53 protein-coding genes and 4 pseudogenes (2 of these 57 cut by a window edge) are annotated in these 57,671 nt (G+C 30.0%); 18 read left to right on the top strand and 39 right to left on the bottom strand.

Annotated elements, in window-relative coordinates; all coding sequences use genetic code 11:
* The 6 genes in view from rsxC to gloA are tightly spaced (at most 43 nt apart) and all read left to right on the top strand, a layout consistent with a single transcriptional unit that may run on beyond the window.
* Window positions 1-102, top strand: partial view of an electron transport complex subunit RsxC gene (gene rsxC, locus CF66_RS02170; protein WP_052541663.1) — the 3' end only. 1,494 nt of this gene lie to the left of the window's left edge; the window shows 102 of its 1,596 coding nt (coding positions 1,495-1,596); its start codon lies off the left edge, out of view; the stop codon is at window positions 100-102.
* Window positions 103-119: 17 nt separating this feature from the next.
* Window positions 120-1,166 carry an electron transport complex subunit RsxD gene (gene rsxD / locus CF66_RS02165; RefSeq protein WP_102031370.1) on the top strand — a complete coding sequence of 349 codons (1,047 nt, stop codon included), beginning with the start codon at window positions 120-122 and terminating at the stop codon, window positions 1,164-1,166.
* 4 nt (window positions 1,167-1,170) lie between these two features.
* On the top strand, window positions 1,171-1,815 hold the full coding sequence (gene rsxG, locus CF66_RS02160; protein WP_016503452.1) for an electron transport complex subunit RsxG: 645 nt from the start codon (window positions 1,171-1,173) through the stop codon (window positions 1,813-1,815).
* The gene (locus CF66_RS02155) at window positions 1,802-2,452 is read left to right on the top strand and encodes an electron transport complex subunit E (RefSeq protein WP_016503453.1); all 651 of its coding nucleotides are present in this window, start codon (window positions 1,802-1,804) and stop codon (window positions 2,450-2,452) included. Before rsxG ends, CF66_RS02155 begins: the two co-directional genes overlap by 14 nt.
* Before the next feature lie 43 nt (window positions 2,453-2,495).
* Window positions 2,496-3,137: an endonuclease III gene (gene nth, locus CF66_RS02150; RefSeq protein ID WP_016503454.1), complete on the top strand. Its 642-nt coding sequence runs from the start codon at window positions 2,496-2,498 to the stop codon at window positions 3,135-3,137.
* Window positions 3,138-3,141: 4 nt separating this feature from the next.
* Complete coding sequence (gloA, locus tag CF66_RS02145; RefSeq protein ID WP_016503455.1) at window positions 3,142-3,546, top strand: lactoylglutathione lyase; 405 nt, start codon at window positions 3,142-3,144, stop codon at window positions 3,544-3,546.
* Between the two features lie 53 nt (window positions 3,547-3,599).
* Here the strand turns inward: gloA and CF66_RS02140 are convergent, their stop codons facing one another.
* Window positions 3,600-4,478 (bottom strand): flagellar protein MotY, encoded by an 879-nt coding sequence (locus tag CF66_RS02140; RefSeq protein ID WP_016503456.1) that lies wholly within the window; start codon window positions 4,476-4,478, stop codon window positions 3,600-3,602.
* A gap of 167 nt (window positions 4,479-4,645) precedes the next feature.
* Here CF66_RS02140 and rnt point away from each other — a divergent pair, with 167 nt between their 5' ends.
* Window positions 4,646-5,287 carry a ribonuclease T gene (gene rnt, locus CF66_RS02135; protein WP_034411410.1) on the top strand — a complete coding sequence of 214 codons (642 nt, stop codon included), beginning with the start codon at window positions 4,646-4,648 and terminating at the stop codon, window positions 5,285-5,287.
* A gap of 61 nt (window positions 5,288-5,348) precedes the next feature.
* Here the strand turns inward: rnt and sucD are convergent, their stop codons facing one another.
* The 8 genes from sucD to sdhC all read right to left on the bottom strand — a co-directional run bounded on the left by sucD (window position 5,349) and on the right by sdhC (window position 14,814).
* The gene (sucD, locus tag CF66_RS02130; RefSeq protein WP_016503458.1) at window positions 5,349-6,221 is read right to left on the bottom strand and encodes a succinate--CoA ligase subunit alpha; all 873 of its coding nucleotides are present in this window, start codon (window positions 6,219-6,221) and stop codon (window positions 5,349-5,351) included.
* Window positions 6,202-7,386, bottom strand: a complete 1,185-nt coding sequence (sucC, locus tag CF66_RS02125) for an ADP-forming succinate--CoA ligase subunit beta (protein WP_016503459.1) — start codon at window positions 7,384-7,386, stop codon at window positions 6,202-6,204. The genes sucD and sucC overlap by 20 nt, the downstream gene beginning before the upstream one ends.
* 38 nt (window positions 7,387-7,424) lie before the next feature.
* Window positions 7,425-8,630, bottom strand: a complete 1,206-nt coding sequence (gene odhB, locus CF66_RS02120) for a 2-oxoglutarate dehydrogenase complex dihydrolipoyllysine-residue succinyltransferase (protein WP_034411408.1) — start codon at window positions 8,628-8,630, stop codon at window positions 7,425-7,427.
* A 51-nt stretch (window positions 8,631-8,681) separates the two neighbouring features.
* Window positions 8,682-11,480 (bottom strand): 2-oxoglutarate dehydrogenase E1 component, encoded by a 2,799-nt coding sequence (locus CF66_RS02115; protein WP_034411406.1) that lies wholly within the window; start codon window positions 11,478-11,480, stop codon window positions 8,682-8,684.
* A 106-nt stretch (window positions 11,481-11,586) separates the two neighbouring features.
* Window positions 11,587-12,297 carry a succinate dehydrogenase iron-sulfur subunit gene (locus CF66_RS02110; RefSeq protein ID WP_016503462.1) on the bottom strand — a complete coding sequence of 237 codons (711 nt, stop codon included), beginning with the start codon at window positions 12,295-12,297 and terminating at the stop codon, window positions 11,587-11,589.
* 20 nt (window positions 12,298-12,317) lie between these two features.
* Window positions 12,318-14,087 (bottom strand): succinate dehydrogenase flavoprotein subunit, encoded by a 1,770-nt coding sequence (gene sdhA / locus CF66_RS02105; protein ID WP_016503463.1) that lies wholly within the window; start codon window positions 14,085-14,087, stop codon window positions 12,318-12,320.
* 2 nt (window positions 14,088-14,089) lie between these two features.
* Window positions 14,090-14,437, bottom strand: a complete 348-nt coding sequence (gene sdhD, locus CF66_RS02100) for a succinate dehydrogenase, hydrophobic membrane anchor protein (RefSeq protein WP_016503464.1) — start codon at window positions 14,435-14,437, stop codon at window positions 14,090-14,092.
* Complete coding sequence (gene sdhC / locus CF66_RS02095; protein ID WP_034411404.1) at window positions 14,431-14,814, bottom strand: succinate dehydrogenase, cytochrome b556 subunit; 384 nt, start codon at window positions 14,812-14,814, stop codon at window positions 14,431-14,433. Before sdhC ends, sdhD begins: the two co-directional genes overlap by 7 nt.
* Window positions 14,815-15,138: 324 nt before the next feature.
* On the opposite strand from sdhC, the gene CF66_RS02090 reads away from it, so the two are divergent.
* Window positions 15,139-16,410, top strand: coding sequence for a citrate synthase (locus CF66_RS02090; RefSeq protein WP_016503466.1), 1,272 nt, complete (start codon window positions 15,139-15,141; stop codon window positions 16,408-16,410).
* A 56-nt stretch (window positions 16,411-16,466) separates the two neighbouring features.
* Here CF66_RS02090 and CF66_RS02085 read toward each other — a convergent pair whose 3' ends face one another.
* The 3 genes and pseudogenes from CF66_RS02085 to CF66_RS02075 form a co-directional block, all read right to left on the bottom strand.
* Window positions 16,467-17,228, bottom strand: a complete 762-nt coding sequence (locus tag CF66_RS02085; protein WP_034411401.1) for a Nif3-like dinuclear metal center hexameric protein — start codon at window positions 17,226-17,228, stop codon at window positions 16,467-16,469.
* On the bottom strand, window positions 17,221-18,885 hold the full coding sequence (gene pgm, locus CF66_RS02080; RefSeq protein ID WP_034411400.1) for a phosphoglucomutase (alpha-D-glucose-1,6-bisphosphate-dependent): 1,665 nt from the start codon (window positions 18,883-18,885) through the stop codon (window positions 17,221-17,223). The genes CF66_RS02085 and pgm overlap by 8 nt, the downstream gene beginning before the upstream one ends.
* A gap of 64 nt (window positions 18,886-18,949) precedes the next feature.
* Window positions 18,950-19,475: pseudogene (locus CF66_RS02075) on the bottom strand (replication initiation negative regulator SeqA).
* A 103-nt stretch (window positions 19,476-19,578) separates the two neighbouring features.
* Between CF66_RS02075 and CF66_RS02070 the strand changes: the two are divergent.
* The 3 genes from CF66_RS02070 to fldA all read left to right on the top strand — a co-directional run bounded on the left by CF66_RS02070 (window position 19,579) and on the right by fldA (window position 21,287).
* Window positions 19,579-20,361, top strand: a complete 783-nt coding sequence (locus CF66_RS02070; protein ID WP_034411398.1) for an alpha/beta fold hydrolase — start codon at window positions 19,579-19,581, stop codon at window positions 20,359-20,361.
* A gap of 101 nt (window positions 20,362-20,462) precedes the next feature.
* A complete protein-coding gene (locus tag CF66_RS02065) occupies window positions 20,463-20,681 on the top strand; it encodes a DUF2788 domain-containing protein (RefSeq protein ID WP_016503470.1) in 219 nt (72 codons plus the stop codon).
* A 45-nt stretch (window positions 20,682-20,726) separates the two neighbouring features.
* Window positions 20,727-21,287: a flavodoxin FldA gene (gene fldA / locus CF66_RS02060; RefSeq protein WP_052541662.1), complete on the top strand. Its 561-nt coding sequence runs from the start codon at window positions 20,727-20,729 to the stop codon at window positions 21,285-21,287.
* 415 nt (window positions 21,288-21,702) lie between these two features.
* Here fldA and CF66_RS02055 read toward each other — a convergent pair whose 3' ends face one another.
* The 5 genes from CF66_RS02055 to CF66_RS02035 form a co-directional block, all read right to left on the bottom strand.
* Entirely contained in the window at window positions 21,703-21,978 is a 276-nt protein-coding gene (locus tag CF66_RS02055; RefSeq protein WP_155993917.1) for a hypothetical protein, read from the bottom strand.
* 318 nt (window positions 21,979-22,296) lie between these two features.
* Entirely contained in the window at window positions 22,297-24,066 is a 1,770-nt protein-coding gene (phaC, locus tag CF66_RS02050; RefSeq protein ID WP_016503472.1) for a class I poly(R)-hydroxyalkanoic acid synthase, read from the bottom strand.
* Window positions 24,067-24,148: 82 nt separating this feature from the next.
* Window positions 24,149-24,496: a phasin family protein gene (locus CF66_RS02045; protein ID WP_034411394.1), complete on the bottom strand. Its 348-nt coding sequence runs from the start codon at window positions 24,494-24,496 to the stop codon at window positions 24,149-24,151.
* Window positions 24,497-24,541: 45 nt separating this feature from the next.
* Complete coding sequence (locus tag CF66_RS02040; protein ID WP_034411392.1) at window positions 24,542-25,768, bottom strand: acetyl-CoA C-acetyltransferase; 1,227 nt, start codon at window positions 25,766-25,768, stop codon at window positions 24,542-24,544.
* Window positions 25,769-25,800: 32 nt separating this feature from the next.
* Complete coding sequence (locus tag CF66_RS02035) at window positions 25,801-26,544, bottom strand: SDR family oxidoreductase (RefSeq protein WP_016503475.1); 744 nt, start codon at window positions 26,542-26,544, stop codon at window positions 25,801-25,803.
* A gap of 518 nt (window positions 26,545-27,062) precedes the next feature.
* Between CF66_RS02035 and metG the strand changes: the two are divergent.
* Window positions 27,063-28,703 (top strand): annotated as a pseudogene (metG, locus tag CF66_RS02030) (methionine--tRNA ligase); the annotation flags it as partial.
* Between the two features lie 70 nt (window positions 28,704-28,773).
* On the opposite strand, the pseudogene CF66_RS02025 reads toward metG, so the two are convergent.
* The 5 genes and pseudogenes from CF66_RS02025 to CF66_RS02005 all read right to left on the bottom strand — a co-directional run.
* Window positions 28,774-30,078 (bottom strand): annotated as a pseudogene (locus tag CF66_RS02025) (MATE family efflux transporter); the annotation flags it as partial.
* A 216-nt stretch (window positions 30,079-30,294) separates the two neighbouring features.
* Window positions 30,295-32,718: a penicillin-binding protein 1A gene (locus tag CF66_RS02020; protein ID WP_034411390.1), complete on the bottom strand. Its 2,424-nt coding sequence runs from the start codon at window positions 32,716-32,718 to the stop codon at window positions 30,295-30,297.
* A 174-nt stretch (window positions 32,719-32,892) separates the two neighbouring features.
* Window positions 32,893-34,281 carry a coniferyl aldehyde dehydrogenase gene (locus CF66_RS02015; RefSeq protein ID WP_052541660.1) on the bottom strand — a complete coding sequence of 463 codons (1,389 nt, stop codon included), beginning with the start codon at window positions 34,279-34,281 and terminating at the stop codon, window positions 32,893-32,895.
* Window positions 34,282-34,353: 72 nt separating this feature from the next.
* Entirely contained in the window at window positions 34,354-34,905 is a 552-nt protein-coding gene (gene pgsA / locus CF66_RS02010) for a CDP-diacylglycerol--glycerol-3-phosphate 3-phosphatidyltransferase (RefSeq protein ID WP_016503479.1), read from the bottom strand.
* 912 nt (window positions 34,906-35,817) lie between these two features.
* Window positions 35,818-36,228 (bottom strand): H-NS family histone-like protein, encoded by a 411-nt coding sequence (locus CF66_RS02005; RefSeq protein ID WP_016503480.1) that lies wholly within the window; start codon window positions 36,226-36,228, stop codon window positions 35,818-35,820.
* 340 nt (window positions 36,229-36,568) lie between these two features.
* On the opposite strand from CF66_RS02005, the gene CF66_RS02000 reads away from it, so the two are divergent.
* From CF66_RS02000 to CF66_RS01985, 4 genes and pseudogenes are all read left to right on the top strand, one after another.
* On the top strand, window positions 36,569-38,146 hold the full coding sequence (locus CF66_RS02000) for a Na+/H+ antiporter NhaC family protein (RefSeq protein WP_016503481.1): 1,578 nt from the start codon (window positions 36,569-36,571) through the stop codon (window positions 38,144-38,146).
* 136 nt (window positions 38,147-38,282) lie between these two features.
* Window positions 38,283-39,335 carry a mechanosensitive ion channel family protein gene (locus CF66_RS01995; protein WP_016503482.1) on the top strand — a complete coding sequence of 351 codons (1,053 nt, stop codon included), beginning with the start codon at window positions 38,283-38,285 and terminating at the stop codon, window positions 39,333-39,335.
* A 405-nt stretch (window positions 39,336-39,740) separates the two neighbouring features.
* Window positions 39,741-40,931: an enoyl-ACP reductase FabV gene (gene fabV, locus CF66_RS01990; protein ID WP_034411388.1), complete on the top strand. Its 1,191-nt coding sequence runs from the start codon at window positions 39,741-39,743 to the stop codon at window positions 40,929-40,931.
* Window positions 40,932-41,420: 489 nt separating this feature from the next.
* Window positions 41,421-41,836, top strand: a pseudogene (locus CF66_RS01985) (transcriptional repressor).
* Window positions 41,837-41,863: 27 nt separating this feature from the next.
* Here the strand turns inward: CF66_RS01985 and glnS are convergent.
* Complete coding sequence (glnS, locus tag CF66_RS01980; protein WP_034411386.1) at window positions 41,864-43,528, bottom strand: glutamine--tRNA ligase; 1,665 nt, start codon at window positions 43,526-43,528, stop codon at window positions 41,864-41,866.
* A gap of 225 nt (window positions 43,529-43,753) precedes the next feature.
* Between glnS and CF66_RS01975 the strand changes: the two genes are divergently transcribed.
* Complete coding sequence (locus CF66_RS01975; RefSeq protein WP_016503485.1) at window positions 43,754-44,473, top strand: DUF3581 family protein; 720 nt, start codon at window positions 43,754-43,756, stop codon at window positions 44,471-44,473.
* A 110-nt stretch (window positions 44,474-44,583) separates the two neighbouring features.
* Complete coding sequence (gene purC, locus CF66_RS01970; protein ID WP_034411383.1) at window positions 44,584-45,684, top strand: phosphoribosylaminoimidazolesuccinocarboxamide synthase; 1,101 nt, start codon at window positions 44,584-44,586, stop codon at window positions 45,682-45,684.
* Window positions 45,685-45,719: 35 nt separating this feature from the next.
* On the opposite strand, the gene CF66_RS01965 is transcribed toward purC, so the two are convergent.
* The 16 genes from CF66_RS01965 to CF66_RS01890 all read right to left on the bottom strand — a co-directional run.
* Window positions 45,720-46,454: an MlaA family lipoprotein gene (locus CF66_RS01965; protein ID WP_016503487.1), complete on the bottom strand. Its 735-nt coding sequence runs from the start codon at window positions 46,452-46,454 to the stop codon at window positions 45,720-45,722.
* A gap of 91 nt (window positions 46,455-46,545) precedes the next feature.
* On the bottom strand, window positions 46,546-47,256 hold the full coding sequence (gene ccmI, locus CF66_RS01960; RefSeq protein ID WP_052541659.1) for a c-type cytochrome biogenesis protein CcmI: 711 nt from the start codon (window positions 47,254-47,256) through the stop codon (window positions 46,546-46,548).
* Window positions 47,256-47,720, bottom strand: coding sequence for a cytochrome c-type biogenesis protein (locus CF66_RS01955; protein WP_034411381.1), 465 nt, complete (start codon window positions 47,718-47,720; stop codon window positions 47,256-47,258). Before CF66_RS01955 ends, ccmI begins: the two co-directional genes overlap by 1 nt.
* On the bottom strand, window positions 47,717-48,271 hold the full coding sequence (locus CF66_RS01950; RefSeq protein WP_016503490.1) for a DsbE family thiol:disulfide interchange protein: 555 nt from the start codon (window positions 48,269-48,271) through the stop codon (window positions 47,717-47,719). The genes CF66_RS01955 and CF66_RS01950 overlap by 4 nt, the downstream gene beginning before the upstream one ends.
* Complete coding sequence (locus CF66_RS01945; protein ID WP_034411379.1) at window positions 48,272-50,224, bottom strand: heme lyase CcmF/NrfE family subunit; 1,953 nt, start codon at window positions 50,222-50,224, stop codon at window positions 48,272-48,274.
* Window positions 50,221-50,703, bottom strand: coding sequence for a cytochrome c maturation protein CcmE (ccmE, locus tag CF66_RS01940; RefSeq protein ID WP_034411377.1), 483 nt, complete (start codon window positions 50,701-50,703; stop codon window positions 50,221-50,223). Before ccmE ends, CF66_RS01945 begins: the two co-directional genes overlap by 4 nt.
* Complete coding sequence (gene ccmD / locus CF66_RS01935; RefSeq protein ID WP_016503493.1) at window positions 50,700-50,897, bottom strand: heme exporter protein CcmD; 198 nt, start codon at window positions 50,895-50,897, stop codon at window positions 50,700-50,702. Before ccmD ends, ccmE begins: the two co-directional genes overlap by 4 nt.
* A gap of 41 nt (window positions 50,898-50,938) precedes the next feature.
* Window positions 50,939-51,670, bottom strand: coding sequence for a heme ABC transporter permease (locus CF66_RS01930; protein WP_016503494.1), 732 nt, complete (start codon window positions 51,668-51,670; stop codon window positions 50,939-50,941).
* A 36-nt stretch (window positions 51,671-51,706) separates the two neighbouring features.
* A complete protein-coding gene (gene ccmB / locus CF66_RS01925) occupies window positions 51,707-52,381 on the bottom strand; it encodes a heme exporter protein CcmB (RefSeq protein WP_034411376.1) in 675 nt (224 codons plus the stop codon).
* Window positions 52,381-53,007, bottom strand: coding sequence for a cytochrome c biogenesis heme-transporting ATPase CcmA (gene ccmA, locus CF66_RS01920; protein WP_016503496.1), 627 nt, complete (start codon window positions 53,005-53,007; stop codon window positions 52,381-52,383). Before ccmA ends, ccmB begins: the two co-directional genes overlap by 1 nt.
* 40 nt (window positions 53,008-53,047) lie before the next feature.
* Window positions 53,048-53,485, bottom strand: coding sequence for a DUF2802 domain-containing protein (locus CF66_RS01915; protein WP_016503497.1), 438 nt, complete (start codon window positions 53,483-53,485; stop codon window positions 53,048-53,050).
* Window positions 53,485-53,979: a chemotaxis protein CheW gene (locus CF66_RS01910; protein WP_034411375.1), complete on the bottom strand. Its 495-nt coding sequence runs from the start codon at window positions 53,977-53,979 to the stop codon at window positions 53,485-53,487. Before CF66_RS01910 ends, CF66_RS01915 begins: the two co-directional genes overlap by 1 nt.
* A gap of 41 nt (window positions 53,980-54,020) precedes the next feature.
* Window positions 54,021-54,821 carry a chemotaxis protein CheW gene (locus CF66_RS01905; RefSeq protein WP_016503498.1) on the bottom strand — a complete coding sequence of 267 codons (801 nt, stop codon included), beginning with the start codon at window positions 54,819-54,821 and terminating at the stop codon, window positions 54,021-54,023.
* Window positions 54,814-55,590: a ParA family protein gene (locus tag CF66_RS01900; RefSeq protein WP_034411373.1), complete on the bottom strand. Its 777-nt coding sequence runs from the start codon at window positions 55,588-55,590 to the stop codon at window positions 54,814-54,816. Before CF66_RS01900 ends, CF66_RS01905 begins: the two co-directional genes overlap by 8 nt.
* 10 nt (window positions 55,591-55,600) lie before the next feature.
* Window positions 55,601-56,662: a protein-glutamate methylesterase/protein-glutamine glutaminase gene (locus CF66_RS01895; protein ID WP_034411372.1), complete on the bottom strand. Its 1,062-nt coding sequence runs from the start codon at window positions 56,660-56,662 to the stop codon at window positions 55,601-55,603.
* Window positions 56,663-56,676: 14 nt separating this feature from the next.
* On the bottom strand, window positions 56,677-57,671 hold the 3' portion of the coding sequence (locus CF66_RS01890; protein ID WP_034411371.1) for a chemotaxis protein CheA. 895 nt of this gene lie beyond the right edge of the window; only the last 995 of its 1,890 coding nucleotides appear in the window; its start codon lies beyond the right edge, outside the window — the gene reads right to left on this strand; the stop codon is at window positions 56,677-56,679.

Raw genomic sequence — 57,671 nt, 5'->3', positions numbered from 1 at the left:
ATTTTAGCTGCTATCGAGCGTGTCAATAAAAAGAATAAACTAAATCAAATAGATAATATCCCTAATAAGGGAATCAATACGCAATCAAAAATGAAAATCTAATTCTAAGGATACAAATCGTGCCACTTTTAATGTCTAGTTCTCCATATGATCATAACAAAAGAAGCACAACAAAATTAATGCAGTTAGTAATTATTTGTTTGTTTCCAGGTTTAGTTGCACAAACTTACTTTTTTGGATGGGGGACAATAATACAACTGTGTTTCTCAATTATTATCTCTATATTATTAGAGATTTTTGTAATATTGCTAAGAAAACGTCATCCAAAAACAGCTCTTAGAGACAATAGTGTACTTGTTACAGCTTGGATTCTTGCTATTTCTATCCCTCCTTTATCACCTTGGTGGATAGTATTTATTGGTCTTATATTTGCTGTAGTTATTGCAAAACATTTATATGGTGGTATTGGAGAAAATTTATTCAATCCTGCTATGATAGCTTATGTAATTTTATTGGTTTCTTTTCCTATTCAAATGACTAGTTGGATTGAAGCAGGCAAATTAAAGATTGATCCTATTTCATTTATAGATTCATTTTTCTTAATTTTTTCTGGTTTTAATACTGATGGATTATCATTACAACAACTCCGAGTAGGAGTCGATGGTCTGACAATGGCAACACCATTAGATGCATTTAGGACTTCTTTGCATATTGGGAATACTATTAATGAAATTCTTGAACAATTGAAATTAGATCCTTTATTTACTAGTTCCTGGAAATTAATTAACCTTACGTATTTACTTTCCGGATTACTATTACTTAAATTACGTGTAATTAGCTGGCATATTCCAATTAGTTTTTTGATAAGTTTAATAATAATTAGTGAATTATTTATGATAATTACTCCAGATAAAACTGCATCTTCAATGTTTCACTTATTATCTGGAGCAACTATGCTAGGTGCATTTTTTATTGCAACCGATCCTGTATCAGCTTCAACAACAGTTAAAGGTCGAATTATATTCGGGGCATTTATAGGGATAATGACATTTATTATTCGAAGTTTTGGTGGATTTCCTGATAGTATAGCATTTTCAGTTTTGTTAGCTAACATGTGTGTTCCATTACTTGATCACTATACACAACCTCGTACATATGGTCAATAAAACTATGTTAACAATAATTCGTAAAAGTAGTTTAACTTTAGCTTTTTTTGCTTTTTTATCTACAGGTTTAGTTGTTATAACTCAATATCTAACTAAACATCCTATTGAACAACGAGTTAAAGAAGAATTATTATCCACACTAAATCAAATTATTCCTTCTGAATTATATGATAATAATTTATATGATTCCTGCACTTTCGTTATGGACCCTTTACTAGGTACAAATGACATGGTTCCTGCCTATTTAGCAACATTAAAAGGTCAACCAACCGCTTTAACGATAGAGGCCGTAGCACCAGATGGTTATAACGGTAAAATAAATATTATTGTAGCTGTAAAAGTAGATGGCACTATTACAGGTATTCGTGTTTTATCTCATCAAGAAACACCAGGACTTGGTGATAAAATTGATTTGCATGTTACAAATTGGATATTAAACTTTACAGGAAAGAAAGTAAATAAGGCAAATTTATGGAGTTGGAAAATAGGGAAAGGTAATAAAATTCATTTTGATGAAGTTGTTGGTGCTACAATAACATCTAGAGCAGTAATTAAGGCAGTTAAAAACGCAGCACTATATCTTGATCAAAATAAAGAAAATTTGTTTAATCAACCATTTAATTGCGGAGGTTCATATGGTATATCATGAAACTAATCCAATTAAAAACGGTATTTGGAATAATAATCCAGCGTTAGTACAACTACTTGGATTATGCCCATTACTCGCTATTTCTACAACAGTAACCAATTCACTCGGGTTAGGAATTGCTACATTGTTCGTTTTGATCTTTTCCAGCATGATTATATCTTCAATGCGTAAATATATTCTAAAAGAAATACGTATTCCTATTTTTGTTATGGTGATTTCATCATTAGTTAGTTGTGTTCAATTATTAATAAATGCTTATGCTCATGAACTTTATACATCTCTAGGAATATTTATTCCTTTAATTGTTACTAATTGTATTATTATTGGTCGAGCTGAAGCATTTGCATCAAAAAATAGAATTATATTATCTCTTAAAGATGCTTTTGGTATAGGAATAGGTATGACTATTTCCCTTTCACTACTAGGTGCTATCAGAGAAATTCTAGGCAAAGGGACTATATTTAGTGATGCAAATTTATTGCTAGGTAAATGGGCAAGTATTATTTGCATTAGATTGTTTGATTTTGATACTAATTTTTTATTAGTATTGCTACCTCCAGGAGCATTTATCAGTTTAGGATTTTTAATTGCCTGTAAAAACATACTAGATAAGAATATACAGAAGAACCGAAACTAAATTTAGGAAATAAATACTAGAATTTCAAATAAAATTAAGTAATATGAACAACATAAAACGAACTAAAATATTAAATAGATTTCAAAAAAACAACCCCGATCCAAAAACGGAATTAAACTGGAATAGTCCTTTTGAATTGCTTATTGCTGTTCTGTTATCTGCTCAGACAACAGATAAAAGCGTGAATAAAGTTACTAGTAGACTTTACTCTATAGCTAATACTCCAGAATCCTTATTGAATTTAGGATTAGACCGTCTCAAACAGCATATACGAACTATAGGATTATTTAACTCAAAAGCTAAACATATTATTAAAACATGTGATATTTTATTTAGAAAATATAATAGTCAAGTTCCTGAAAGTCGAGAAATATTAGAATCCCTTCCTGGAGTCGGAAGAAAAACAGCTAATGTTATACTGAATATCATATTTGGTTGGACAACAATTGCTGTTGATACACATATTTATCGAGTTTGTAATCGGAGTAAATTTGCTATAGGAAAGACAGCTCGAATTGTTGAAGAAAAATTACTAAAAGTTGTACCTAAAATTTTTCAGATTAATGTTCACCATTGGTTGGTTTTGCACGGGAGGTATATATGCAAAGCTCGCAATCCATTATGTAATCAGTGTATCATCGAGGATTTATGTGAATTTAAGGAAAAAACAATTATTAGGAATTAAATTTATGTCAAATAGTCGAATTTTACATACTATGTTACGAGTGCATGATTTAGATAAATCAATCGATTTTTATACAAAGATTATAGGTATGAATTTATTGAGTGTTAATGAAAATAAAGAATATAAATATACATTAGCATTTCTTGGTTTTAACAAGGAACTAACAGAAACAATGATTGAACTTACATATAATTGGGAAAACACTACTCAATACGAAATAGGTTCTGGATTTGGTCATATTGCAATTGGTGTTGATAATATTTATAATTTTTGTGAAAACATAAAAAATTTAGGTATAAAAGTTACCCGAGAACCAGGACCAGTCAAAGGTGGGACAATCCAAATCGCTTTTATTCAAGATCCTGATGGTTATGCAATCGAATTAATTCAAAATAAAAAAGTGGAATAAGATATAACAACATAATGAACTGATAAATTTGAATTAACTAACACTATCCTACCTTATCTTCTTAAAGAAAGAACTATTCTTTCATTTTTGTTTCTACCTATTAAAGAAGAATTATTTGCAATAGGACGTCGCTTCCCATAGGCTTGCACATAAATCTTACTATCTGATAAACCTAATTCTTGAAAATAATTTTTGAGCGCAGTCGCTCTTTGTTCAGTTAGATGCTGGCTTTCTTTTTTACTATCTCCAGCATCAGTATATGAGGATATAGATATTAATTTAATATCCTGATAATAACGAATATATTTTGCTATTTTATCTAAATGTTTTTGTGATTCTTCGTTTAGTTCTAAAGTATCTTGAATGTAGTGTAAAATAACAAATGAAATATCTTCAAAATTATATGGAAGTAAATTAGTGATACAATTCATGAATACACTATATGTTTTTTGGAATGAGACTGAAGATAAAGCAAACTCTGTACGTTCATTATAATTTTTCTGCCAATCTTGATAATAACTAAAAGTAGGATAGTATCCTTTCTCTAACTCTGACAAAATTATTGATACAATTCTTCCAGAAAGATAAGCATCAAAGTGCTTAAAAAATTTTATATTTGCGATATGTTTTCCACTATTATTGCTAGGGTACCAAGAAGGAGGAATAGAGACTAAATGAACATTACTGATTTTTTGTATTGGTTTAAACATTTTTAATTCAAGATGGATGTTGCTTTTTTTATCTGCTTTAGATGAAAACTCAGCATGAGCATAATTAGGTATAGAATGTTTTAGACGACACTCTAAAGGGGTATTAACAATCACTTCCCAAGTTGATTCTTCAGGTGTAGCTACATAGATCCTATCTGAAGAATTAGCAATGAATGAAACTAATATATTTACCATAAAAGTATTGATTATTTTCTTATGCATATAGGAATTCTTATTGAATGTAAGTTATATAACAATATTTGGTCTAATAAAAATAATGCTGACATGTATTATTTTTATTTCTTAATGTGATAAGCTTTTGATTAATCTTATTATCTGTAATAATAGCGTTTATTTTTCATATATAACTTAAAAACTTAAAAATTAATATGATTAAAGAAAATAATGATTTAGCTTTAAAAAACAGGTTTCGTGGGTATTTCCCAGTTGTAATAGATATTGAAACTGCTGGTTTTAATGCTAAAACTGATGCTTTATTAGAGATATGTGCAGTTACATTGAGAATGGATAATCATGGTAATTTACGATTCTCCTCCACTACACATTATCATATTCAACCATTTAAATCTGCTAATATTGAACCACTTGCATTAGAATTTAATGGGATTCATGATCCATTTAGTCCATTGCGAGGTGCTATAACTGAAATGGAAGCATTAAGAAAAATATATAAAATCATTCGAAAAGAACAAAAATTAGCTGATTGTAAAAGAACAATTATAGTAGCTCATAATGCAGCATTTGATCTGAGTTTTATTATAGAAGCTAGTAAACGTTGCAACCTAAAAAGAATTCCCTTTCATCCATTTACAACTTTTGATACTGCTACGTTAAGTGGATTAGCCTATGGTCAAACTATACTTGCCCAAGCATGTAAAGCTTCTGGTATCGAATTTGATAATAAGAAAGCACATTCAGCATTATACGATAGTCAAAAAACTGCTGAACTTTTTTGCAAAATCGTTAATAAATGGAAGAACCTTGGAGGCTGGCCAATTCTACCTAAATAATAAATGGCTGCTAATTAAAATGAAAAATATATTAAAATTATTCAAATGAATGAAAATCTACTTACCAACCAGTAACATTACGTAAAACTTTTCCTATATTAGATAAAATATCAACCGTCGTTACACCGGCATTTCTAAGTGCTTCAATCTTTACTTTAGCTGTCCCTTTATTTCCAGATATAATAGCACCAGCATGACCCATACGTTTCCCAGAAGGAGCTGTTATCCCTGCTATATACGCAATCACAGGCTTTTTGATATACCTTTTTATGAAAATAGCAGCTTCTTCCTCAGCAGTACCTCCAATTTCACCAACCATAACAATTGCTTCAGTCTTAATATCTTCATTAAAAAGTTTTAAAACATCGACAAAATCTGAACCTGGAACTGGATCTCCACCTATACCTACACAGGTTGATTGTCCAAAACCTTCATCAGTGATTTGCTTAACTGCTTCGTAAGTTAATGTACCTGAGCGAGATACAATACCTACTTTCCCTGATTTATGAATATCTCCTGGCATAATACCAATCATGCATTCACCTGGTGTAATAATACCTGGACAATTTGGGCCGATCATCAATACTCCAGCTTGCTTTAAGCACAATTTTACTTTTACTAAATCAATAGTTGGAATACCTTCAGTTATTGTGACAATTAACTTAATATTCGCATTAATAGCTTCAAAAATTGCATCTTTACAAAAAGGAGCCGGTACATAAATAACAGAGACAGTTGCACCAGTTACATCTACTGCTTCGCGTACCGTATTAAATACAGGAAGAGATAAGTGAATCTGACCACCTTTTCCAGGTGAAACACCAGCAACCATCTTAGTCCCATAAAGAATAGCGCGTTTTGAATGGAAAGTACCTTGATTTCCAGTAAAACCCTGGCAAATTACCTTGGTATCTTTATTTATTAAGATAGACATCATTTATCCCTGATACTGAAATTACTTTCTTTGCAGCTTCACTTAAAGAGTTTGCTACAATGAGTTTTAAAGTACTATTTCTAAGTTTTTTAGCTCCTAAACTTGAATTGTTTCCTTCAAGACGTACAACCACTGGTAAATCTATACCTATTTCTTTAACTGCATTAACAATCCCATCAGCAACTAGATCGCAACAAACTATACCACCAAAAATATTGACTAATATTGCTTTAACATTAATATCAGATAAAATTATTTTAAAGGCTTCTGTAACACGTTCTTTAGTTGCACTACCACCTATATCAAGAAAATTAGCAGGTTGAGCACCATGAAAATGAATCATATCCATTGTACCCATAGCTAATCCTGCACCATTAACTAAACAACCAATATTTCCATTAAGAGGTATGTAGTTAAGTCCTAACTTCGCAGCGTATACTTCACGTTCATTTTCTTGAGAAACATCATACATTTTACTTAATTTAGGCTGACGATATATAGCGTTTGAATCAAAACTAATTTTTCCATCTAAACATAGCAATTTTTTATTATTAGTAATAACTAATGGATTAATTTCTAGTAAAGAAAGATCATATTGAATAAACATATCTACAAGACTGATAAATATCTTAACAAATTGGCTTGCTTCTTTTTTTCTAAAAGAAAGTTTAAAAGCTAATTCACGTCCTTGATATTCTTGAGGTCCTAAAAAAGGATTAATAGATACTTTATGAATTAGGTGTGGAGTGTTTTTTGCAATCTCTTCGATTTGAACACCACCTTCAGTCGATACCATAAAAACAATACTACAACTAACACGATCGATAATAGCACCTAAATAAAACTCACTAATAATATTAATGGATTCTTCAACTAAAATTTTTTCTACAGGTTGCCCTTTAGAATCCGTTTGGTAAGTTAAAAGCCTTTTCCCTAACCAATTTTCAGAAAATTTTTTAACGGCATCTTTACTATCGCATATTTTTACGGCGCCAGCCTTACCCCGACCACCAGAATGGACTTGACATTTAACAACTTTCTTTTTAGTAACAATACGACCTGCAGATTCTAAAGCCTTTTGAGGTGTATCACATACATAACCTTCAGGGATAGATAAACCGAATTCTGAAAACAGTTGTTTAGCTTGATATTCATGTAAATTCATATTTTTATTTCGTTCTATTTATAATATAGAATTACAGTTCAAATGTTTAAAAGTAACCGAACTGGTTCTTCAAGTAGTTCTTTTATTTTTAATAAAAATCCAACAGATTCACGACCATCAATCAAGCGATGATCATATGAAAGTGCTACATACATCATAGGTAAAACTTCTACTTTTCCATCAACAGCCATTGGACGATCTTGAATTTTATGTATGCCTAAAATTGCCGATTGAGGAGGATTAATAATTGGTGTGGACATTAAAGAACCAAATACACCACCATTTGTAATAGTAAAATTACCACCAACTAAATCTTCAATCTTTAATTTAGCATCGGAAGCTTTAGATGCCAACTTTTTAATTTTTTTTTCGATATCTGAAAAACTTAACATATCGCAATCTTTTAATACTGGAGTTACCAAGCCACGAGAAGTTGATACTGCTATACTAACATCAAAATAATTATGGTAAATAATATCCTCACCATTAATTGAAGCATTAATTTCTGGATAACATTTCAGAGCTTCCACAACTGATTTAACGTAAAAAGACATAAAACCTAAATGTACACCATGAGACTCTATAAACTTTTCTTTGTACATTTTGCGTAAGTTTATAATACATTTCATATTAACTTCATTAAAGGTAGTTAACATTGCTGTATTATTTTTTGCTTCTAATAAACGATTTGCAATCGTTTTACGGAGTTGCGTCATTGGAACACGCCTATAACGATTATCCATATTAAAATCAGAATCTTGTTTATTTTTACTGTTTTTATCAGAGTGTAACTTATTGCTATCTAATAAATAGGAATCAATTTTTTTTCTAGTAGTTTTACCAGTAATATCTTTATCTTCAATCACATTTGGTTTCAAATTGTGCTTAGAAAGAAGGCGACGTAATGAAGGATTAAGTACCTCAGTATCATTTTCTATCAAAGTTTTTTTTTGGAAGATATCAGAAATTTCTTCAGCTTGATTAATATCTGTTTCGTTTATAATATTGACTGGCTTTAATTTAGCAATTAACTGCTTAGAAAAGACAACGGAACCTTCTTTTTTAAGAATAGACTCTAATACACCGGATTCAGGAGCTGCTACTTCTAGAACCACCTTATCCGTTTCAATATCAACAATAACTTCATCGCGATTGATAGTTTCATTTGTTTTTTTATGCCATTTAGCTATAGTCGCAGATGAAACTGATTCTGGTAAATCTGGAACCAGGATTTCAATTATCATTTATATTTTATCCTTCTAAAGTTTATCTAAACATCTTTAATATATGCTTTTCTATAATTTAAGTGCATTTTCAATCAATTCTTTTTGTTGTTTTAAATGTAATGACATATAAGCCACTGCTGGAGAAGCAGAAGCAGGGCGACCTGCATATTTAAGACCTGAACCAACGGGAATAACTGCACGAAAATTATGTTTACTACTATACCAAGCACCCTGATTCTTAGGTTCTTCTTGACACCAAACATAATCTATAACATGTTTATATTTTGCAATAGTAAATTCTAATTCTTCTAATGGGAATGGATAAAGCTGTTCAATACGAATAATTGCTACATTAAACTGTTTATTTTTGCGACGTTGTTCAAGCAAATCAAAATAAACTTTACCGGAACAAAATATAACTCGTTCTACCTCATCTGACTTTAAAGAATCAGTTTCTCCTATTATAGCTTGAAATGTTCCTTCAGAAAGTTCTTTAAGAGAAGAGGTACATAATGAATGTCTAAGTAAAGATTTTGGAGACATAACAATTAATGGACGACGCATTGGACGAAGTACTTGACGACGTATCATGTGATAAACTTGAGCAGGGGTGGAAGGAATGACAACTTGCATATTTTGTTCCGCACATAATTGTAAATAACGTTCTAAACGTGCAGAAGAATGCTCTGGACCTTGGCCTTCATAACCATGAGGCAAAAACATGGTTAAACCACATAAACGTGCCCATTTTTGCTCACCAGAGGAAATAAATTGATCAATAACAACTTGAGCTCCATTAGCAAAATCACCAAATTGAGCTTCCCATAATGTTAAACCACTAGGTTCTGAACTTGCATATCCATACTCAAATGCTAATACCGCTTCTTCTGATAAAACAGAATTAAAAATTTGAAATTTTCCTTGTTTATTGTGAATATTTGCTAGTGGCACATAAATGCTAGTATCTAATTGATTATGCAAAATAGAATGACGATGAAAAAAAGTACCACGTCCAGAATCTTGCCCAGAAATACGAACTCTTTTACCACTATCAACTAAAGTAGCATAAGCCAAACTTTCAGCCATTCCCCAATCAATTTGCTTTTGACCATTAATCATAGCTAATCGATCTTTATAAATCTTATTTACTCTGCTTTGCAATACATAAGTAGCTGGATATTGACAAATTTTTCTACCGAGATTTATTAAATGGTTAATATCAATTTTAGCTTTCCAATTAATATTCCAGTCATGTCCGAAGTAAAGTGACCAATCTACTGGATGCGACGATATTGGACGCCATTCTTTTACAACAACATCCCCGTGATCAAGTGCATTACGATATTGATTAACTAATTGATTGACTGTTTTTATACTTAATTCATTGCGTTTAATTAAAAGTTCAGCATAAAGTTTTCTTGTTGTAGGATGTTTCTTAATAGTTTTATACATTAATGGCTGAGTAGCACTTGGTTCATCAGCTTCATTATGACCACGACGACGATAACATACTAAATCAATCACTACATCACGCTTAAAAGTATTACGATAATCCAAGGCTAAATGTGCTACAAAAGCAACTGCTTCTGGATCATCACTATTTACATGAAAGATTGGAGCTTGAACTACTTTAGCAATATCAGTACAATACATAGTAGATCTGCTATCAGTTGGATTTGAAGTGGTAAAACCAATTTGATTATTAATAACAATACGTATTGTTCCTCCTACGCAAAATCCATTTGCCTGTGACATATTGAATGTTTCTTGTACAACCCCCTGTCCTGTAATTGCTGAATCTCCATGTATAGTAATAGGTAATACAAAACTTCTATCTTTATCATTTAAACGATCCTGACGAGCACGAACTGAACCGATAACAACGGGGTTTACGATCTCAAGATGGGAAGGATTAAATACTAAGGTTAAGTGAATATTTCCACTCGCTGTATGAAAATCAGCAGAAAAACCTTGATGGTATTTGACATCACCAGTTCCACAACCTTCGCTATGTTGAATAGAAAATTCATTAAATAAATCTTTCGGTTGTTTACCTAAAACATTGACTAACATATTTAGTCTACCACGATGAGCCATACCAATAACAATTTCACGCATTCCTTGACTACCTGCATGATGAATAATTCGCTTTATCATAGGAATCAAAGAATCAGCACCTTCTAAGGAGAAACGTTTTGATCCAGGGAATTTAGTACCTAAATAGCGCTCAAGTCCTTCTGCTGCAGTTAATTCTTCTAACAAGGATATTTTTTCTTCCTTTTTAAATGCAGGTTTTCCAGAAACAGACTCTAAACGATGCTGAATCCATTGTTTTTGAGTTGTACTAGTTATATGCATATATTCAGTACCAATTGAACCACAATATGTTTGCTTGAGTGCTTTATGAATATTTCTTAAGGTCCTCTTGTCTTGATTAATAGAAAAAAAACCTACATTATTAATTTTTTTTTGTAAATCACTTTTCGAAAATTGGTAAAAAGAAGGATCAAGCTCAGAAATCATATCTCTTTTCCAAAGCCCTAGTGGATCTAAATTAGCAAATTGGTGTCCTTCTAATCTATATGCATTGATAAATCTTGATACTTTCAGTTTCTGATTATTAATAATATTATCAGAATATGTTTTTTTCCCCTTAGCAAGTTCTCGAAAGTAATTACGAATATAAGAGTGAGATTCTTCAATTTCCCCAGAACATTTTAATAATAAATCATCAAAAATGAACCTCCATTCTTCAGTTACAAATTTTGATCCATCTAAATATAGTTCATAAAGTTCTTCTAAATAAGTCGCATTGCTAGCAGACAAGTGTGAAGACTTAAGCCAAGTTTCCATCACACCATTATGCATATTTTCCCCTAACTACTATTTTGTTGATATCTATTTAAAATTTATACATATATGTGTAAATTTTGCTTTTAAGCAAAAAACATATTCTAAATAACTAACTAAATAACTAAATAGAATGAGTAAATAACATTGACTTTATATTCCTAATAGCTCTGGTTGGATTTAATCCTTTTGGACAGACACTTACGCAATTCATTATAGTATGGCAACGAAAAACACTAAATGCATCATCGAGATAAGACAAACGTTCATTTGTAGCTGTATCTCGACTATCTATTAACCAACGATAAGCTGCTAATAATCCAGCAGGACCAATAAACTTATCAGGATTCCACCAAAATGAAGGACAGGATGCAGTACAACAGGCACACATAATGCACTCGTATAGGCCATCTAATTTTTCACGCTCCTTTGGAGTTTGAAGGTATTCATTGATAGAATATGTATTAGTTTCACCAATTAAAAAAGGCTTGATTTTTTTATAATTATTATAAAACTGAGTCATATCTACAACTAAATCACGTATAACTGGCAAACCGGGCAATGGACGAATAATAATTTGTTCTTTTAAAATAGAAGATAAAGGAGTAATACACGCCAAACAATTTTTACCATTAACATTTAAGCCGTCAGAACCACAAACCCCTTCACGGCAAGAACGACGAAATACAATTGTCGAATCTTGTTCCTGTAATAAAGATAATAAATCCAGTAACATCATATTTGTATCTTTTTCCAGTGTAACTGTATAATCTTTCATGTAAGGTTGATTATCATAATCAGGATTATAACGATACAAGGAAAGATTTAAATCCATATTTTAAAATCCTTTATTAATTAGTAAACACGTAATTTTGGTTGAAATACTTCGCAATAAATAGGTTCCATATTTATAGCACGTTTAGACATTAATTCTGTTTTAGGATCATAGATAGAATGACATAACCATTGCTTATCATCACGAACAGAAAAATCAAAACGAGCATGAGCACCGCGACTTTCTTTTCGATAGTTTGCTGCGATTGCAGTAGCATATGCTGTTTCCATCAAGTTATCTAGCTCCAAACATTCGATACGCTTTGTATTAAAGGTAAAGGATTTATCTGATAAATATGCAGTTTTCAAACATTCTCGAATACTTTTTAGTTCCTTTAACCCTTTAGCCATAGAAGACCCTTCACGAAATACAGAAAAATTCTCCTGCATACATTTTTGCAACATTTTTCGAATTTCTTTAGGATTTTCACCAGTCACTGTGCTGTTTTCCCAGCGATAATAACGTTCGAGAGAATGTTCAATATCCATTTTTCTAGCCGGTTTAGCATCTGCTTGTTTTTTTAATGTTTCACCTAAATGAATACCTATTGCACGGCCAAATACAACTAAATCTAATAATGAATTACCACCCAATCGATTTGCTCCATGTACTGAAACTGAAGCAATTTCACCACAAGCAAATAAACCTTGAATTTCTATATCTTTCCCATATTTATCTTGTTTTATAGCTTGTCCAGAAATTTTAGTTGGAATACCACCCATCATATAATGACAAGTAGGAATTACTGGAATCGCTTCTTTAGTGGGATCTACATGCGCGAAAGTTTTAGAAAGTTCACAAATACCTGGCAACCGTGATTCTAATATATCTTTGCCAAGATGATCCAGTTTTAACTGGACATGAGAACCATAAGGTCCTTCAAAACCTCGACCTTCTCGAATTTCAATCATTATTGATCTTGAAACTACATCACGGCTAGCCAAATCTTTCGAATTTGGAGCATAACGTTCCATAAAACGTTCACCTTCCTTATTTAGTAAATAACCCCCTTCTCCACGACAACCTTCAGTAACTAATATACCAACACCTGCAATTCCAGTTGGGTGAAATTGCCACATTTCAATATCTTGCATAGGAACACCGCAACGAACTGCCATACCCACACCATCACCAGTATTAATATGTGCATTAGTTGTTGATGCAAAAATACGACCTGCCCCCCCAGTTGCTAAAATAGTAGCTTTAGACTTAAAGTAACAAATTTCTCCTGTTTCTATACAAATAGCTACACATCCTAAAATTATACCATCTTCATTTAAAACAAGATCAATTGAATACCACTCGGAAAATATAATGGTTTTATGCTTAATATTCTGTTGGTAGAGTGTATGTAATAAAGCATGACCAGTTCGATCTGCAGCAGCTGCAGTCCGTGAAGCTTGTTCCCCTCCAAAATTTTTAGACTGACCACCAAATGGACGTTGATAAATGCTTCCATTATTAAAACGAGAAAAAGGCAATCCCATTCTCTCTAACTCAATAATTGATTCTGGACCATTTTTACACATATACTCGATAGCATTTTGATCCCCAATATAATCAGAACCTTTAACAGTATCATACATATGTTCTTGCCAAGAATCTTCGTGAGCATTACCTAAAGCAACCGTAATACCGCCTTGAGCAGATACGGTATGAGAACGAGTCGGAAATACTTTAGAAAGTAATGCGCATGAAAGATTTTGCTCTGAAATTTTCAATGCAGCACGCATCCCAGCACCACCTGCACCAATCACAATAGCATCAAACTCTCGAATCGGAATACTCATTTTTATGTTCTCCAAAAAATAAATAGACCAGAAAAAAAATACCCAATGATTGTAATCATGATAAGTAGTTGCAAAAAAACACGCACTTTTTTTGAATGAATGTAATCTGTTAGTACTTGCCATAAACCAATCCAAACATGAATCAATGCAGAAGTTAAAGCTAACATAGAAAAAAGTTTTGTGAAAAGAAAACTAAAAAAATAAGTTAAAGAAACATAAGAAAATTCAGATAAATAAAACAAAAAACTACAAAAATAAATAATATAAAGAAGCATTATAATTGCTGTAATACGGATCAATAAAAAATCCTGTATTCCATGACGACTAAATGAAAAAAGGTTATTCACCATAATATGACCACCAAAAGACTGGACAATATTGTTGTTATAAAAATAGTTATCTTAGCACTTAATATACTAGACTTTAGTTCATCAAAATATCCAAGATCCATTAAAAAATGACGTATACCAGCTATAACATGATAAGTTAGTGTAGTAAAAACAACCCAAAAAACGAATTTTACTAAATAATTTTCAAAAAGAAACCTAGTTTCTAAAAAATCTGAAGGAGACTTAAGTAAATTTAATAATAACCATAAACAAACACCAAGAAAAAAAAACATCACTATTCCAGACACACGATGCAATATAGATACAATTGCTGTAATTGGAAATTTTATAGTTTTTAAATCCAAATTTATCGGTCTTAATTTTCTTTTTTGATTCATTTTATAAAACGCCTAATCCTAAAAATCTATTTTTCTAAAATTTAAGGGACCACCACTTAAATAAAAAAATCAAGAACTAAATTTTTATAGAAAACCTGACTAGATCTTAACGATTAAAAATACAGAATAAAAACTCTAACATAATTATTAGAACAATTTTTGATACATAGAACATATTTTTAATCTTTACGATTATTAAAAGTAGTAACTGTAACAAACATCAGAATATGAATAATTGACTTTACCAATAAACAAACGTAAAAAAAAAAGCTGTTATAAAAATAATGAATTAAACTGCAATAATAAGGAGATAGGAGAAATATTATGTCAAATGAGAAAGCTGTACTTCATATTAAAGGGAAGGAGAAAATAGAACTGCCAATTATCAACAGCACTGTAGGCCCAGGTGTTATTGATATCCGAAAACTCCGAGAAAGCGGATACTTCACCTTTGATCCAGGTTTCCTTTCAACTGCTTCTTGTGAATCTAAAATCACTTACATAGATGGAAATAAAGGTATTCTTCTACATCGAGGATATCCAATAGAACAATTAGCAACATTTGCTGACTATCTAGAAGTATGCTACATACTCCTTTATGGTCAAAAACCTAGTAAAAAAGAATATGAAAAATTTAAATCGACAGTAACGCATCATACCATGGTACATGAGCAAATTGCAAATTTCTTTCAGGGATTTCGTCGTGATGCTCATCCAATGGCTGTTATGTGTGGTGTAGTAGGAGCATTAGCCGCCTTTTACCATGATTCTTTAGATGTTAATAATGATATTCACCGAGAAATAGCAGCATATCGTTTATTATCAAAAATGCCTACCCTTGCTGCAATGTGTTATAAGTACTCAATAGGACAACCATTTATTTATCCACGTAATGATTTAAACTATGCAGAAAATTTTCTATATATGATGTTTGCTACTAGATGCGAAGACTACAAAGTTAATCCTGTTTTCGCTAATGTGATCAATAAAATTTTTATCCTGCATGCAGATCATGAGCAAAATGCCTCAACATCAACAGTACGTTTAGCGGGCTCATCAGGTGCAAATCCATTTGCATGTATCTCAGCAGGTATTGCATCTCTTTGGGGACCTGCTCATGGTGGTGCTAATGAAGCTTGTTTAAATATGCTTGAGCAAATTGGCACAATACATAACATTGAAAAATTTTTAGAAAAAGCTAAAAATAAGAATGACTCATTCCGGTTAATTGGATTTGGTCATCGAATTTACAAAAATTATGATCCAAGAGCATCTGTAATGCGTAAAGCATGCCATGATGTCTTAAGAGAACTTAATATTCAAGATCCACTACTCGACATCGCTATAGAATTAGAACGTATCGCACTTACTGATGAATACTTTATTCAAAAGAAACTTTATCCTAATGTTGATTTTTATTCTGGAATTATTCTAAAAGCTATTGGTATCCCAAGATATATGTTTACAGTTATTTTCGCTGTATCACGTACAATTGGTTGGATCGCGCATTGGAACGAAATGCATAGCGACTCTAAAAATCGAATTGGAAGACCTCGTCAATTATATTCTGGTGAAAAAATAAGGAAATTTGATTGACTACTAATTCATTCATGAAATGTATTTGAAGTTTTCTAAATAATTTTAAATATGAACTATGCTGGATTATCAACATCTATAAATTGAACATCTAAATTGTATCTAGATGCTAACCAATTTCCTAATGCTTTAATTCCATAACGTTCAGTTGCATGATGACCAGCGCAAAAGTAGTGAATATTTAACTCTCTTGCTAAATGACTAGTTCTTTCTGATATTTCTCCAGAAATAAAGGCATCTAAATTATATTGAGATGCTTTTTCTATGTAATCTTGACCAGCTCCAGTAGACCAACCTACTGTTTGAATTAATTTATTATTCATATTATTAGGATGTATATGCAAGGGAATACGATTTAGTACACGAGCGATTTTATCAAATAAAATAGAAGGCATTATAGACTGCTTGAATTTACCAAACATAAAAAGAGAAGATGTATTTCCTTCTAAAGCACTTTGGATTTCTATATCTAGTAATCGGGCTAATTCAACGTTATTCCCTAATGTAGGATGAATATCTAACGGTAAATGGTAGCTATATAAATTTATATCATGTTTAATCAATGTACGAATACGTTTGCCTTTTATACCTTTAATAGGTTCTAATTCACCCTTCCAAAAATAACCATGATGAACCAATAATGCATCTGCATTGTAATTAATTGACCGATCAATTAATTCTTGTGATGCTGTGACACCTGTTACAATGCGCTGAATTTCAGTTTTACCTTCTATTTGCATTCCATTGGGAGAATAATCCTGAATTACATTGGAAGATAACTTTTCATTAAGAATTTTTTCAAGAATCATATTATTCATTGAAATTTTTACCTAATTTAGTATTAGAAAATATTTGATTTACTATTTCCTCTACTTCAACTTTAATAAGTCTAAGATGCTCTTCACTTTTAAAACTTTCGAAATAAATCTTATACATATCTTCAGTACCAGATGGACGAATTACAAACCAACCATCTTTGGTAGTTATTTTTAATCCACCAATATTAACATTGTTACCTGATGCGTGAGTTAATCGAGAAACTATATCACTCCCAGCTAAAGTTTTTATAGGAATCATCTCTGGTGATAATTTAGCTAAAATATCTCTTTGAAAACGATTTGCAAAAACTTGTGCACGATCGTACCAAAATTTTCCATGTTTACCAACTAAATCTTCATAGTACTTTTGAGGATTTTTACCTGTTACAGCAGTAATTTCAGCAGCTAATAAACACAAAATAATTCCATCTTTATCGGTAGACCAAGGAGTCCCATCTTTACGTAAAAAAGAAGCTCCTCCACTTTCTTCAGCTGCAAATCCTAACTGGCATTTATATAAATCATCTACAAACCATTTAAAACCAACTGGTACTTCATATAGCTTTCTACCTAAATTTTCTACAACACAATCAATCAAACAGCTTGATACTAAGGTTTTTCCAACAGCGATATTTTGATTCCAATTTTTACGATATCGATATAAATAATCAATACATACAGCTAAAAAATGATTTGACTCCACTAAACCTTGAGGTGTAACAATACAATGACGGTCATGATCAGGATCATTGCCAAATGAAAGATCGTAACTGCCCCTTGAGTCTATTAAGCTAGATATCGCATAAGGAGAAGAACAATCCATACGAATCACTCCATCTTTATCTAAAGACATAAAACGAAATGAAGGATCAATATCTTCTCTAATCAAAGTAAGATCTAAATTATATACCTCTCCAATCTTTTTCCAATAATTAATACCACTACCACCAAGTGGATCCACTCCTAATTTCAAATTAGCATTTTGAATAGCCTGTATATTAATTACATTTACTAAGTCGTTAATGTAGGATTTTGCTAAATCTTTTTCAATAAATAAACTAGATAACTTAGCCTTTGATAAACTTATACGCTTCACATCTTTTAATTTTTTAGAAATAAAGAGATTAGCTCTTTCTTCAATTAATTGAGTTAGCTCTGAACCAGCAGGACCACCATGAACATAATTATATTTGATACCACCATCTTGTGGTGGATTATGTGATGGAGTAATAACTAAACCATCAGCCTTATCTTTATGAACTGAATTAAAACTTAAAATTGCATGAGATATAGCAGGAGTGGGAGTATAACCATTATTTTCTTGAACAATAACCTTTATATTATTTGCAATAAGTACTTCGATTGCAGTAGCAAAAGCAGGTTCTGATAATGCATGGGTATCTTTCCCAATAAACAATGGTCCTGTTATATTTTTTTCATCACGTAGTTCAACTATTGCTTGAACAATACCTAATATATGATTTTCATTAAAAGTATACTTATCTGCGCTACCACGATGCCCAGAAGTACCAAATTGCACCATATGTTCAGGATTATTTAAATCAGGTTTTAAAAGAAAATAATTAGCAACCAAAGCAGGGATATTGTATAAATCTTCTTGTTTAGCTCCTTGACCAGCTTTAGAATGTATAGTCATTTAAATATCCTTATTTAAAATAAACTTAAAAGGACTAGTAATTAAAACAATACTTAAGATAATATTATGTTGAATTTATCACTATTTTAATTAACTCTTCAGAAAAATGCATCCTGATATCAGTTGTTTGATCATCTGGTGTTTACGACTAGTATTATTATTTGTGATAACCCCAAAATGAGTATTTGGAATAGTTCTTGGTTTTGTTTGTTGCATTACCATTTTCTAATAATACTTTTTTAGTATCAGCAAAATACAGTCTTTTACGTCCTTTAACTTGAGTAGATTTATAAAAACCTTTTGGATCACTATAATATAATGTAGAAAGTATTAACATAAAACGATCAATTGCCTTTTTCAGGTTAGAAAATTTACTAGAAATTAATAAGGATTCTATTTACCCTATCCCTCTAATTTGAAAATTCTTGCTAATAGGGATGTTTTTTTATTTAACTAACTGTGACAATTCTATAGATTTTCTACGATTATTATCTATATTTAACAAACGATGTAAAATAACTGAAGCAGCATTCACTAATATACTGAGTTTGACTAGCGATATAGCGGTATAAATCTTCATCAATTTCAATTTTTTCATTTGTTTTTTTTCAATCTCTATATTTTAATAACTAAGCAAGTATAACTAGATCTGTTCTAATACTCTATCTTTAATCTATTACTAAGTGAGCTAAAATGTCAAAATTATTAAACTACAAACTAGAAGGTAAAAGAACTTCTTCAGTTATTCTATTACTTCACGGTTTATTTGGAAATTTAGATAATCTAGGAATTTTATCCCGTAATTTTAAACAACATTACCAAACTTTAAGTGTAGATCTTCGTAATCACGGATTATCTTTTCATAGTAACATTCATAATTATGAAATAATGGCTAAAGATGTAGTTACTCTACTTATGCATCTTGATTTTGATCATATTCATATCATTGGTCATTCTATGGGGGGAAAAGTAGCTATGAAAGTTGCTACATTAATAGAAAAGAAAATTAGCACACTAATTATATTAGATATATCACCAGTTCAGTATTTTAGAAAACAAGATGATAACATGCTAAAAGGACTTTTATTAATAAAGCAACAAAAACTAGATAACCGAAGTAAAGCTTTAAAAGTACTAGCTGAATATATTAAAGAACAAAGCATTAGACAATTTTTTAATAAATCTCTTTATCTTAATAATAAAGGAATAATATGTTGGAGATTCAACATTGATGCAATTAATAATAACTACGAATCTATACTAGGTTGGAAAAGTATTTCCTTAATATCAATACCTACTATTTTTATAAAAGGTGCCAATTCAGATTATATACTGCCTAAGCACAAAGAAAATATTCAAAAACAATTGAGTAACTCAGAAATACATAGTATTTCTAATACAGGACATTGGCTTCATGTTGAAAATCCTATTCAAATAATTAAAATTATTCAAAAATTTATTAAAAAAAATAGTTAATTAATTCTCTATCTCTAGATTAAATAATAAATTTAATCTTTAAGCATTAACTTTATTAAATAATAATGCTATATTTTATATCCTTGTAATAAGGTAGATATATGCTTTATGATTATATAAATATCCTAGAATTTATTGGATTAAATTTTCTTTTAGCATCTGTTTTTCTTTTAATATGTATAACAATAAAAGATCTTGTTAAGAAAAGCAATATTTCTAAATTTGGTCAATTTATTGCTTGGTTAGTTCTCTTTCTCGGTTGTGTTAGTTTTATATTGAAAAGTATAATTCAATTAGTTTTAGAAAGCTCTGGTCTATGATGTAATTAATTAAGATTTAGATGTTTTTAAAAGGTTAAGATTTCTATGGAAAAAAGTATAGGTATTTTTTTTGGTACTGATACAGGTAATACTGAAGCTGTTGCAAAAATGATTAAACAGCAATTTAAAAAAAAGTTAGTTCATATACAAGATATTGCTAAAAGTACTAAAGAGGATATTGAACGCTTTAGCATCTTACTTTTTGGTATTCCAACTTGGTACTATGGAGAAGCTCAATGTGATTGGGAGGATTTCTTCCCTGAATTAGAAAGTATCGATTTTTCAACCAAATTAATTGCTATTTGGGGTTGTGGTGATCAGGAAGATTATTCGGAGTATTTTTGTGATGCCATGGGGACAATGCACGATATTATCACATCAAAAGGAGGGAGTGTCCTCGGTTATACTTCTACTGATGGTTATGAATTTGAATCATCAAAAGCCCTTATTGGTGAAGATGAAAAAACATTTGTTGGCCTGTGCATTGATGAAGATCGTCAACCGGAACTAACAGAAAAACGTGTAAAAAATTGGGTAACTCAAATTTATGAAGAAATTTATTTAACCAGTAATAAGTCATTAGACTTTCGTATAAAAAAGAAATAATGCTATTATCTAGTTGATAATTGATATGGAAGCTTTTTATCTTATCTGAATCAATGCAATTATTTTACTCACATTTATTAACTCATTACTCATGATACTTATCCAAGGTAAGGTCATAAAAAAATACTGAATAACTCACTTGCCTATTGCATTACGGCATAAAATGCTTTTAAGTAAGCATTTTAAAGAACTTTTGAGAAAAAAATCAGAACTGATTGCTACTTCAAATTAAAACTGATGTTCAAACAGATAAAATATAGTTAGTAAAATCGACTTATTAAAACTAAGAAGAACATTTAGATACAAAATAGAATTATATCTTGATAAAAATCAATAAATCAAAGTCAGTTTCAGTTAACTATCCTAGCTAATCATATAATACATAACTCCTTATATATAAATAAAAAAGTTTTTTTTAGTGATATGTGTAAAGAACTTGTGGATTTGTTTGCGTAAAGTGTACAGCTTTATTTCCTACCTTTATTGAAACACTATTTTTTGAATTTAGTTCAGAAAAAATATTATTCGTATCCTTAACTGTTATAAATGCCTTCATATTTTGAGATTCAGCTTGTGTATCTTGCCTATTATCAAACCAATATAAATTACCTTCATCAATAACAATTACCCCACTAATAACAAAGTTTAACTCTTTAGCCTGTTTAAAAAGTGCCTTACACAAATTTTCCATCGTTTCCATTGATATTTTTTTCATTTATCTCTCTAACAGTTTAATTTTAATAAAAATAATAAAAGACTGAATTTTTCAGTTAACTTATTTTAAATGGTAATTAACAAATTTTAGACATTTAATCAACACCCACAAGAGAATAGTTAGTTTTTCAATAAATCTAAAACAATTCCAATAATCTTCTGAAGAAGAATGACTATTCTATAATAAGATAGGTACCTAAAACAAGAAGAAGAATCAGCTCAGACTAGTTTTTTCTAATATAATGATAAATAAAATAACCAGTTGAATTCTGAATAACTTATATAATATAGTTTTTCAAATTGGCAATGATTGTTTTACATACTCTCCAGGGGCGATTCCAATTATAGGATTTTTCTCTGAACCTTTACTAAATGGTTCCACTTGATCTTGATTAAAATTCATTAACCATTGATTCCAATGAACCCACCAAGATCCTTTGTTATAAGCAGCTTTCTTTAACCATTCATCAGAGGAATTATTAAGATTATCATTCAACCAATAGCCATACTTATTACCTTTTCCTGGATGATTAATAACACCAGCGACATGTCCAGATTCACCTAGAACAAAGGTTTTATCACCACCGATTCTTGATAAACTATCATACGTTCCTTGCCATGGGACTATATGATCTTGTTTAGTAGATACAAAATAAGTTGGAATCTTAATCTTACTTAAATCAATCCATACACCTCCAACTTTTATACCTTTCTTCTGAATAAGTTTATTTTGAAGATATAATTCACGTAATATAAAATTATGACATAATGCTGTAACGTTTGTACTATCACTATTCCAATATAATAAATCAAAATCTGCAGGAGTATTTCCTTTCAAATAATTTTCAATGTAATAATTCCAGTATAAGCTATTTTCACGTAATAAATTAAATATAACACTTAATGAACGACCATCCATATAACCTTTTTCATTATTTTGTATTTCAATAGCAGTAATAATTGTTTCATTAATGTAAACACCAAGCTCACCAGGTTGAGAAAAATCAAGTGGAGTCGTGAAAAAAGAAGCAGACCTTATTCGTTTTTTCATTCGCTTAGCCGAATAATAAGAAATTGTTGAAGCTAACAGCGTGCCACCAATGCAATAACCAACAGTATTAATTTCTTCCTGATTAGTAATTTCTATAACAGTTGATATAGCTTTCACTACACCATCAATGATATAATTATCGAATCCTATTTCGGCTTGGTCTTTACCTGGATTTCTCCATGAAATCATAAAGACACTATGATTATGTTCTAATAACCATCTCACCATAGATTTTTTTTTATGCAAATCTAATATATAATACTTATTGATAAAAGGTGGTACTATTAATAGTGGTGTAGAATTTATCATATTAGTTAATGGCGTGTATTGAATAAGTTCAAACAAATCATTTTTAAATACAATATTCCCATCTGTATTTGCTATATCCTTTCCAATACGAAAATTATTACTATCAGTCATACGTATTCTTAAAATATCTGCACTAGAATCTACATCTCTTTTAAATTGTTCTAATCCTGAAAGTAAGTTTGCACCATTTTTTTTAAGTGTAAGCTTTAAAAGCTCTGGATTTGTAGCAATAAAATTAGTTGGAGATAATGCATTGATAATTTGACGAGAAATAAACATAACACGTTCTTTTATCGATTTATCTAACCCTTCAATGCTATCAATCGTATCCAGGTAAGTTTTACTAAAAAGCAAGTACGATTGTTTAACAAATGAATAAAAAACATCTGTTTCCCACAATTCATCACCAAAACGAGAATCTCCCTTCTCTTCTTTAAATAGTTTACAATTATTATCAGCAAATACAACATGTTGCCAAATCTGTAATTGTTGTTCCCACCATTGAATTTGTAACTTTAATAATCCAGTAGGTCGTTCTTTAGCTTTTTCGAACAACTGAATACTATCCTGAAAACTTATTTTTTGTATTGCTTTATACAAAGGAGACGAATCTATAGATTCTTTATTTAACTCAAAATTCTTCCACCATTCTTGATTAGCTTCTTGAACTTTTGCAAAGTAATCTAAATAGAACCTTTGAAACATAAAAAACGCTCCTAAATACCTAGAAATCGCCTCCCTTTAATTTTTAAATGAAGGCGGTTTGTACAATCAACATAAACCTAATTTAAATAGAACTAGCACTTTTAAGATTCTCGGAAGCAAGAGAATCTACATCATTTTTAAATTCTTTTGCAATAGATTGCAACTTAGCAGTATCATCCATAACTTGTTGAGAAAACTTGGTTAATAGAGATAATTGTTGTGAATTAAACTCAGTCAAAGAGGTTACATCTTTAATTTTGCTAGCAGCTTTCATTTGTGTTAATCCCATATCACTGTAAGTACGAATAGCACCTAGTTGTAACTCAGTTAACATTTCGACATTTTTAGTTAGCAGCTTATTAAACTTAAGATATGGTTCCATATTTTTTTCAGTTTGTTCTGAAAAAGTTTTCAAAAAATCTGTATACATTATGATTTTTCTCCTAATTAATAATTTTTGAAATTTTATTACTATTTATGTAACTGTTTTAATAATAACTGCTGTACCCATACCTCCACCTATACATAAAGCAGCAATACCAAAATGACTTTTTTTCTTGTTCCTATTTAATTCATGCATAAGAGTTACTAAAATACGATTTCCAGAAGCACCAAGCGGATGCCCTAAAGAAATTGCACCACCATTTACATTAGTCTTATCTAAAATGGATGAAACTGATACATTATATTCATCTGCTAATTTGTGAATAACTGCTAAAGTTTGCACAGCAAAGGCTTCATTTAACTCATATAGGTTAATATCACTAATGCTTAACTGTGCTTTATTCAAGGCTTTTTTTATTGAGTTAACAGGCCCCAATCCCATCATTTCAGGTTCAAGAGCTGACTGAGCATAACTTATAATTTCAGCAATTGGAGACAAATTATATTTTTCAATTGATTCTTCAGATGCTAATACCATGGCACTTGCACCATCATTTAATCCAGATGAATTACCAGCAGTCACAGTTCCTTCTTTTTGAAAAGCAGGTGCTAATTTTTCTAGTTCACTTAGTTTAACTTCTTTCCTTGGATATTCATCAGTATCAAAAAACACATTACTCTTTCTAGGTTGACTTACATTAACAGTCTCAATTTCATTTAGAAATTTTCCCTTTTTAATTGCATCAACAGCTTTAAATTGACTAGTCATTGCATATGAATCTTGCTGTTTTCGAGTAATAGAAAATTCTTTAGCTATAGTTTCAGCTGTCATACCCATATGATGCTTAGTGTATGCATCAGTTAATCCATCAGAAATTAAAAGATCAATTAAAGTTAAATTACCCATTTTATGCTGTTTATGGCCAGATCTAATGCTGGAAGGTAATATAAATGGAATTTGAGACATGACTTCAACACCGCCAGCAATTACAATATCTGCATCATTATTTTTTATGTGTGCAACTCCATCCATAACAGCTTTCATCCCGCTACCGCATACCATATTTATGCCATAAGCTGGAACTGATTTCGGAATACCTGCATAAATCGCAGCTTGACGAGCAATTCCCATACCCTGACCTGCACTTATAACATTACCAATAATAACTTCATCCAAAATAGAAGGTGAAACTTTAGCAGATGCTAAGGCTCCTTCTATAGCAATTGATGCTAATTTTCCAGCAGAAATACCTTTTAATGAGCCGCAAAAAGCACCAATAGGTGTACGCTTACCTGAAATTGCATAAACTTTCTTCATTGTAGTTTGGCTCCTTTTTATTTAGATTATTGTTACTGCATGTACAGACCACCATTTACTGATAAGGTTGCTCCAGTAATATATGCTGCGGACTCACTGGCAAGAAAACTTACAGTATTCGCAATTTCTTCAGGATTTGCAAAACGCTTCATAGGAATCTTATATTTAATAGATTCTAATATCTCAGATTTTATTTTTTTTATCATAGGTGTACTAGTATATCCTGGAGCAACAACATTCACGGTTACACCAAACTTAGCACCTTCTTCTGCTAATGCTTTAGAAAAACCTATCATACCAGCTTTTGCCGCACAATAATTAGCTTGTCCAAATTGTCCTTTTAACGCGTTAACTGAAGAAACATTAATTATTCTTCCCATACCTTTATCACACATTGAACCGAACAAAGGCTGAATAACATTAAATAAGCTATTTAAATTAGTTTCTATTACTTCGTACCAAGATTTTGCTGACATTTTTTTAAAAACACTATCCCTTGTAATACCTGCATTATTAACAATTATATCAATACAACCTTCTTCTTTTAATAAACTGGTTAAACGTTCTAAACACTCAGTTGTATTAGCTACATCTAACCTAAATAAACGTACATGCTCTTCAGAGAAATTTTGTTGGTTAAACCATTTAATAGAATCCTTATAATATTCAGTACTAGAATATGTAGCTATTACTCGATAGTTATCGCTAACAAACTTAGAAGAAATAGCAGTTCCGATCCCACCTGTTGACCCAGTTACTAAAGCAATTTTTTTCATATAAAAATCCTATTGTTTATATAACTGAAAAATATGCAAGAACAATACAAAATATTAATAATTGAATCAAATATTACTAATATTGAAATAGCGTCTTTTATATTTTAAAAGTAATAATAAGTTCCTTATTCATTAACATAATCTCTAATAGTTATAATTTAAACATAATTACTCATAAAGTTGAACAATGTCTCATAAAAGTTAGTAACTTTTAAATACCTACTTTTTAATAATAATACTATTGTAAATATATTTAATACTTAGCAAGTATTAATAGGACCTATATAAATCATCTAAGTTAACTAATTTAAAAGTTATTATTTATATTTGAAGCATTCAAAATAAAATTTAAGAATAATAAAACTAATAAGTATGATATTTATCAAATTTTTTCAATTAATCAATACTTTGTTAGTTTTCTACCATAGCTAATTAAATTTAATATCTCTTGGGTTTAAATCTATATAATGGTAGTATCATCTGCTAATTTATATTTCTTATACATCGAATAGTTGAACATGCTAAAACATTCAAGAAAAATTTTAGTCACTTGTGCTTTACCATATGCTAACGGCTCTATCCATCTTGGACACATGCTAGAACATATTCAGGCAGATATATGGGTTCGTTATCAACGTTTACGTGATAATACAGTACATTTTATTTGTTCTGATGATGCCCATGGAACAGCGATTATGTTGAAAGCGGAAAAAATGAATATCACTCCAGAAAAGATGATTATGTTAATTAAAAGAGAGCATGAAAAAGATTTTAAATCTTTTGATATCAGTTATGATAATTATCATAGTACGCATAGCAAAGAAAATTATGAGCTTATAACTTCTCAAATTTATCCAAAACTTAAAAGAAATGGTTATATTTCTAACCACGTAATTTCTCAAGCTTTTGATCCTATAAAGCAATTTTTTTTACCAGATCGATTTTTGAAAGGTACATGCCCTAAATGTAAATCTAAAGAACAATATGGTGATAACTGTGATCGTTGTGGAGCAACATATAATACAATTGAATTAATTGAACCTAAATCCACAATTTCTGGTGCAACCCCAATAATCAAAAAATCTAAACATTATTTTTTTGAACTACCAAAATTTGAAGTTATGCTTAAAAATTGGATAAGCTCTGGTTCATTGCAAGACACAGTGATGAATAAAATACAAGAATGGTTTAGTTCAGGTCTGAAAAAATGGGATATTTCACGTGATGCTCCCTACTTTGGCATTAATATTCCTGGCGAAAAAAATAAATTCTTCTATGTTTGGTTAGATGCTCCAATAGGGTATATCAGCTGCTTTAAAAATTTATGCAATAAAAAAACCAACATTAATTTTGATGAATATTGGAATAAAGACAGCCAAACAGAACTTTATCACTTTATTGGAAAGGACATTGTTTATTTTCATAGTTTATTTTGGCCTGCTATACTAGAAGCATCAAATTTTCGCAAACCAAACCAAATCTTTGTTCACGGTTACTTAACAGTTAATGGAAAAAAAATGTCTAAATCTAAAGGGACATTTATCAAAGCAAGTACCTACCTTAAATATCTAGATCCAGAATGTTTACGATATTATTATGCGAGTAAACTGAATTCTCGAGTAGAAGATTTGGATTTTAATTTAGAAGATTTTATTCAACGTGTTAATACTGATATAGTTAATAAAATTGTTAACTTAGCATCTCGTAATGCTAGTTTTATTTCTAAATATTTTCAAAGTACACTATCAACTCATTGTATTCAGCTGGAATTATATAATGAATTTGTTTCTTCTTCTGAGAAGATTTCTAGACTATATGAAACTCGAGAATTCACTCACGCTATGCAAACAATCACTACACTAGCAAGTAAAGCTAACCAGTATATTAATGAAAAAAAACCCTGGATTATGGCAAAAGAAGAAAAGAAAAAAAAAGAATTACATGATGTTTGTTCTCTTGGTATTAATTTATTTCGAATATTAATTATTTACTTAAAACCAGTTATGCCTAAACTAGCAATTCGTACAGAAAAATTCATCAATGCAAAATTAACCTGGAACAGTATTAATAATCCACTAGTAAATCATAAAATTGCTCACTTTAAACCTCTTTTTAGCCGAATTACACCTCAAACTGCAAAAAAAATAATTCAAATGTCAGACATATAACTAGTAACTAACTAATTATATGTTATTTATTTCTATAAAATTCATTTATATAAGAACTACAGTGCACTTTTAATACAATCACTGCTATTAATCCAAATAGAATAGTACCTACAGCTTGACCATATAGGACACCTAATGCTCCAAACCAATATGCTCCTAAATAAACAAATGGTAATGTCCCTAGTGTTGCTTTACCTAAATTCAACGCTGTAGAGTAAAAAGGTTTACCTAAATTATTAAAAGAAGCGTTAGCAATAAATAAGGTGCCATTGAACATAAAGGTAATTGCTACGCAAGTACAAAATTTAGATAAGATGATAGATGCATCACCTTGTAAATTAAAAGCTTGAATAATACTCCCTTGAACATGATAAAGGATTATGCAAATTAACACGGTATAACTAACTACAATAATCAATGAATTCTTTAAAATATCTTTTATCCGATCAAATTTATCTGCACCAAAATTTTGCCCAATAATAGGACCGATTGCACCAGAAAGAGCAAAGATCGCTGAAAAACAAACAGGTACTAAACGACTTATTACACTGTATCCTGCTACAAAACCTGTTCCAAATCTAGCAATAAAATAAGTTACAATTAAATTGCCAATTGGAGTAGAAATATTAGTTATAACTGATGGAACAACAATACCTAAAATACTCTTAATATTATTTTTCCAATAAATAAATGAAGGTTTAGCTAGCAATTTATGTATAAAAATTAAAGGATAAATGGAAAAGTATAATACGGTAAATCTAGCGATAATTGAAGCTAACGCTGCACCTTTTATATCCCAACCAAAAGAAAAAATAAACAGCAAATCTAAAACAATGTTAACAACACCTCCGAAAAGCACTGCTAACATAGCACGCCTTGCATCTCCTGTTGCTCTAAGTGCAGAACCAGATGTCATTCCTAAAGCAATTAATGGACCACTAGGTAATAAAATATATAAATATAACTCAGCTTTTTCTAAAGTATACCCTGTTGCTCCAAGTATTGATAATAGTTCAGGAACAAAAAAATATGTGATAACACTAACAGTAGAATTAATTAAAAAAGCTGTTATCATTATGCTTATTCCAAGTTCTTTTGCATGTTTCCAGTGTTTTTTTCCAATAGCTTTAGAAACTAAGGCCCCCATTGCTATTGAACTACCAAGAGATAAAGAAGTTAGAAAAAAAATCAAAGTACTCGAAAAACCAACCGCTGCTGTTAACTCAACCTCTCCTAACATGCTAATAAATAACATATCAAGAAAATCGACCATAAATAACACCATTAAACCTATTGAATTCATAGCAGAGATAACTAATATGTGTTTTATGGTTGATCCTTTAGTAAAATCAACATTTTTATTCAAAAAGATTCCTTTTTTTATTTAATCTTTCAATACAATTAAGAATTTTGATAACTAAGTTTTATGTAAGTAACTAAATCCAAAAATCTCTCATTTTATTAATACTATTTTCATAATTATTGGATTTATATGAAGGAAAGGATGAACTAAAATTACTTCTAATCTATTAGAAATAATTTTAATCTAGTTAAATATAAAAAAATATATTTTATATCCTCCTTAAAAAGAATTATAAATACTATCAGTGATAGAATTATGTACATACTCTTTAGGTTCGCTACCTCGTATAAAATACTCAAACATAGAGCTTTCATCAAACTTATCAGTTAATAGTCCTGAACTTCGATCAATACGAACTCTTACTATATTTGGAGGAATGTGTTTTTTTCGAATTGGCTCGTGCTTTAAAGCTACACGCATAAAATCTATCCATGCTGTTTGTGCAGTTTTCGCTCCTGTTTCTGAACCGGAAATTTGGTTTTTATTTTTTAGATTTTTATTTAACTGTGTTCTACCTAAATCTCGATTATGGTTATCAAAGCCTACCCAAGCTGTAGCAACTATTCCAGGAGCGTAACCATGGTACCAGGCATCTTTTGATTCGTTGGTAGTCCCTGTTTTACCACCAATATCATGACGCTGAAGTTTTTGAGCTCTCCAACCTGTACCATTCCAACCAGTATTATTAAGCCAATCACCACCACCCCAAATGTTGCTATATAACATTTCACGAACTAAAAATGCTGTTTGTTCTGAAATTACTTGAAAAGTATACTTGTCATTACTATTTCTTCTTCTAAATTTTATCTCCCCATATTGCCCTTCTACTTTATCAATAAAAAATGGTTTAATATAAAAACCACCATTAGCAAATATAGAATAACCTGTCACCATTTCCAATGGTGTTAAACTACTGGAACCAAGAGCAATTGTTTCTGAATTCGCTAATGCGTTTTTATTAAAACCAAAACGCGTTAGATATTGACGTGTTTTATCAAGACCAACCTTACGAAGAAGTCGGACTGCCATTACATTTTTAGATTTTGCTAAACCAACACGCAATCGAGTAGGACCAGAATAAGATGCTGGAGAATTTTTAGGCCTCCATGCTATTCCTAAGGTTTTATCCCACTGATTAATTGGTGCATCATTAATTAAGCTAGCTAAAGTCATACCATGATCAATTGCTGCTGAATAAATAAATGGTTTCATACTTGAACCAACTTGACGAACAGATTGAGTAACTCGATTAAATTTATTGATAAGAAAATTAAATCCACCTACTAAAGATAATACAGCACCGTTTTTAGGATTCATGGCCACAAAAGCAGTATTAGCATTTGGTATTTGACTCAGTGCCCAAACTGTATTTGGTTTATTTTTATCACTTTCATTTTTTTGAATTTTTCTTACCCATACTTGTTCCCCTTTTGTGAGAATATCTCTTGCAGATGTTGGTTCGATTCCCTGAACATCGTCGCTTAAAAACCTTCTGGCCCAACTCATATCATTCCAATTTATAATTTGCTCTCCATTGCATTTAACAAAAACCGTAGCACTTTTAAAATCTACTTTAGTAACAATAGCTGGGATAAGCTGACCGTATGTTGGTATTCTAGATAATTTTTCCTTCATTTCTTTTTGAGTCAATGGATCATGGTTTTCTTTCCAAAAAATTTTTTCGGGCCCCCGATAACCATGACGCTCATCATAGGAAAAAAGATTATCAATAGTTGCTTGATTAGCTGCTTTTTGAAGATTTGAATCTATAGTTGTATAAATACTTATACCTGAGGTATACACATCTTCGTCAAGATTCTTAATAACCCAAGATCGTACTAGCTCAGCTATATAGGGAGCATGTAATTCAATGCTAGAAGAATGATAATATGATTTAATTATTTCATGACTAGCACTATAATACTCTTTTTGAGTAATATATTTTTCTTTTAGCATACGTGATAATACTAAATTTCTACGATCAATAGCCCGTTTAAGAGAATAGATAGGATTCATAGTTGAAGGTGCTTTTGGAATACCAGCTAGTGTTGCAATTTCACTAAGCGATAATTTTTGTAAATCTTTACCAAAATATGTTTGTGCAGCAGCGGCAAATCCATATGTTCTTTGTCCCAAAAAAATTTTATTAACATATAACTCAATAATTTCTTCCTTAGAAAAAACTTGCTCTATGCACAATGCAATTAAAATTTCTTTAATTTTACGACTAAACTTTTTTTCATTTGATAAGAAAAAATTTCTAGCCAATTGTTGGGTAATTGTACTAGCACCTTGTTTAGGTGAACCAGAAAGTGCAACAACAATAGCAGCACGAATGATGCCTATTGGATCAATACCAAAATGTTCATAAAAACGAGTATCTTCAGTTGCGATCAAAGCATTAATCAATGGTTCAGGGATCTCATCATAACTTATAGGGATGCGTCGTTTTTCACCAAATTGAGCAATTAATTTCCCATCTTGGCTAAAAATTTTCATCGGTGTTTGCAATTTAACATTCCGCAAAATAGCAACATTTGGTAATTCAATTTTCTTAAAATAATAAAAAAATCCAATCACACTCGTTCCAAGAATTATAAAAATTACAATGCTGATGATACATAAGTACTTTATAAATTTCACCAAGGAAAATCTCTAATAAATTAATTACTATATATGATAAATCTAAACAATAATGGTAGGAATAAGTAAATGTTTTTTCCTATATCTAAAATTTAACATAATAGAAATTTATACGAATACAAAAATTGACTAAATTTAGAAAATGATTAATAACCAAACAATGTATTAACCGAACTAACGAAGAAATAGCATATTTAATATTTTTTGAATAATTGCTTTATGATTCAATAAAACGTGACTACGGGGAAACCAATTTGGAGTAGAAAATACTGTTTTTGCTTGAGAAAATGCCTTGAATCCTTCAATACCATGATATTGACCTATCCCAGAATCTCCTATTCCTCCGAATGGAGCATCATCAACCATACAATGTAGTAACGTATCATTAAAACAAACTCCGCCACTGTATGTTTGTTCAATTACTTTTTTTCTTAGAATCTTTCTATTACTTATTAAGTATAATACCAATGGCCTAGGTTTATTATTAACATATCTAAACGCCTCATCAATATGGTTATATCCAATAACCGGAAGAATAGGGCCAAAAATTTCTTCCTGCATTAGGATCATATTATCGTTAACATTAGTGACTAAATGTGGAAGCATTTGTCTTTTATTTGGCTGAATTTCATCAAAAGTATGGATATCAGCTCCTAGTAATTTCGCATTATCTAAATATCTTTTGAGTCGTTGATAGTGAATGTCATTAATGATATAAGTTAAATCTATTTTGCTTTTTTTTGTAATAAATATATCTTTAAATTGTTTTAAGTATAAATCTACAAACAAATTTTTCTTAGACTCAGGAATAAAAATATAATCTGGTGAAACACATATTTGTCCAGAATTTATGCTTTTTCCCATCATAACAATATTAACAGCTGAATTTAGTTTTGCATCATCAGAAATAATAACAGGAGATTTTCCACCTAATTCTAGTGTCACTGGAGTTAAATTTTTTGCTGCAGATTGAGCAACTAGGCGACCAATTTTAGTTGAACCTGTAAAAATTAAGTGATTAAATGGAAGATTACTAAATAATTCAGCTATCTTAGAATCGCCCTCTACTACTTGAATCTCATCACATAAACTGGCAAAAATTATACTTAAAACATTGTTGGTATTATGTGTATATTCACTCAATTTTACCATCACTAGATTCCCTGCAGCAATTGCAGTAACGACAGGAGACAAACTGAGTACAATTGGGAAATTCCAGGGAACCATAATACCTATTATACCAAGAGGTTGATAATATACTTGTGTTTTTGATGGGAATAATAAAATTCCTTCTGAACGAGAACTTGGTTTCATCCAAGAACGTAAACGTGAAATAGTATAGTTAATATGATTAACAGCAGGTAAGATATCGCAAATAAGACTATCAAATGGACTACGAAAACCATAGTCTTGTCTTATAGATTGAACTAATTTTGTTTTTTTATTTAATAAAGCTCGTTTTAACTTTCTTAGTTTATTAATTCGAGTAATATAATCTGGATTGGGGTTCAACTTAGCACGCAATTGCATATCACAAAATATTTTACGGAGTTTTTTCTCCATTTTATTTTTTTTCCAATTTTAAAAAGCATATTAATATTTTATCATTCTAGATGATAAAAAGACTTATATCTATTATTTTTCTCTAAATAAATTATCCATAGCTACAACTAAATATTTGATCATAGACCAACATGTTAATATCATAGCAATATACATAGCAATATAACCAATCCAAATCATCCATTCATTATAGCTCCAAATCAGTAACCATAAAGCAGACATTTGATTCAATGTCTTAATTTTAGAAATGTTAGATACAGAAACAATAACTCGTTTTCCAATTTCAGCCATCCATTCTCGTAATGCAGAAATGATAATTTCACGAGAAATCATAACCACTGATGGAATAGTAATCCATACATTATGATAACTTTCAGTAATTAATATAAGTGCAGTAATAACTAATATTTTATCTGCTACAGGATCAATAAAAGCACCAAATCGAGAAATTTGATCAAGTCTTCTAGCTAACATTCCATCTAACCAATCTGTAAATCCTGCTCCCCAAAATACAATCGAAGCTGCAAAAGGAGCCCAACTATGTGGAAGGTAAAAGATAACAACAAATATTGGGATTAAAAAAATTCGTAATAAAGACAAAATATTAGGGATATTAAAACGCATATCTTTAGCCCTTATTAATTGCGTTTTCTACTAGTGTAGTATTTTACACTTGATGGTTTTTTCTGCTAAAGTCATCCTTACATGAAAAATTTAAACCAAACTTCAATGGATAAGTTTTACATTCTTAAAAACTTCCTTATATCTAATTGAAGATTACTAACTAAGTCAAAGTTGATTCCCTTATTAGACTCTAAATGGTTGAAATAACTTATAACAATTTTATCTTATGAAGAGAAACTGCATATAAACCTCCATAGATATATTGATTTTTAGGACTATAACCAATACAATGACTGAGTAGGTGCTTTAACTTGCAAATATGATTTTGCTTAGAAAAAATTTAATTCAAGTAAAAGTATCTATTAGATAGAATCTTAGCAAATCTATGCAGGTAGGAACTGAAAAATTTAAACGATGCTTTCCTGATGTTCTTTTAAAGATATATCGAAGCAAAGCTATTACTCCAATAAAAGACTAATTGAAGAGTAATATAACAATTCTTTCAAGTAAATTCCAAGTAATCCTGAGATTAATATTTTAATGCTCAAATTGAGTAAAATCTGCTTAAATCGATAATAAATTACATATAAAAAAATGAAATCTTTCATTTTTTAAAACACATAGTGTTATAAATAAACTTTTAAACTTTGCTAACACAGTAAAACCTAAAAAATACCTTGCATATTATGTATGCTTTTTTATTTGTATAAAAAAATAAAAAGAATCAGCTAACTTACTTAAATATGACTCATTTCAGGAGTTTACATTTTATAAAACGAATATTAGAAATCTAGAAACAATATACACCTTCTAATGTATTTATGATCTTAAAGACCTGTTTGAGATTGGTCGTGTTCAATATGAAACAATATGACCAATCTACATTGGTGAACATTTTAAAATATAAAAACTTTATATTGCAAAATATTCCAGAGATTTTCCAGCATCTAATTCTTCTTGAATAGCTGAAGGCGTTCTACCTTGACCAGTCCAAGTTTTTTCATCACCGTTAGCATTTACATATTTATATCTTGCTGGACGTGGAGGTCTTTTCCTTTTGATTTTATTATACCTAATTTCTCTTGATAGTGCTGAAATCAAGGCATTAATATCAATGCCATCTTTTTCAATTTGATCTGTAATAGCTGCTAGCTTAGCCTTTTGTTGTGCCTTATATTTATGTTTTTGCTCTTCAATTTTTTTACGTTCCTGAACAACAATTTTAAATTTATTTAACCCTTCTTCTAATTGCTGCAAAGTTAATTCTCGAGAAAATGCACGTAAACTCCTAATATTTAAGAGTATTTTTATTAAATTTGACATTACTTCTTTTACCAGTTCTTTATATTAAAGTACAAAGATACTAAACTTATCGCGAATAAATTTCAATATATTTACATAACTCTAGAATATATAAAATTCTAAACTATTTAATAAGTTAGAATATCTAAATCTAATTAGAATAAAATAAAATACAATAATATTAATTAAATTTTAACAGATAGAATTATAATAGTTTTTATAAAATGGAATAATATAGACATATATTAGAAATCACTTTTTGTGAAACACATAGAAAAAATTAGTATTAGAATAACATTGACTTATCTTTATATTAATATCATTATCTATTTTATTTTATAGTAGATAATATTTAATAAATATGAATTTAATTGATTTTTCATCCTCTTCATTATCATTGCTGCCTCCTTTAATTGCAATTACCCTTGCTATAGTTATGCGTCGAGTATTACTTTCCCTAGGAATTGGTATTTTGGTTTCTGCTATTTTACTTACTAATTATTCCTTCATATGCTCTGTAGATTATGTTATTCAAACTGTCTCAAATGTATTCTTTATACAAGAAAAAATTAATAGTGAGAATATATACATTCTAAGTTTCCTATTGTTATTAGGAGTTATGACTGCAATATTAACTTTATCTGGTGGTACTTTTGCATTTGCTAATTGGGCTAAAGGTAAAGTAAAAAACAAGCGTGGTTCAAAATTACTTGCAGCCTTCCTTGGCATAATTGTTTTTATAGATGATTATTTTAATAGCCTAGCTGTTGGTGCAATAGCAAGACCTATAACTGATCGCTTTTATGTATCTCGTGTAAAACTAGCTTATATTTTAGATTCTACTGCTGCATCAACGTGTGTTCTTGTGCCAATTTCTAGTTGGGGTGCTTATATCATGACAATCCTTAGCAGCATATTAATATCACACAGTTTAACAACAGAGTACTCACCATTAAGTTTATATCTACATCTCATTCCAATGAATTTCTATTCAATTTTTGCTATTCTTATGGTTTTTGCTGTGATAGTGTTTAAGTTAGATGTAGGTCCAATGCGTTATCATGAAATTAAAATTGAACAAAAAAAGTTTACTAATCCTGCATTTAAAAACAACTCAAAAGAAGGCAATAGTTTTCCTAAAATAAAAGGAAAAGTCTCAGATCTTCTTATTCCTATATTTGCTCTTCTTGTTATGACTATAAGTATGATGCTTTATACAGGATATCACTCCATCACTAAAAATGGGAAACCATTTACGTTTTTTTCTATATTTGAAAATACTGATTTCAGCCTTTCTCTATTTTGCGGAGGGTTAGCCGGTGTGATCTTGTCATTGTTAATTACATTTCAAAAACGAATCCAATTAATACGAATTATGAAAACGGTTTGGATTGGTGCTCAATCAATGTTTGGTGCAATTTTAATTCTTCTATTTTCTTGGGTCATTGGTTCAAGTATCAGTGATATGAAAACTGGAATTTATCTTTCATCGCTTATTTCAAAAACTGACATGCCTATTTATTTGTTACCTGTAATATTTTTCTTTATTTCTGGTTTAATGGCTTTTGCTACTGGAACTTCATGGGGAACCTTTGGTATTATGTTACCCCTTGCTGGCGATATAGCCACAACAATAAATATTGGACTATTTTTACCAATACTAAGTTCTGTTTTATCTGGTTCTGTATTTGGTGATCATTGCTCTCCTATTTCAGATACGACAATTTTATCTGCTACAGGAGCGAAATGTAATTATATTGACCATGTTGTAACCCAACTTCCATATGCATTATCTATAGCTATAACCGCAACTGCTGGTTTTTTAACCCTAGCAAAAACTTCTTCTATTGCTATTTCTTTTTCTGTAGCAACAATAGTATTTGTTGCTACATGCTTAATTTTATCTATTCTATCTAAATCTAAAATTAAGAACATGTAATGTAATATTTAAACTAATCACTTATAATAATATAATAAAAGAGAAATAATGATGCTTTACTGTTACAGTTTACTCTTTATTAATAAACTTCATTATATCCGTTAGTACTATCTGTTTAACTTAATAAATTGTCTCTATGTTTACTATAGATTATTTTGTTCAGCATCTACATAAAGATATCTTTTTTATTATAGGAATTAGTTTTATTATTTGGATAGCTTGGCATCTTACTTATAAGCGTCTAAGCATTTTAGTTAATAAAACTAAATTTCACTGGGATAATTTAGTTCTTGATGCATTTAAAATCCCTATAAGTGTATTAATTTGGTCTTGGCCCGCTATAATTTCACTCGACTTTTTCTTAAAGATTCAGTTTAATTTTAAAACTAACTGGTCCGAAAAATTAAAATTATTACTAATTTCTATAAGTTTTATCTGGATTGCTATTCGTATTATTAATAATACTGAAAAGTATACCTTAATGAAAAAAAATAAAGATGCTACTACTTTACAAATTACTGCAAAAGTAGCTCGTTTATTCTTTATAGCTATAGGTATATTAATAATAATGCAATCTTTTGGTCTCAGTTTATCTGGCGTATTGACTTTAAGTGGTATTAGCGGGCTAATCGTTGGTTTAGCAGCAAAAGATTTATTATCTAACTTTTTTGGTGGTCTAATGATCTACTTTGATCGTCCATTTAAAATCAATGATTGGATTCGCTCACCAGATCGTCAGATTGAAGGTACAGTAGAAAGCATTGGTTGGCGTATTACAATAATTCGTACCTTTGATAAAAGACCGATTTATGTACCAAATTCAGTATTTAGCAATATAGTAGTTGAAAATCCATCTCGAATGTTCAACAGACGCATCAATGAAAATATCGGAATTCGTTATGAAGATGGAAAAAAAATTGTTCTTATCATTCCAGATATTAAAAGTATGTTAATGAACCATCCAGAAATTGATGCTAAGCAAACTTTAATCGTGAGTTTCAACGCTTTTGGACCATCATCTTTGGACCTTCTAGTATATACATTTACAAAAACAATAAACTGGGTTCATTATCATGAAGTTAAACAGGATATTTTGCTTAAGATTATGAATATCATTTATAAATACAATGCTGACATCGCATTTCCAACTCAAACTCTTAAATTAGAATCTAAATATATATCTGATTAATCAGCTATTCTTTTCCTATGCTTTATTTCTAAATGAAGCCCTATAATGTATAATGCAAGACAAACTATCTACATATATTCAAATATAGAAATGTGTCTCTCACTTAAATATAAGAGCATTCTTGACTAAGAATATACTTTTTACTAAAGAAAGGGGAAAATCAAAGCAAAATTATATAATGTGAAAAAAATAACACACTAATTTTAGTGTTATACAGTAAATCTTTTTAAAAAAATTAAAAAACTAATACTACAGACTGTAGCTGATTGTAAAATTATTAATAAACAAAAAATAAATAAAATTTTAGATAAACAACTATGAAAAATTGTAAATAGAAAATTTTAAATTGCTTATAACATTCTAATTAACTTATTGTTTCAAAATAATAATCGAAGGAATTTTAATATGATCATTAAACCAAAAATCCGAGGTTTTGTTTGTACTACTGCTCACCCTATAGGTTGTGAAGTTAACGTAAAAAAACAAATAGCCTACACTAAAAAGCAAGGAATAATTCAGAATATAGCAAAACGTGTATTAATTATTGGTTCTTCTAGTGGTTATGGTTTATCTTCTCGGATTGCTCTAGCATTTGGTGGAAATGCATCTACAATTGGTATTTTCTTTGAAAAACCAGAGACTGAAAAGAAAACAGGCACTGCCGGTTTCTATAATGCAATGGCTTTAGATAAAATAGCTAATCAAGCAGGTTTATACTCAAAAAGCCTAAATGGAGACGCTTTTTCAGATTCAGTCAAGAAAAAAACAATAAAACTAATAAAAGAAGATTTAGGTCAGATTGATATGCTAGTTTACTCACTAGCCTCTCCAATAAGACAATTACCTGAGACAGGCAAAATTATTCGTTCAGTTTTAAAACCTATAGGTGAAACATATACTTCAATAGCGGTAGATACAAACAAAGATCTAATTGTTAAAGCAAATATTCAACCTGCAACACAAGCTGAAATAAAAGATACTGTAACTGTAATGGGAGGTGGAGATTGGGAACTTTGGATAAATGCTCTTCTAGATGCAAATGTATTAGCAAAAGGCTGTAAAACGATTGCCTACAGTTATATTGGTACAGAAATAACATGGCCTATTTACTGGAATGGAACAATTGGTAAAGCTAAAAAACATTTAGAGTATACAGCATCACTCCTAAATAAAAAATTGTCAACAATAATCAGTGGTAGTGCTAATATCGTTGTTCTGAAATCAGTTATAACTCAAGCTAGTTCTGCTATTCCAATAATGCCACTATATATTTCGATAGTATTTAAAGAAATGAGGAAAAAAGGGATCCACGAAGGTTGTATTGAAAATATTTATCGACTTTTTAGTCAACATTTGCATACCAAGAAGACTTTATCTTCAAATATAGACAGTGAAAATCGTTTACGACTAGATGATTGGGAACTTCGTGAAGATATCCAACAAAACTGTTATAACATATGGTCAAATATTACTTCAGAAAATTTAAAAGAATTATCAGATTATAGTGAATATAAACAAGAATTTTTAGGATTATTTGGTTTTGGTCTTAAAGAAGTAAACTATGAAAAATCAATAAATCTATTAGAAATAAAATAAATTATAGTATAGCAAATTAACAATTATCATCTATCATAGTATGATAAACCGATACAGTTTTTGCTTAATTTAATTTGTAAAGCAGAAATACCCAAATGGCTAAAAATATACAATTTTGCTTTTATGCACAACAAAACTGGCCTTATATACGGTAAATATGAAGACCTTCAGGATATGCTACATATACATGTATACTGCTATAGAAATAGTAAATAAAATACCTATTATATTTAGTTTTTTTTAAGTAATTCTATACATTGTCGTGCACTATTATGGAAAATCATTTAACATTTTCTATTTCTACTTTATGCAGCACTATACATAACAAATGCACTTATAAAACATATCCATTTATTTCTAAAAAAATAGATTAATAATATTTAGAGTATATAACTAACTACATTATACATATAACATTTAGCAACCTCATCCAATAAAATTATAAAAGATTGAATTTTTATTTATTATAGATAGTTGATAGGAATCGATATGTCAAATAATCAAGATTTGATGGATGCTGGTCTTAAAGTTACTACCTCAAGATTAAAGAGTCTAGAACTTTTTCAGCAACCAAAATATCAACATATTACTGCTGAAGATTTATACAAGAAATTAATCCAGATAAAAGAAAATATTAGTATATCGAGTTTTAAATCAATTTAACAATGTAAGATCAGTATTTGAACTATCCAGAAAAGAATACCATGATCATCTATTATATTTAGATTGTGAGAAAGTGACTGAGTTTTTAGATAAAATTATCGAACAGAGACAAAAAAATTGTTGCACAACATAATCTAATTCTAACTTTCCATAAACTTTATTTATATGCTAAACACTCAGATATAAATACCTCATGTAAAAATAATTCCAATGCATACATAAAATACGTAAACAAACATTAATTTCAATACTTGTGAAAAAAATAATGTTCAATCGAAGCTCCAAGTTTCACGTAAACTCACAGTTCGGTTAAATACTAATGATTGAGGTTTTGAATGTTTTGAATCTAAGCAAAAATAGCCAATGCGTTCAAATTGAAATCTTTGCCCTGGTTTCGCTGTAGCTAAACTAGGTTCAACAAAGCCTTGTACTTTACATAGAGATTTAGAATTAATAGCATTAATAAAATCATCAACAGAATCTGGATTAGGAATCGTAAATAGATGATCATATAATCGAATTTCAGCAATTAACGCTTTATCAGCTGATATCCAATGAATTACCCTTTTTACTTTACGTTTATTTGGATTTTTACCTAAGCTATCCATATCATAACTGCAGTAAATAGTAGTAATTTTACCTTGCTTATCTTTTTTTATACCTTTAGCGCGAATAATATAAGAACCACGTAATCGAACTTCTTGACCTAATACTAAACGCTTATATGTTTCAGTTTCTATTTCACGAAAATCATTGCGTTCGATCCAAATAACACGACCAAAAGGTACTTCACGAAAACCCATTTCAGGCTTATTAGGATGATTTCTAATTAACAATGTTTCTGTATTTTTTTCATTATAGTTTTCAATAATTACTTTAACAGGATTAAGAACAGCCATTACCCTTGGTGTGGTTTTATTCAAATCAGCCCTAATACAAGATTCTAAAGAACTAAATTCAATCATATTTTCTTGTTTAGTTACACCAACACGCTGACAAAAATCTCGTATGGCTTTTGCTGTAAAACCACGACGGCGTAATCCAGAGATTGTAGGCATCCGCGGATCATCCCATCCTTCCACTAAATTGCTTTTAACTAATTGGTTTAACTTGCGCTTTGACATTATAGTATATTGTAAATTTAATCGACTAAATTCATACTGATTAGGTCGACAAGTAATTGTAATATTATCTAATATCCAATCATATAAACGACGATTATCTTGAAATTCTAAAGTACAAATTGAGTGAGTGATCCCTTCTAATGCATCAGAAATACAATGACTAAAATCATACATAGGATAGATACACCAATTATTACCAGTTTGTTGATGTCTGATAAATCGAATACGATAAAGAACTGGATCTCGCATTATGATGAAAGAGGAATTCATATCAATCTTGGCACGCAAACATGCTTCACCTTCTTTAAATTTTCCAAGACGCATTTTTTTAAATAAATCTAAATTTTTCTGAATGCTTCTAGAACGATAAGGACTAGGTTTACCTGGAGAACTTAAAGTGCCTCGATATTCACGAATCTGCTTAGGATTTAGCTCATCAACATAAGCTAAACCCTTGTTGATTAATTCTATCGCATATTTATAAAATTCATCAAAGTAATTAGAAGAATAATGAATATCCCCAGACCATTTAAATCCTAGCCAAATCAAATCATTTTTAATTGATTTAATATATTCAAGATCTTCTTTTTCAGGATTAGTATCATCAAAACGAAGATTACATTTACCTAAGTAATCTTTAGCAATACCAAAATTTAAACAAATAGACTTAGCATGACCAATATGAAGATAACCATTAGGTTCAGGCGGAAAACGAGTATGTATGCTCTTATGTATGCCATTTTTTAAATCATTATCAATAATCTGTCGAATAAAGTTTGATGGAACAACTGATTCCTTATTATTTATCATAAAACCTCATATCTCTAGTTATATAACTTAAAAATAAACTTAATCGAATCAAAATACACATTTATGTATAACACATTATATAGTTAAAGCAAATCTGACAGAACAAGAAGATTAAATATTTTTATACAATCTATTTATAGATTAATATTTAACATACTAAACAGACCAGTTTTTTTAAAATGCCATATATAATTTATCCTAATTTTAGCTAGAATAATACAAACTATGTTCTTAACTCCTTACTTCTCAAATTACAATCAACAGTTTAAGTTTACCCGTAAACAAGCAAGTTACTTCGCTAAAAAAGTTGCTGGTGATTATAATCCAATCCATGATGAACATAATAAACGTTTCTGTGTTCCTGGAGATTTACTCTTTGCAGTTTTCTTACAAAAAAAAGGGATCAGTCAAAAAATGCGTTTTGATTTTGCTGAAATGGTTAATGATAGAATTGCATTACAAATTGAGAATAAATCAGAACAAAAAAAGTCTGTTGTTGATAAAAACGGTAAAGAATATTTGCATATAACCCATGATGGGAATATTAATTATGACGAAAAATTAATTGAATGTTTAGTGGTTGATTATGTACAATTTTCTGGTATGAGCTTCCCAGAAATTATGGTGCCACTGATGGAAAAACAAAAAATGATGATTAGCTGTAACCGACCATTAGTCATTTATGAAAGCATGGAAATTGAGTTTAATCATTTAAATCTTATTCAACCAAAAGTTGAATTCTTAGACGCCACCTTTGACGTAGTAGGAAAAAGAGCTTTTATAACACTAAATTTTATCTTTAAAGAAAATAAAATTATTGTAGGTAAAGGTATTAAACGTATGATAGCAGGAGGTCTTAGACCTTACGTAAAAAAAGAAGTTGATGATTTAATTAATCATTTCAATAAACGAAAAGACATTTTTTTATCAAAACTAGCTGCTTAGCTATAAAGTTTCCTTAATAAAAAACAAGAATAAGATTTCATTAGTAGCAGAATAAAATCTGTTTAATATTCAAAAAAAATCTTCTTTACTAAGGATTAAGGATAGTAAAGGTGTTTAAAAACCAATTGTTAACAATTACTCATGATTTTCCGATCCGTACTGATAAACCAATATATAATGGGAAAATTCGTTCAATATATTTCTTAACTTCAGAGGATAGCAAACGCCTTATCAAACAAAAAGAATACAATATTTCTCCTGATTCATTGTTAGCCGTCATGATAGTTAGTGATAGGATTTCAGCATTTGACTGTATTTGGCATACTAAGGGAAGATTGAACGGAATTCTAGGTAAAGGAGCTGCTATTAATAGTATTTCTAAATATTGGTTTAAAGTATTTAAAACAAACGGCTTAGCTGACAATCATATTGTAGATATTCCACATCCTTTAGTTTGGATTATACAAAAGACCAAGCCTATCATGATTGAGGCAATCTGTCGTAAGTTTCTAACAGGCTCAATCTGGAGAGATTACAAACAAGGGAAAAGAAAATTTTCTAATCTTATTCTACCAGAAGGTCTGAAAAAAAATACAGAATTACCAGAAATTATCATTACACCATCAACAAAAGGAATCCTCCGAGGTATTCCTGGAGTTTCTGAAACTACAGACGCTAATATTTCTCGAAAAAATATTGAAGACAACTTTAATTTATTTAATTTTCTAAAAATAGAAGATATCACAGAATATGAAAGACTTTCAAAAAAAGGTTTTTCTATCATTAGTAATAAACTAAAAACCATTGGACAAACTTTCATTGATACTAAATTTGAATTTGGTTACATAACTAATACTACTGGTAAGAAAAAACTAATTTATATAGATGAAGTGGGTACACCAGATTCTTCTCGTATTTGGAATACTCAAGAGTACAAAATTGGAAATATTATTGAACTATCAAAAGAAAAATTTCGCCAATTTTTACTTGAGTATATTCCGGATAGCGATTTATTATTAAATAAAGAACGAATAGTGGAAAGACAAAAAATAGCATGTAATAGCAAGTTACCAAGGAATATTTTATTAAAAATATCAGATCTTTATCTAAATGCTGCTGAAATTATTACTGGACAAGCTATTTCTCTAAGTAGAAATCCAAAACAAGAAATTCTAAAAATATTAGATGAAGAGTACCATCTTATTAAATAAGACAAAACAATTTTTTAATCAAAAAGAACAGAACTTCATTTCATCTTATCTAAAAAAATATCTAGATAGTCTTCTTCATCATCAGAGTAATCATTAATTTTTATTCCAGATTTAAATGTTTGATTTTGCAGGTACATTTCTCTAAATAATATATATGGATCCAGTGAGTTTTTCAATTGAATTTCTTGAGATGATAAAGAAAACCTAGATTCCATGTATTCAAAAAACATCTTTAAGTAAAAAATACTGTTTATATAGAATAAGGGGGGATATAGAAAATCGACTAAGTTTGCAATTTCTCTTGGAATTAATGGTCCATAAAAAGGTAACATTAAATAAGGACCATTCTCCAATCCATAATAACCGAGAAAATGACTAAATTTCTTATGAGAATAGCTATTTATACCTAATAATGAAGCTACATCAATGCAACCTAGCATACCAAATGTGCTATTTAACAAAAACCGATTAAAATGATGTAAAGATTTTTTCGGGTCCTGCATTAAAAGAGTATTAATCATACTGGAAGGTTCACTTAAATTACCTAAAAAATTTTTGATACAACTTCTAATTGGAATAGGAACTTTACTAATATAGAAAAATGATACAGGATAAAGAATATATGGATCTAAATAATCATAATTTATTTCCCATATAATACGATTTAAGTCCTCTAAAGGATCTTTATTGTTATTTTCATTGATTCTAGTTGAGATTGAACAGCCTACTGACGAAGCTACAAAAAAAAGTAAAATTAAAGCACGTATCATATAAGTTATCCACAGAGTGTTTAATATTTAAAAAATTATAAAATTACTCTACCTATAATCTTATGGGCTTAATAAAAGCTAACCTGAAAAATTATTGTTTTTTTTCAAGAGTATCAAGAATTCTATAAGCTTTATTTTTTTCTACAATATTCTTTGAAAATATTAATGCTTGTGCATAACCTCGTTGTATATTTGGATTCTCTGGTTCTAAAGAATAAGCTTTTTTCATCGCAAGAATGGCCATATTTATATCTTGATTAGCTAGTCCAATAAGACCTAGTAATAACCACCCTAGTGAATCTGCTGGTTGATAATGTAACCGAGTTCGCAGAGCTAGTATTAAATCTAATCTTTCATCTTTAGTTAATACTATCTTCTCAGATAGTATTAACTTATTAGATAATTCAGGCAATTTACTGCTTACATCTTTCCAATGTAATACTTTATAAAATGCACCAAATTTCATATAAACCACATAAGAACATATAACCATTAAAATAATGGATAATGAAAACATAGTAATAGAAAATGATGGAGTCAAAGATTTTTGTTCGTCTGATTTTATTTTAACGATATTATCAAGAAAGGATTGTTTAAGCTCTACAATAAGCTTTTTCTTTTCTCCAACTAATCCTGCTTCTATTTCTTTTTCAAATTCATGAAGATTTTTTTTATAAAAAAATTTATTTACTTCACTAGGTAATAATACAGAATGGTTGCTTTTTTTTCTAATAACTGAAAAAAGCAAAATAAAACAAATGAATGAAGTAAGTATCACAGAAACTAACAAAAATAATCCCATTAACGCTTACTCCTAAAATCTCCTTCATCAAGCAGTGCTTGAAGTTCAGCTTCTTTTTGAAAATTCCATTCAATTAAAATACGGTCATCCTTCCTATTTAAAATAATTATTAAACCCAAAAAAATAGATAAAATCGGAATTCCCCACAATAAAAAAGTTGCCCATGTTAATGGAGGATCATAAGTAATAAAATTACCATAACGAACAACCATGTAATCAAGAATCTCTTGATTAGATTTACCTTCTATTATCATTTTATAAACCTTTTTTCGTAAATCCTTTGCAATTTCTGAATTTGAAGTATGAATACTATTATTAGGACATTGAGGACAACGCAGTATGTTATTCAGCTTTTTAAACTGGATTTTTTGATTTAAATTATCAAACTTATAATAGTCTATATTAGCATCAACAGTCATAGAAATTAATATAGCCAGCAGTAATAAAAAAGTTCTTTTCATCATTTTAATTCATCAAGCAAGCTAATATAAATTGGCTTTAACATTTTATTCCAAATATTCGGATCAACTTTACCCACATAACGATAACGAACAATAGCTTCTTTATCAATCAAGAAAGTTTCAGGAGCTCCATAGACACCTAGATCAAAACCTAATACATTGTCCCAATCAAAAAGATTTATAACATAAGGATTACCAAATTTATTTAACCACTTTATCGCTTCAGAACGTTTATCTCTATAATTAAGACCAATTATTTTAACACCTTCATTTTCTAATTCATGCAAATACTGATGTTCAGAATAACATGTAGGACACCAAGTAGCCCATACGTTTAATAGTGTAGGTTGCTTACCTTGAAAAATAGTCTCATTATGAAATTTACCAAGTTCAATCACATCTTCTAAAATAAATGATGGGATTTTTTTACCAATTAGCATTGATTCTAGTTGAAAAGAATTTTCTCTTTCTGAATCATAAAATAATTGAATAGAAAATATAAAAACCAGTCCTAAAAATCCTATCAATGGAATAAATAGAATTAACTTTTTCATTTATCTCCCCAAATTAAATTTATGAAAACTATAACGATTATCACTAATAGCTATTAGTCCACCGAATGCCATAAACAATAATCCAATCCAAATCCAACGGATAAATGGTTTATAAGCTACATGAATAGACCATGAATTATTATCTTCTAAAGGTTCACCCATAGCTATATATAAATCGCGTGTTAATCCCCAATCAATTCCTACTTCAGTCATCATTAAACTAGAACTAAAATAAATTCGTTTTTCTGCCTGTAAAAGAGTGAGATATTGTCCATTTTTAATAATTTCAAAATCTGCGATATAACTGCTATAGTTAGGTCCGTTTGTATTTCTTAACCCTTTGAAATAAAGATGATAATCTTGAATTTGAAAATACTCACCTGGTGCTAACCGAATATCATGTTCAATACTGCAATTCTGAACTACTGCAATACCAATGATACTTAATGATAAGCCTGTATGGGCAAAAAACATAGCCCAATAACTAGCTCTCAATTTTAAAAAACCTTTTAAAAAATTATTTCGATATGTAGAACGCTCATATAATCCAATACAATGCAAAATAATTATCCAACATGCCATCACCAGTCCAATAAATAATATACCGTTGAAATTATTGTCTAAAACAAATACTACTACTGCTGATAAACCTAAGGATAATAGCCCTGATATTACCATTGGTTTTATAAATTTTTGAAATTGATCGCGTTTCCAACGAATTAATGGCCCTATCCCCAATAAAAATGAAAATGGAAGCATTAACCAGAAAAATATAGTGTTAAAGAATGGTGTACCAACTGAAAGTGAACCTAAACCAATCTGCTTATGCACTAACGGCAATAATGTACCTACAAGTACAACTAATAATGCTGTAATAAGAAAAATATTGTTTCCTAATAACGCATTTTCCCGAGAAACTAATGCAAAAGTACCTGTTGAACGTATTCTTTTTACTCTCATGGCAAATAACAATAAAGAACCACCAATAACAAAAATTAAGAAACTAAGCATAAATATACCACGCGATGGATCAGCAGCAAATGCGTGTACAGACATTAAGATACCTGATCGTACTAAAAATGTACCAAGTAGACTCAATGAAAATGTAAATATTGCTAATAATATTGTCCATTTTTTAAAAGTCCCTCGTTTTTCTGAAACTGCAAGCGAATGCATCAAGGCTGTACCAGATAACCAAGGCATCAGAGAAGAATTTTCTACTGGGTCCCAAAACCACCAACCACCCCAACCAAGTTCGTAGTACGCCCACCATGAACCTAATGCAATACCTAACGTCAAACATAACCATGCTGTGATTGTCCAAGGACGGCAAAAACGAATCCATACCATATCTAAATTTCCCGTCATTAAGGATGCTATAGCAAATGAAAAAGCAACAGAAAAACCAACATAACCCATGTATAACATAGGAGGATGCACAATTAATCCAAAATCTTGAAGTAATGGATTAAGGTCATTCCCATCAATTGGGAAAAAAGGCAATGTACGTATAAAAGGATTTGATGTGACTACTATAAACAATAAAAATCCAAAATTGATCATTCCCATGACAGCTAGAACACGAGATATTAATTCTTGTGGTATAGAACGATTATATAGTGAGACTGCTGCAGTCCAACCAGATTGAATCAATACCCATAATAATAATGAACCTTCATGTGCACCCCACAATGCACTTAATCGATAATACCAAGGTAACTGCGTATTTGAATTCATTGCTACATAAATTAAAGTAAAATCATTGGTATAAAAGGCCCATAGTAAAATTAAAAATGCAATTAATAACAAGAAAAACACAGCAAAAGACAAAGGCTTAGCAGAATACATTAAAATAACATTATTTCTTGATGCACCAATCAAAGGAATAATACTTAATAATACGGTTATGCTTAATGCAGAAATAATAGAAAAATGACCAATTTCTACAATCATTTCATACTTACCTGTTTATCTGAATGCTGAATAGGTTTATGGGTCTTCTTCATCGATTCTGCTTCTCCAAATGGCATATATTCTTCATCATGTTTAGCTAATACTTGAGAGGCTTTAAATGTGCTTGAATCTAAAAGAAAACCCTGTGCTACAATTCCTTGACCTTCACGAAACAAATCTGGCAAAATTCCATCATATAAAACGACTATACTTGAATTCATATCATGCAATCTAAAACTTACCTGCAAAGAATTTGAATCACGATTAACAGAACCATTAAGAACTGTACCACCAACACGCAATCGTTGTCCGATTTTTGGTTTGGCAAGACTATGACCTTTTCCGTAAATTAATTCTGTTGGGGTATAAAAAAAATCTATATTTTCCTTTAGTGCATATAAAACTAAACTTATCATTCCAGCAATACTAGTAAACATTAAAAATATTAAACCTAATCGTTTTTTATATTTAGAATTCATAAAATATTCTCAATATTTGTTTTGCAATTATAAAGTTGAAGTTTTGTTTGCATTTCAATTAATAAAAAAAACCCCTTTCTAATACTAACAAACAACAAAATAAACATAGAAAGAAAAGTTATCCCAAAAGCAGTCCAAACAGATGTAGCATATCCCCCCATAGCTAATAAATCAGCAAATGAATCAAAATACATAATTAATTAATCTCCTTAACTAAATTAATTACTCTCAATCCTTATACTTTATAACCCATGATCCATAAACGATGGAGTGCTTTACGAAGAATTTCATTGCGCATTCGGATCATAGTAAGTAAGCCATAAAAAAAAGCAAAACCAAAAATATTTAAAATAAGTGGCCAAAGCATATCATTTGAAATTGAAGGTTTTTCAAATTTTGTAAGAGTAGCTCCCTGATGTAATGTATACCACCATTCAACAGAAAAATGAATTATTGGTAAGTTTACTACTCCAACGATTGCTAAAATACTAGCAACTTTAGATGCTATTTCATGGTTATCAAATGCATGGTAAAGAGCAATAAAAGCTAAATAGAAAAGGAAAAGAACGAGTTCAGAAGTAAGACGTGCATCCCATATCCACCAAGTTCCCCACATTGCTTTCCCCCAAACTGAACCTGTAAATAATGCAATAAAAGTGAATACTGCACCAATTGGTGCCATTGCGCAAGCTGCCATATTTGGTAATTTAATTTGCCAAATAATTCCAATACAAGCAAGAATTGCCATTGACATATACACACCCATAGATAAAATTGCTGCAGGAACATGAATATATATAATTCTAAATCCATTACCTTGTTGATAATCTGAAGGAGCATATGCAAGTCCCCAAACCGTTCCAATAAAAAGAAATAAGAATGTTAATATTGAAAATAAAGGAATTAATTTTCCACATAATTCATAAACATACTTTGATTTTTTACAGGAATGAATCCATACTAACATTATATATTTTCTCACTTTATGTTTTGAAAAATATAGCTAACCTTCTCCACCTATTCGTAAAGATAGGCTAATGACTAATGGTGTAAATGTTATACTACCTAATAACATTGCACTCAATATTGCTAACTGGGCATTATAAGATATTCCTAAAGATGCAGAATTAATCGCTGATGTAGTAAAAATCAATACTGGTATACTTAAAGGAAGAACTAATAAACTAAGCAATACACCGGTCCCTTTTTGCAAAGTAACTGTTAAACTAACACCAATAGCACCAATAAAGTTAAGAGTAGGAGTACCGATTAATAAAGTTAAAACAATAGCAAGCCAAACGTTATAATCAATTGAAAAAAAAACTAATAATAAAGGACTAATTAATACCAATGGTAAAGAACTCCAGATCCAATGAGCCATCACTTTTATGATTATAATCAATGGTAATGGTATAGGCGTGAGCATTATTTGTTCTAATGAACCATCTAAAAAATCATCTCTAAATAAACGCTCGAGAGATAAAAAAATTGATAATAGTACCGATATCCAAACAACACCTGCGATAGTATGAGAAAGAAGCAATAATTCTGGACTAAAACTTAAAGGGAATAGAACAATAATAATAATAAAAAAATATAAATGGTTAAGTATATCAATTTTACGATGAAAAATTATGAAAAATTCACGACGAATAAGTGCACACATCGCTAGGAACATTACTTATTATTACCTAATTTGATTTTTCTTAACTTTATATTATTCCTAAATAGATTTTGATGAGTGGTCAAGATAATAATACCACCATTTTCTATATGTCTTAGAAATAATTCTTGAAAAATGTTTATTCCTTGCTGATCTAGATATATCATAGGCTCATCTAAAATCCAAAGCTTTTGCTTACTTAATAATAACCTCGCAAGTGCCACGCGACGCTGCTGACCAAAAGACAGTTGAGCGACAAGAGAATTTTCATTCCCAGATAAACCAGCTTTCATTAAAGAATAGTAGATTTCTTTTTTAGTATTAGAAGTAGACTGGGTGATGTTTTGATAGAAACTAAGGTTTTCAAACACAGTAAGCTCCTGTTTTATGCCACTTTTATGACCGATAAACAGTAAGTCTTTATAGAAAAGATTTCTATTATCTTTAATATTATTACTATTCCAGTATACTTCCCCATCTTCACAAGAAGAAAGGCCAACAATAATACGTAAAAGAGTTGTTTTTCCTACACCGTTTCTACCTTCTATTTGCACAAATTCGCCGAAGTTTATTTGAAAAGAAATAGATCTAAATAAAACCCTTTCATTACGGATAGCAGTTAAATATTTTGCTTCAAGCATATGATTAATATCAAAGTAAAATAGTTTTATATTATATATATTACATATCTGGAGTGGTTTCTAAAGGTGGAATTTTTTCTTTACCCGTCAATTTTTTTTGTAAAGACATCATCAACTCAGCCTCCGCTTTTGGTAACTCACATTCTTCAATTAACTCACGTAACCCTGCTCCAAGCTTCAGCATTTTAGAAGCCCTGGTATAAAGACGACTACTAGTATCTGTTTTTTCTAATTCAAATAATCTTTCATTAATATGCTTAATGGAATCTCCTTGCTCATTTACCCTTTTCCCAATACCTATGATTATTGAACGTAATTCTACAAGTTGCTTACCACTCTTTCTAAGACAATTCTTTAATTCTCCTATTTCTTGCTTTTGTTTCTTTATTAAAGATGAAATTCTAATTTGAAAAAACAAAAAAACAAAAAACAAAAAAATAAAAAAACCAAGCAGACTAAATAAAGATTGAATTATCATTATACATGAGCCAATTCATTCCATTCTTCATCTGAAAGCAGTCTATCAAGATTAACTAAAATAAGTAACTCTCCATGACGATTACTAACCCCTTGTATAAATTTAGAACTTTCATTAGTACCAACACTTGGTGTAGTATCAATCTCAGAAGAACGCAAATATACAACTTCTGCAACACTATCAACTAAAATTCCAACCACTTGAAGTTTAGATTCAATCACAATAATACGTGTATTATCTGTAATTTTACCTTCCATTAAACCAAAACGAGAACGTGTATCAATAACAGTCACTACATTACCACGAAGATTAATAATACCCAATACATAACTAGGTGCACCTGGTACTGGAGCAATTTCAGTATGACGTAATACTTCGCGTACTTGCATTACATTAACACCATAAGTCTCTTTTTCTAATCTAAATGTAACCCACTGAAATACTTGATCATTAGTTTTATTATTCTGAACTTTAATATCATTAGATTGAGACATGAATTTTCCTTTTCCAAATCGCGACGAACTATAAAATATAACTATTTATCTCGAGCTTTTATCTCTTTTTTCAAATTAAGCATAGATACTAACGGATCTACATAAATTAAAGCACACATCTTTTCTTTCAGTATGCCTGCAATCCAAGGAAGCTTCCCTGATTTTTGATACCAAGAAACTTTACTTGTATCCAAAATTTCATTACTTTCTAATCTACTACTTGCTAAACACCAAACACTGTCACCAAGCATCATGATATACCTGTATTGATATTTCAATTCTTTATTATTACTACAAGTCAACTTTCTGGATGATAAATTAAGCAACTTAGCAGTATCAACAACATCTAGTTTAATATTTTTACTAACTTGTACTCCTAAGTACCAATTTGGAGTGCCTATTACACGATTTAATTTACCTATTGGATAAATTCCTCCTAATTCATCTAAAGGAACAGCTAAAGTTATACCATTAACCTTAAAATAAAGAACTGGAAAATTATTAATTCGCTTAGCATCTTTTTGATAGGATAAATGATTAAAAACAGACGTACTTTTTAATTTTTTCGATTGAAATTTGCTCTGTTGAGATGATCTGTCAAAATTATTATGAGCAATATAATCTGATTCTAATTGCTTTAATAACTTATTAAGGTGGTCAGTATGTTTAGAGTTTGTACTCTTAAGGTTAAAATAGTTCTTGCTTAATGAAGTTGTCTTTAATAACTGTTCAGAGGAAGATTGAAAATCTTCTGTAGATAGTATTTCATCATCATTAAGTAGTTCTTTTATATAAGCATCAAGAACTGTTTTACTAGAAAATTTTTGATGATTGTTACTCATTAAGATTTAGTCTCTCAAGATATAATAATAGCTCTTTATAAGCAAGTACTCCCCGACTAGATGGATAACAGTGAGATATTGGTAAATTTCTTACGCTAGCATCTCTAAATTTAGTATCAATAGGAATAGCAAAATTCCAAACTTTTCTAATGTATACTTTTTTGAGTTCATTTAATGTTTGAAAAGAAGCAAGTGTCCGTTTATCATACATAGTTGGTACAATAGTTATTTTAAAACTCTTCCTACAAGTTTTTGTTATAATTTCCAATGTATGAAGCATATATTCTAACCCTTTCATAGCTAAAAACTCTGTTTGAACTGGCACTAATATCCGATCACTTGCTACTAATGCATTAACCATCATAATACTGAATATAGGAGGACAATCAATCATGACATAATCATAATGCTCATTTAAAGTTGATAAAGTTTTTTTTAGAATTAAACCTATTCCACCCTTATTTCCCATTGCCCTGTCTAATGTTGCTAACGATATATGACCAGGAATTATGTCAATTCCTATAATATTTGTTTTAATAATTGTAGAAGATATTTTTTTTGGGTTAAAATTTTTTAGTTGAAATAATTCAAATAAACTTGAATTAATACTATTAGTATCATAACCAAGATATGATGTTAAAGAGGCGTGAGGGTCAGTATCAATTAGCAAAACCTTACGATTTTTCATACTTAATAAACCTGCTAAAGTTATAGCAGTAGTAGTTTTCCCTACTCCACCTTTTTGGTTTGCAATACACCAAATAATCATTATTAAAAATTTATATCATACCTAATTCAATAAGCATTCGAGTAGCTATAAAATCTAGTGGTAAATTTTCAGTTGAAATTCCGGCTTTTGCTACAGCTTGAGGCATACCATATACTACACAACTTTCTTCATCCTGAGCCCAAATTGTAGCACCAGTTGTTTTCAATATGCGTGCTCCTTCATAACCATCTACACCCATACCAGTTAATAACATTGATAATACTTTACCAGAATAAACTTTGGCAATGGAACTAAAAGTAATATCAACACACGGTTTATAATTCATTTCTTCTTTGCCACTAATAACTTTGACTTTAGCACATCTAGGATTTCCATCAAGTAACATTTGTTTTCCTCCAGGAGCTAAATAAGCTATTCCTGGACAAAGCAAATCACCATGTTCTGCCTCTTTAACTTGAATTTTACATAATGAATTCAAACGATTAGCAAATGTTGTAGTAAATGAAGCTGGCATATGCTGAACAAGAACAATAGGATGAGGATAATTTGCTGGTAATTTAGTAAGAATTTTCTGTAAAGCTATAGGCCCCCCAGTTGATGTGCCAATTACAGTTAATTGATATATTTTACCAGGTGATTTCATAAAAGGATAAAAAGTCTTTGTTTTTGATACTAATGATGACGAGAATACGCTAGAATGGCTTATTTTGTTTTTTCTATAAGAAATTTGGATAATTCGATTTTGAATTATATCGACAGTTTTATCATAATTTCGAGTAATATCCCAAAAATTTTTAGGTAAAAAATCCAATGCACCAGCATCTAGCGCATCTAAAGTTGCAGTAGCTCCCTTATAAGTCAAAGATGAAAACATAAGAATAGGAGTGGGACATTCTGCCATAATTTCTTTTACAGCAACTATTCCATTCATTACAGGCATTTCGATATCCATTGTGATAACATCTGGTTTAAGAAGCTTTGCTTTTTCAATAGCATCTTTTCCATTAACAGCAAGACCAATAACTTCTAATCGGGATCCTGAATTAATAATTTCAGTTACTCGACGACGAAAAAAACTAGAATCATCAACGACTAATACTTTGATTGACATAGTACCTCTTAAATTTAAATTTGAAAAACAGATGCATATTGCTTTAATAAATCAGGAATATCTAAAATCAATGCAATATTGCCATCACTTGCAATAGTTGCTCCTACTACACCTGGAGTTCCTTGAAGTAAACTATCTAATGGCTTAATAACTACTTCTTCTTGTCCAATTAAAGTATCTACTACTAATCCAACAGGTTGAGTACCAATTTTCACAATAACGATATGTCCATATTTTTTATTCAAAGTAACTGGCATTACTTTAGGAACTAACCAACTACGCAAATAAAATAATGGAATAGATTTATTACGCACAACAATTGTCAATTGACCATTAACAACATTAGTACAAGTTAAATCTAAATGAAAAATTTCATCTATATTTGTAAGTGGTAATGCAAATGAATAACCAGCAACTCCAATAATTAAAGTAGGTAAGATAGCTAACGTTAATGGGACACTAATTATAATTTTTGTCCCCCTCCCTATCTTAGAATCAATATTAATAGAACCATTTAATGCATTTATTGCAGTTTTCACGACATCCATACCAACGCCACGACCTGAAATATCTGATACTTCGTCTTTACTTGAAAAGCCAGGCATGAAAATTAAATTAAAACATTCTTTATCGGTCAAGCGAGATGCAGTAACTTTATCTAAAAGATGACGTTCAATTGCAATAGTACGTAACTTATTAGGATCCATACCAATACCATCATCAGTAATAGAAAGTTCAATATGATCTCCTTCTTGTGAAGCTGAAAGAATAATTTTACCAGTAGGTACTTTCCCTAAAGTTATACGATCCTTTGGAACTTCAATACCATGATCAATAGAATTCCGAACTAAATGAATTAACGGATCAGATAATGCTTCAACTAAGTTTTTATCTAATTCTGTATTTTCACCAATCATTTCTAGAGCAATATTTTTTTTTAAATTACGAGATAAATCACGAACTACTCTTGGGAATCGAGCAAAAACTTTTTTAATAGGTTGCATTCGGG

The sequence above is a fragment of the Candidatus Photodesmus anomalopis genome (genome assembly GCF_000731785.2).
Classification (GTDB): Bacteria; Pseudomonadota; Gammaproteobacteria; order Enterobacterales; family Vibrionaceae; genus Vibrio; species Vibrio anomalopis.
Note: the sequence above shows the minus strand (reverse complement) of the source record. Positions and strands in the feature narration are given on the sequence as shown.

Coding starts and splice junctions, on each gene's coding strand:
- rsxG (WP_016503452.1), top strand. CDS start 1,171: ATGTTAACAATAATTCGTAAAAGTAGTTTAACTTTAGCTTTTTTTGCT.
- CF66_RS02155 (WP_016503453.1), top strand. CDS start 1,802: ATGGTATATCATGAAACTAATCCAATTAAAAACGGTATTTGGAATAAT.
- nth (WP_016503454.1), top strand. CDS start 2,496: ATGAACAACATAAAACGAACTAAAATATTAAATAGATTTCAAAAAAAC.
- gloA (WP_016503455.1), top strand. CDS start 3,142: ATGTCAAATAGTCGAATTTTACATACTATGTTACGAGTGCATGATTTA.
- CF66_RS02140 (WP_016503456.1), bottom strand. CDS start 4,478: ATGCATAAGAAAATAATCAATACTTTTATGGTAAATATATTAGTTTCA.
- rnt (WP_034411410.1), top strand. CDS start 4,646: ATGATTAAAGAAAATAATGATTTAGCTTTAAAAAACAGGTTTCGTGGG.
- sucD (WP_016503458.1), bottom strand. CDS start 6,221: ATGTCTATCTTAATAAATAAAGATACCAAGGTAATTTGCCAGGGTTTT.
- sucC (WP_016503459.1), bottom strand. CDS start 7,386: ATGAATTTACATGAATATCAAGCTAAACAACTGTTTTCAGAATTCGGT.
- odhB (WP_034411408.1), bottom strand. CDS start 8,630: ATGATAATTGAAATCCTGGTTCCAGATTTACCAGAATCAGTTTCATCT.
- CF66_RS02115 (WP_034411406.1), bottom strand. CDS start 11,480: ATGCATAATGGTGTGATGGAAACTTGGCTTAAGTCTTCACACTTGTCT.
- CF66_RS02110 (WP_016503462.1), bottom strand. CDS start 12,297: ATGGATTTAAATCTTTCCTTGTATCGTTATAATCCTGATTATGATAAT.
- sdhA (WP_016503463.1), bottom strand. CDS start 14,087: ATGAGTATTCCGATTCGAGAGTTTGATGCTATTGTGATTGGTGCAGGT.
- sdhD (WP_016503464.1), bottom strand. CDS start 14,437: ATGGTGAATAACCTTTTTTCATTTAGTCGTCATGGAATACAGGATTTT.
- sdhC (WP_034411404.1), bottom strand. CDS start 14,814: ATGAATCAAAAAAGAAAATTAAGACCGATAAATTTGGATTTAAAAACT.
- CF66_RS02090 (WP_016503466.1), top strand. CDS start 15,139: ATGTCAAATGAGAAAGCTGTACTTCATATTAAAGGGAAGGAGAAAATA.
- CF66_RS02085 (WP_034411401.1), bottom strand. CDS start 17,228: ATGAATAATATGATTCTTGAAAAAATTCTTAATGAAAAGTTATCTTCC.
- pgm (WP_034411400.1), bottom strand. CDS start 18,885: ATGACTATACATTCTAAAGCTGGTCAAGGAGCTAAACAAGAAGATTTA.
- CF66_RS02070 (WP_034411398.1), top strand. CDS start 19,579: ATGTCAAAATTATTAAACTACAAACTAGAAGGTAAAAGAACTTCTTCA.
- CF66_RS02065 (WP_016503470.1), top strand. CDS start 20,463: ATGCTTTATGATTATATAAATATCCTAGAATTTATTGGATTAAATTTT.
- fldA (WP_052541662.1), top strand. CDS start 20,727: ATGGAAAAAAGTATAGGTATTTTTTTTGGTACTGATACAGGTAATACT.
- CF66_RS02055 (WP_155993917.1), bottom strand. CDS start 21,978: ATGGAAAATTTGTGTAAGGCACTTTTTAAACAGGCTAAAGAGTTAAAC.
- phaC (WP_016503472.1), bottom strand. CDS start 24,066: ATGTTTCAAAGGTTCTATTTAGATTACTTTGCAAAAGTTCAAGAAGCT.
- CF66_RS02045 (WP_034411394.1), bottom strand. CDS start 24,496: ATGTATACAGATTTTTTGAAAACTTTTTCAGAACAAACTGAAAAAAAT.
- CF66_RS02040 (WP_034411392.1), bottom strand. CDS start 25,768: ATGAAGAAAGTTTATGCAATTTCAGGTAAGCGTACACCTATTGGTGCT.
- CF66_RS02035 (WP_016503475.1), bottom strand. CDS start 26,544: ATGAAAAAAATTGCTTTAGTAACTGGGTCAACAGGTGGGATCGGAACT.
- CF66_RS02015 (WP_052541660.1), bottom strand. CDS start 34,281: ATGGAGAAAAAACTCCGTAAAATATTTTGTGATATGCAATTGCGTGCT.
- pgsA (WP_016503479.1), bottom strand. CDS start 34,905: ATGCGTTTTAATATCCCTAATATTTTGTCTTTATTACGAATTTTTTTA.
- CF66_RS02005 (WP_016503480.1), bottom strand. CDS start 36,228: ATGTCAAATTTAATAAAAATACTCTTAAATATTAGGAGTTTACGTGCA.
- CF66_RS02000 (WP_016503481.1), top strand. CDS start 36,569: ATGAATTTAATTGATTTTTCATCCTCTTCATTATCATTGCTGCCTCCT.
- CF66_RS01995 (WP_016503482.1), top strand. CDS start 38,283: ATGTTTACTATAGATTATTTTGTTCAGCATCTACATAAAGATATCTTT.
- fabV (WP_034411388.1), top strand. CDS start 39,741: ATGATCATTAAACCAAAAATCCGAGGTTTTGTTTGTACTACTGCTCAC.
- glnS (WP_034411386.1), bottom strand. CDS start 43,528: ATGATAAATAATAAGGAATCAGTTGTTCCATCAAACTTTATTCGACAG.
- CF66_RS01975 (WP_016503485.1), top strand. CDS start 43,754: ATGTTCTTAACTCCTTACTTCTCAAATTACAATCAACAGTTTAAGTTT.
- CF66_RS01965 (WP_016503487.1), bottom strand. CDS start 46,454: ATGATACGTGCTTTAATTTTACTTTTTTTTGTAGCTTCGTCAGTAGGC.
- ccmI (WP_052541659.1), bottom strand. CDS start 47,256: ATGGGATTATTTTTGTTAGTTTCTGTGATACTTACTTCATTCATTTGT.
- CF66_RS01955 (WP_034411381.1), bottom strand. CDS start 47,720: ATGATGAAAAGAACTTTTTTATTACTGCTGGCTATATTAATTTCTATG.
- CF66_RS01950 (WP_016503490.1), bottom strand. CDS start 48,271: ATGAAAAAGTTAATTCTATTTATTCCATTGATAGGATTTTTAGGACTG.
- CF66_RS01945 (WP_034411379.1), bottom strand. CDS start 50,224: ATGATTGTAGAAATTGGTCATTTTTCTATTATTTCTGCATTAAGCATA.
- ccmE (WP_034411377.1), bottom strand. CDS start 50,703: ATGAATTCTAAATATAAAAAACGATTAGGTTTAATATTTTTAATGTTT.
- ccmD (WP_016503493.1), bottom strand. CDS start 50,897: ATGTATTTTGATTCATTTGCTGATTTATTAGCTATGGGGGGATATGCT.
- CF66_RS01930 (WP_016503494.1), bottom strand. CDS start 51,670: ATGTTAGTATGGATTCATTCCTGTAAAAAATCAAAGTATGTTTATGAA.
- ccmB (WP_034411376.1), bottom strand. CDS start 52,381: ATGTTCCTAGCGATGTGTGCACTTATTCGTCGTGAATTTTTCATAATT.
- ccmA (WP_016503496.1), bottom strand. CDS start 53,007: ATGCTTGAAGCAAAATATTTAACTGCTATCCGTAATGAAAGGGTTTTA.
- CF66_RS01915 (WP_016503497.1), bottom strand. CDS start 53,485: ATGATAATTCAATCTTTATTTAGTCTGCTTGGTTTTTTTATTTTTTTG.
- CF66_RS01910 (WP_034411375.1), bottom strand. CDS start 53,979: ATGTCTCAATCTAATGATATTAAAGTTCAGAATAATAAAACTAATGAT.
- CF66_RS01905 (WP_016503498.1), bottom strand. CDS start 54,821: ATGAGTAACAATCATCAAAAATTTTCTAGTAAAACAGTTCTTGATGCT.
- CF66_RS01900 (WP_034411373.1), bottom strand. CDS start 55,590: ATGATTATTTGGTGTATTGCAAACCAAAAAGGTGGAGTAGGGAAAACT.
- CF66_RS01895 (WP_034411372.1), bottom strand. CDS start 56,662: ATGTCAATCAAAGTATTAGTCGTTGATGATTCTAGTTTTTTTCGTCGT.